This window comes from Citrobacter sp. Cu231, assembly GCF_030332265.1.
Classification (GTDB): domain Bacteria; phylum Pseudomonadota; class Gammaproteobacteria; order Enterobacterales; family Enterobacteriaceae; genus Citrobacter; species Citrobacter meridianamericanus.
Map to the genome: position 1 here is coordinate 11636 of NZ_JAOWIE010000054.1, position 57671 is coordinate 69306.

55 protein-coding genes and 10 pseudogenes (1 of these 65 cut by a window edge) are annotated in these 57671 nt (G+C 49.7%); 13 read left to right on the top strand and 52 right to left on the bottom strand.

Going from position 1 to position 57671, the window contains the following annotated elements; genetic code table 11:
- Positions 1-64 (top strand): IS1 family transposase (locus tag OGY15_RS24275; RefSeq protein WP_071603212.1); only part of this gene is annotated, 64 nt, incomplete at its 5' end.
- A 402-nt stretch (positions 65-466) separates the two neighbouring features.
- Positions 467-619 (top strand): Hok/Gef family protein, encoded by a 153-nt coding sequence (locus tag OGY15_RS24280; protein ID WP_001303307.1) that lies wholly within the window; start codon positions 467-469, stop codon positions 617-619.
- Between the two features lie 71 nt (positions 620-690).
- Here the strand turns inward: OGY15_RS24280 and OGY15_RS24285 are convergent, their stop codons facing one another.
- Entirely contained in the window at positions 691-942 is a 252-nt protein-coding gene (locus OGY15_RS24285; RefSeq protein ID WP_001291965.1) for a hypothetical protein, read from the bottom strand.
- A gap of 500 nt (positions 943-1442) precedes the next feature.
- Here OGY15_RS24285 and dqlB point away from each other — a divergent pair, with 500 nt between their 5' ends.
- On the top strand, positions 1443-1538 hold the full coding sequence (dqlB, locus tag OGY15_RS24290) for a DinQ-like type I toxin DqlB (protein WP_000609148.1): 96 nt from the start codon (positions 1443-1445) through the stop codon (positions 1536-1538).
- Positions 1539-1602: 64 nt separating this feature from the next.
- Here the strand turns inward: dqlB and OGY15_RS24295 are convergent, their stop codons facing one another.
- Positions 1603-1779, bottom strand: coding sequence for a hypothetical protein (locus tag OGY15_RS24295; protein ID WP_001054898.1), 177 nt, complete (start codon positions 1777-1779; stop codon positions 1603-1605).
- A gap of 401 nt (positions 1780-2180) precedes the next feature.
- Here OGY15_RS24295 and OGY15_RS24300 point away from each other — a divergent pair, with 401 nt between their 5' ends.
- Positions 2181-2390, top strand: a complete 210-nt coding sequence (locus OGY15_RS24300; protein WP_000062603.1) for a HEAT repeat domain-containing protein — start codon at positions 2181-2183, stop codon at positions 2388-2390.
- Between the two features lie 71 nt (positions 2391-2461).
- On the opposite strand, the gene excA is transcribed toward OGY15_RS24300, so the two are convergent.
- The 25 genes and pseudogenes from excA to OGY15_RS24425 form a co-directional block, all read right to left on the bottom strand.
- Positions 2462-3124 (bottom strand): plasmid IncI1-type surface exclusion protein ExcA, encoded by a 663-nt coding sequence (gene excA / locus OGY15_RS24305; protein ID WP_000644795.1) that lies wholly within the window; start codon positions 3122-3124, stop codon positions 2462-2464.
- A 70-nt stretch (positions 3125-3194) separates the two neighbouring features.
- Positions 3195-5363: a DotA/TraY family protein gene (locus OGY15_RS24310; protein WP_000698356.1), complete on the bottom strand. Its 2169-nt coding sequence runs from the start codon at positions 5361-5363 to the stop codon at positions 3195-3197.
- A 96-nt stretch (positions 5364-5459) separates the two neighbouring features.
- Positions 5460-6044 (bottom strand): IncI1-type conjugal transfer protein TraX, encoded by a 585-nt coding sequence (gene traX / locus OGY15_RS24315; protein ID WP_001037992.1) that lies wholly within the window; start codon positions 6042-6044, stop codon positions 5460-5462.
- A 28-nt stretch (positions 6045-6072) separates the two neighbouring features.
- Positions 6073-7275: an IncI1-type conjugal transfer protein TraW gene (gene traW, locus OGY15_RS24320; RefSeq protein ID WP_001189157.1), complete on the bottom strand. Its 1203-nt coding sequence runs from the start codon at positions 7273-7275 to the stop codon at positions 6073-6075.
- Complete coding sequence (gene traV / locus OGY15_RS24325; protein WP_032174792.1) at positions 7242-7856, bottom strand: IncI1-type conjugal transfer protein TraV; 615 nt, start codon at positions 7854-7856, stop codon at positions 7242-7244. The genes traW and traV overlap by 34 nt, the downstream gene beginning before the upstream one ends.
- Complete coding sequence (gene traU, locus OGY15_RS24330; RefSeq protein ID WP_001024771.1) at positions 7856-10900, bottom strand: IncI1-type conjugal transfer protein TraU; 3045 nt, start codon at positions 10898-10900, stop codon at positions 7856-7858. The genes traV and traU overlap by 1 nt, the downstream gene beginning before the upstream one ends.
- Before the next feature lie 89 nt (positions 10901-10989).
- Positions 10990-11790, bottom strand: coding sequence for an IncI1-type conjugal transfer protein TraT (gene traT, locus OGY15_RS24335; RefSeq protein ID WP_001164788.1), 801 nt, complete (start codon positions 11788-11790; stop codon positions 10990-10992).
- A complete protein-coding gene (traS, locus tag OGY15_RS24340) occupies positions 11774-11962 on the bottom strand; it encodes a putative conjugal transfer protein TraS (protein WP_001277255.1) in 189 nt (62 codons plus the stop codon). Before traS ends, traT begins: the two co-directional genes overlap by 17 nt.
- A gap of 63 nt (positions 11963-12025) precedes the next feature.
- Positions 12026-12430: an IncI1-type conjugal transfer protein TraR gene (traR, locus tag OGY15_RS24345; RefSeq protein WP_000086957.1), complete on the bottom strand. Its 405-nt coding sequence runs from the start codon at positions 12428-12430 to the stop codon at positions 12026-12028.
- A 50-nt stretch (positions 12431-12480) separates the two neighbouring features.
- Positions 12481-13008 carry a conjugal transfer protein TraQ gene (gene traQ, locus OGY15_RS24350; RefSeq protein WP_001055569.1) on the bottom strand — a complete coding sequence of 176 codons (528 nt, stop codon included), beginning with the start codon at positions 13006-13008 and terminating at the stop codon, positions 12481-12483.
- Positions 13008-13712: an IncI1-type conjugal transfer protein TraP gene (traP, locus tag OGY15_RS24355; protein WP_001295718.1), complete on the bottom strand. Its 705-nt coding sequence runs from the start codon at positions 13710-13712 to the stop codon at positions 13008-13010. Before traP ends, traQ begins: the two co-directional genes overlap by 1 nt.
- Positions 13712-15001 carry a conjugal transfer protein TraO gene (gene traO, locus OGY15_RS24360; protein ID WP_001271993.1) on the bottom strand — a complete coding sequence of 430 codons (1290 nt, stop codon included), beginning with the start codon at positions 14999-15001 and terminating at the stop codon, positions 13712-13714. Before traO ends, traP begins: the two co-directional genes overlap by 1 nt.
- A gap of 2 nt (positions 15002-15003) precedes the next feature.
- Positions 15004-15987: an IncI1-type conjugal transfer protein TraN gene (gene traN, locus OGY15_RS24365; RefSeq protein ID WP_001191880.1), complete on the bottom strand. Its 984-nt coding sequence runs from the start codon at positions 15985-15987 to the stop codon at positions 15004-15006.
- A gap of 10 nt (positions 15988-15997) precedes the next feature.
- Complete coding sequence (locus tag OGY15_RS24370; RefSeq protein WP_000138552.1) at positions 15998-16690, bottom strand: DotI/IcmL family type IV secretion protein; 693 nt, start codon at positions 16688-16690, stop codon at positions 15998-16000.
- Entirely contained in the window at positions 16687-17034 is a 348-nt protein-coding gene (locus OGY15_RS24375; protein WP_001055900.1) for a conjugal transfer protein, read from the bottom strand. The genes OGY15_RS24370 and OGY15_RS24375 overlap by 4 nt, the downstream gene beginning before the upstream one ends.
- Positions 17035-17051: 17 nt before the next feature.
- On the bottom strand, positions 17052-20819 hold the full coding sequence (locus tag OGY15_RS24380; protein ID WP_001141524.1) for an LPD7 domain-containing protein: 3768 nt from the start codon (positions 20817-20819) through the stop codon (positions 17052-17054).
- A gap of 89 nt (positions 20820-20908) precedes the next feature.
- Positions 20909-21460 carry a phospholipase D family nuclease gene (locus OGY15_RS24385; RefSeq protein ID WP_000014585.1) on the bottom strand — a complete coding sequence of 184 codons (552 nt, stop codon included), beginning with the start codon at positions 21458-21460 and terminating at the stop codon, positions 20909-20911.
- A gap of 14 nt (positions 21461-21474) precedes the next feature.
- Entirely contained in the window at positions 21475-21765 is a 291-nt protein-coding gene (locus OGY15_RS24390; protein ID WP_001299214.1) for a hypothetical protein, read from the bottom strand.
- Entirely contained in the window at positions 21762-22910 is a 1149-nt protein-coding gene (gene traJ / locus OGY15_RS24395; RefSeq protein WP_001024968.1) for a plasmid transfer ATPase TraJ, read from the bottom strand. The genes OGY15_RS24390 and traJ overlap by 4 nt, the downstream gene beginning before the upstream one ends.
- Complete coding sequence (gene traI, locus OGY15_RS24400) at positions 22907-23725, bottom strand: IncI1-type conjugal transfer lipoprotein TraI (protein ID WP_000646093.1); 819 nt, start codon at positions 23723-23725, stop codon at positions 22907-22909. The genes traJ and traI overlap by 4 nt, the downstream gene beginning before the upstream one ends.
- A complete protein-coding gene (gene traH, locus OGY15_RS24405) occupies positions 23722-24180 on the bottom strand; it encodes an IncI1-type conjugal transfer lipoprotein TraH (RefSeq protein WP_001079806.1) in 459 nt (152 codons plus the stop codon). The genes traI and traH overlap by 4 nt, the downstream gene beginning before the upstream one ends.
- Before the next feature lie 394 nt (positions 24181-24574).
- On the bottom strand, positions 24575-25159 hold the full coding sequence (locus OGY15_RS24410) for a histidine phosphatase family protein (protein WP_000977522.1): 585 nt from the start codon (positions 25157-25159) through the stop codon (positions 24575-24577).
- Between the two features lie 59 nt (positions 25160-25218).
- Entirely contained in the window at positions 25219-26421 is a 1203-nt protein-coding gene (locus OGY15_RS24415) for a conjugal transfer protein TraF (protein WP_000976355.1), read from the bottom strand.
- An 85-nt stretch (positions 26422-26506) separates the two neighbouring features.
- The gene (gene traE, locus OGY15_RS24420) at positions 26507-27331 is read right to left on the bottom strand and encodes a conjugal transfer protein TraE (RefSeq protein ID WP_001238934.1); all 825 of its coding nucleotides are present in this window, start codon (positions 27329-27331) and stop codon (positions 26507-26509) included.
- A 150-nt stretch (positions 27332-27481) separates the two neighbouring features.
- Positions 27482-27583 (bottom strand): annotated as a pseudogene (locus OGY15_RS24425) (shufflon-specific DNA recombinase); the annotation flags it as partial.
- Here OGY15_RS24425 and OGY15_RS24430 point away from each other — a divergent pair.
- Positions 27578-27835 (top strand): annotated as a pseudogene (locus OGY15_RS24430) (zinc ribbon domain-containing protein); the annotation flags it as partial. The pseudogenes OGY15_RS24425 and OGY15_RS24430 overlap by 6 nt on opposite strands.
- A gap of 56 nt (positions 27836-27891) precedes the next feature.
- Here the strand turns inward: OGY15_RS24430 and pilV are convergent.
- The 14 genes from pilV to OGY15_RS24505 form a co-directional block, all read right to left on the bottom strand.
- On the bottom strand, positions 27892-29085 hold the full coding sequence (gene pilV, locus OGY15_RS24435; protein WP_001168170.1) for a shufflon system plasmid conjugative transfer pilus tip adhesin PilV: 1194 nt from the start codon (positions 29083-29085) through the stop codon (positions 27892-27894).
- Positions 29086-29102: 17 nt separating this feature from the next.
- Positions 29103-29729, bottom strand: coding sequence for a prepilin peptidase (locus OGY15_RS24440; protein ID WP_000939938.1), 627 nt, complete (start codon positions 29727-29729; stop codon positions 29103-29105).
- A gap of 15 nt (positions 29730-29744) precedes the next feature.
- Positions 29745-30230, bottom strand: a complete 486-nt coding sequence (locus OGY15_RS24445) for a lytic transglycosylase domain-containing protein (RefSeq protein WP_001080767.1) — start codon at positions 30228-30230, stop codon at positions 29745-29747.
- A gap of 44 nt (positions 30231-30274) precedes the next feature.
- Entirely contained in the window at positions 30275-30811 is a 537-nt protein-coding gene (locus OGY15_RS24450) for a type 4 pilus major pilin (RefSeq protein ID WP_000111522.1), read from the bottom strand.
- 61 nt (positions 30812-30872) lie between these two features.
- Positions 30873-31967 (bottom strand): type II secretion system F family protein, encoded by a 1095-nt coding sequence (locus tag OGY15_RS24455; protein ID WP_000697154.1) that lies wholly within the window; start codon positions 31965-31967, stop codon positions 30873-30875.
- Between the two features lies 1 nt (position 31968).
- Positions 31969-33477: a GspE/PulE family protein gene (locus OGY15_RS24460; RefSeq protein WP_000880806.1), complete on the bottom strand. Its 1509-nt coding sequence runs from the start codon at positions 33475-33477 to the stop codon at positions 31969-31971.
- 102 nt (positions 33478-33579) lie between these two features.
- Positions 33580-34038: a type IV pilus biogenesis protein PilP gene (gene pilP / locus OGY15_RS24465; RefSeq protein WP_000095887.1), complete on the bottom strand. Its 459-nt coding sequence runs from the start codon at positions 34036-34038 to the stop codon at positions 33580-33582.
- Positions 34028-35323: a type 4b pilus protein PilO2 gene (gene pilO2 / locus OGY15_RS24470; protein ID WP_000129884.1), complete on the bottom strand. Its 1296-nt coding sequence runs from the start codon at positions 35321-35323 to the stop codon at positions 34028-34030. Before pilO2 ends, pilP begins: the two co-directional genes overlap by 11 nt.
- 20 nt (positions 35324-35343) lie before the next feature.
- Positions 35344-36963, bottom strand: coding sequence for a PilN family type IVB pilus formation outer membrane protein (gene pilN, locus OGY15_RS24475; protein WP_001035559.1), 1620 nt, complete (start codon positions 36961-36963; stop codon positions 35344-35346).
- Between the two features lie 31 nt (positions 36964-36994).
- Entirely contained in the window at positions 36995-37432 is a 438-nt protein-coding gene (pilM, locus tag OGY15_RS24480; RefSeq protein ID WP_000539951.1) for a type IV pilus biogenesis protein PilM, read from the bottom strand.
- 3 nt (positions 37433-37435) lie between these two features.
- Positions 37436-38506: a toxin co-regulated pilus biosynthesis Q family protein gene (locus tag OGY15_RS24485; protein ID WP_000730432.1), complete on the bottom strand. Its 1071-nt coding sequence runs from the start codon at positions 38504-38506 to the stop codon at positions 37436-37438.
- 226 nt (positions 38507-38732) lie between these two features.
- Complete coding sequence (locus OGY15_RS24490; RefSeq protein ID WP_001335624.1) at positions 38733-39068, bottom strand: hypothetical protein; 336 nt, start codon at positions 39066-39068, stop codon at positions 38733-38735.
- Between the two features lie 616 nt (positions 39069-39684).
- Positions 39685-40350 (bottom strand): hypothetical protein, encoded by a 666-nt coding sequence (locus tag OGY15_RS24500; RefSeq protein ID WP_000154140.1) that lies wholly within the window; start codon positions 40348-40350, stop codon positions 39685-39687.
- A 140-nt stretch (positions 40351-40490) separates the two neighbouring features.
- Positions 40491-40997, bottom strand: coding sequence for a transcription termination/antitermination NusG family protein (locus OGY15_RS24505; protein WP_001317510.1), 507 nt, complete (start codon positions 40995-40997; stop codon positions 40491-40493).
- An 837-nt stretch (positions 40998-41834) separates the two neighbouring features.
- On the opposite strand from OGY15_RS24505, the gene repA reads away from it, so the two are divergent.
- From repA to OGY15_RS24515, 3 genes and pseudogenes are all read left to right on the top strand, one after another.
- Positions 41835-42866: a plasmid replication initiator RepA gene (repA, locus tag OGY15_RS24510; protein WP_000907882.1), complete on the top strand. Its 1032-nt coding sequence runs from the start codon at positions 41835-41837 to the stop codon at positions 42864-42866.
- Positions 42867-43340: 474 nt separating this feature from the next.
- Positions 43341-43567: pseudogene (locus OGY15_RS24905) on the top strand (replication-associated protein RepA4); the annotation flags it as partial.
- The gene (locus OGY15_RS24515; protein ID WP_032231585.1) at positions 43564-43743 is read left to right on the top strand and encodes a hypothetical protein; all 180 of its coding nucleotides are present in this window, start codon (positions 43564-43566) and stop codon (positions 43741-43743) included. The pseudogene OGY15_RS24905 and the gene OGY15_RS24515, both read left to right, overlap by 4 nt.
- Positions 43744-43892: 149 nt before the next feature.
- Here the strand turns inward: OGY15_RS24515 and OGY15_RS24520 are convergent.
- Positions 43893-44480, bottom strand: a pseudogene (locus OGY15_RS24520) (transposase); the annotation flags it as partial.
- A pseudogene (locus tag OGY15_RS24525) lies at positions 44467-44550 on the bottom strand (hypothetical protein); the annotation flags it as partial. The pseudogenes OGY15_RS24525 and OGY15_RS24520, both read right to left, overlap by 14 nt.
- Positions 44551-44737: 187 nt before the next feature.
- Here OGY15_RS24525 and OGY15_RS24530 point away from each other — a divergent pair.
- A complete protein-coding gene (locus OGY15_RS24530; RefSeq protein WP_001467544.1) occupies positions 44738-45919 on the top strand; it encodes a DUF3800 domain-containing protein in 1182 nt (393 codons plus the stop codon).
- A gap of 201 nt (positions 45920-46120) precedes the next feature.
- Positions 46121-46689 (top strand): annotated as a pseudogene (locus OGY15_RS24535) (transposase); the annotation flags it as partial.
- A 186-nt stretch (positions 46690-46875) separates the two neighbouring features.
- On the opposite strand, the pseudogene OGY15_RS24540 reads toward OGY15_RS24535, so the two are convergent.
- Positions 46876-48063: pseudogene (locus tag OGY15_RS24540) on the bottom strand (IS91-like element IS91 family transposase).
- On the bottom strand, positions 48063-48428 hold the full coding sequence (locus tag OGY15_RS24545; protein WP_000124103.1) for a hypothetical protein: 366 nt from the start codon (positions 48426-48428) through the stop codon (positions 48063-48065). The pseudogene OGY15_RS24540 and the gene OGY15_RS24545 overlap by 1 nt, the downstream one beginning before the upstream one ends.
- Positions 48429-48955: 527 nt before the next feature.
- Here OGY15_RS24545 and def point away from each other — a divergent pair.
- From def to OGY15_RS24565, 3 genes and pseudogenes are all read left to right on the top strand, one after another.
- Complete coding sequence (def, locus tag OGY15_RS24550) at positions 48956-49465, top strand: peptide deformylase (protein WP_000115002.1); 510 nt, start codon at positions 48956-48958, stop codon at positions 49463-49465.
- Between the two features lie 14 nt (positions 49466-49479).
- Positions 49480-49581, top strand: a pseudogene (gene fmt / locus OGY15_RS24555) (methionyl-tRNA formyltransferase); the annotation flags it as partial.
- 384 nt (positions 49582-49965) lie between these two features.
- Positions 49966-50328 carry a hypothetical protein gene (locus OGY15_RS24565; RefSeq protein ID WP_000181069.1) on the top strand — a complete coding sequence of 121 codons (363 nt, stop codon included), beginning with the start codon at positions 49966-49968 and terminating at the stop codon, positions 50326-50328.
- A 332-nt stretch (positions 50329-50660) separates the two neighbouring features.
- Here the strand turns inward: OGY15_RS24565 and OGY15_RS24570 are convergent, their stop codons facing one another.
- From OGY15_RS24570 to eatA, 7 genes and pseudogenes are all read right to left on the bottom strand, one after another.
- Positions 50661-51188 carry a DoxX family protein gene (locus tag OGY15_RS24570; RefSeq protein ID WP_001196880.1) on the bottom strand — a complete coding sequence of 176 codons (528 nt, stop codon included), beginning with the start codon at positions 51186-51188 and terminating at the stop codon, positions 50661-50663.
- 1 nt (position 51189) lies between these two features.
- Complete coding sequence (locus OGY15_RS24575; RefSeq protein WP_001181584.1) at positions 51190-51948, bottom strand: HvfC/BufC N-terminal domain-containing protein; 759 nt, start codon at positions 51946-51948, stop codon at positions 51190-51192.
- The gene (gene bufB, locus OGY15_RS24580) at positions 51917-52843 is read right to left on the bottom strand and encodes an MNIO family bufferin maturase (protein ID WP_000989040.1); all 927 of its coding nucleotides are present in this window, start codon (positions 52841-52843) and stop codon (positions 51917-51919) included. Before bufB ends, OGY15_RS24575 begins: the two co-directional genes overlap by 32 nt.
- Positions 52844-52874: 31 nt before the next feature.
- On the bottom strand, positions 52875-53165 hold the full coding sequence (locus OGY15_RS24585) for a BufA1 family periplasmic bufferin-type metallophore (protein WP_000754126.1): 291 nt from the start codon (positions 53163-53165) through the stop codon (positions 52875-52877).
- Positions 53166-53473: 308 nt separating this feature from the next.
- On the bottom strand, positions 53474-54031 hold the full coding sequence (locus OGY15_RS24590) for a TetR/AcrR family transcriptional regulator (RefSeq protein ID WP_000103553.1): 558 nt from the start codon (positions 54029-54031) through the stop codon (positions 53474-53476).
- Positions 54032-54285: 254 nt separating this feature from the next.
- Positions 54286-54952: pseudogene (locus OGY15_RS24595) on the bottom strand (hypothetical protein).
- A 465-nt stretch (positions 54953-55417) separates the two neighbouring features.
- Positions 55418-57671: pseudogene (gene eatA / locus OGY15_RS24600) on the bottom strand (serine protease autotransporter toxin EatA) (it continues 1840 nt past the right edge of the window).

Here is a 57671-nt window from a genome sequence, read left to right on the forward strand (position 1 = left end):
AAAATCGGTGGAGCTGCATGACAAAGTCATCGGGCATTATCTGAACATAAAACACTATCAATAAGTTGGAGTCATTACCGCCCAGGGATTGTGTTGATGACTTTTTTTATCTTTTTCAGGAAAATAGGTTGTTTTAATTGCGACATTTCCATCTCCTAAGGGGATTCTTTTATTAACTAAAATCAGCATAACATGCGTTGTTGTGAAGTAGAGAACCATGTATTGGGTTGGTTGTTAACGTCAAAAACAACGCTGAATCATTCAAATAATAAAAGGATTGTTACAGATACGAAAGTCGTTAGAATAGCTGCGGGCGCTTGAGGCTGTATGCCGAAAGCGTTTTGTGGACGGTATACAGCAGAAAGCCCCTGGAGATTTTTTTATCAATCAACCAAGGGCTCTACTGTAATGCTTCGACAACATTATAGTAGCCCGATAACCGCCGTAAGGCAATGGAGGGGCTATGATGCCACAGCGAACGTTTTTAATGATGTTAATCGTCATCTGTGTGACGATTCTGTGTTTTGTCTGGATGGTGAGGGATTCGCTTTGCGTACTCCGGCTCCAGCAGGGAAACACAGTGCTTGTGGCAACGTTAGCCTACGAAGTTAAACGTTAACGGGCAACACGGCGGCAGGTTTTCTGCCGCCGCTTTGTTGCGAAGGCTGACCTCATTGCGCCCTTTCTTCTTCAATGAAGCGTATCCGGTATTGTTTCATTTCCCCTGAAGCCGATTAGCTCCAGCCGAATGCCTTTGCCATCCGGGGCCACGTTCTGCATTTCGCAGATACCACGTCGGGTCATGAGTGTGAAGGCTGTCATTGCCAGCATGGCTAACGCATTTTCCTCGCTTCCGCTGCGTTTCTCGAGAGCATCGGCAATTTCTTCTATGCTCCCCACCTGAAAGCAAGAGTCGAATTCTTTACTCCACTTTTCTGACATCGGATTTTCTCTCTGTATTTATGGGTAGTTATCGAACTGAATGTGCCAGTTTTTTCAGGAGACGGCAAAGTTGAGATGGTTGGTTCTGATTCAAAGCATGAGTTTCCCCGGTGTGACGGGCATGTCGGGCGGATTTTGAGAAACAACAGATGTAAAAAAACCGACTGGTGAGGTCGGTTTTTTTACTGTTCCGTTACAGAGTGGGTGGCTCTGGTCGGAAAAGAACTGTCTATAACTGACCTGTAGATAGTACGTCTGGAATTATATTTCTGCAAGTACTGGATAAGTGTATACTCGGCATGTCAGCTCTGAGGCATGTTCTGTCCGGCATATTGTTCAGCGGGAAGAACAGGTTACAAGTCCTGGCCAAAACATCAGGTGGTGCTGGTTTTGGTGCTCTGGTCGGAGAAGAACTGTCTATAACTGACACTATAGAAACCGTTGTGACAGGCAGTGTAAGAGCGAACAACGGGGTTCTTTCTCCAGTGATGGAGAAGCGGATGATTAATCTGTTAATCATCGTTCTCAGGGCAGTAGTTGCCGTTGCAAACGCGCTGATTGCTGTTCTGGAACTGATCCGGGAACTTATCGACTGATAAGCCTGGAAACGTAACTAAGGGCAGGAGGTGACCGCTTCCTGCCCTTTAACAAAAAGAGATCTCATGTTAAAAATTTGTACCCTTCCTTAACTTCCAGTGCCTGCTCCTTTGAGTCAAACATCAGTCTTGTTTTCCCGGGAACACCCCATGAAATGTATTCGACATCTATCCACCATTTTCCATATTCTTCATATGGCCCGGATATTACTTTTTTGACAAAGGCGTCTACCAGATTCATTGCTTTTTCCTTTTTGTGTTGAAAATAATTAATGCCAGAGCACAGCGAAAATAATGAATGCGCTGGCTGTGATAATTGCGATTTTCTCCCATATGATATTTTTCTCATGGGGGTTTCTACGGAGATTATTTCTTCGCATTGAGATGCCGGTATTCATGTTTTATCTTGGACTTTTGTTTTGTTGTCTGTCTGGCAGGCTGTTCTGCGCCCGTTTGTGACAAGGTTAGCTTATGGGATTAAGTGATAACAGGTGTCTGGAAATATAGGGGCAAATCCACCCTGTCACTTGCCATCTGGTTTTTTCATTCAAATTGAGAGATATTGCTAAGTTGAGTCGCTTGCGATAGTGGACTCCTGTTTGTAAGTGAGTGCCATTGTTTATTTCATGAAGAGGATTGATTATGAGCATGCCTCCTGCGATAGCTAATACTTTCTTGTTTGAAATGATGAAGAGTAAATCAAAAGACGTTACACTTGCTGCGATCTATGCATTAGGTGAAGGCCGGTGTCAGGCGGAGAACATTACTCGTGAATTACATAGATTGAGTCAAAGTGATGATATGGAAATAAAAATTGCAGCGATTAAAGCACTTGGTCGAATTTATCGGTAACGGCATAAGTTATCTGTTGTAATGAACAAAAGCCGGCTCATTTGAACCGGCTGTTATGGAGGGAGCTTATCTTAAAATACTTCGGCTACAGGCATGCCTGCAATCTGCTCCCACTCCTTACGCTTTTCCTGAATCAGGCGAGGAAAGTCGACAGGGTAATCATATCCTCGACTTGCCATAGCGTGCATGGTGTTTGATGCGGTTTCTGGATGAGTACACCATGATGGAACAGGAACCATTGGCAGGTTGATGTATTTCGTATGAATTTCCAGTTTTTTGTCGTCTGTTACAGTACGAGTGAAATTATGAATGTCAAAACCGATAACATCCATAATGTTGCCTGGATAGATACGGACATACAACATTGTGCCATTTTTAAGGTCAATGCCGAAATAAGCTCCCTGGGTTAAAGATAATCCCTCATACCCCTTCTCTGGAGAGTAGAAGCCTGACTCTTTTATTGTTTGTACAACTTTTCTTATTTTTTCTCTCCTTGTTTTTGCACGTGAGTACATCCATATGCCTGGCGCAAGTAATAAGAACCAACTACCAAAAGTGACAACATAATCTTCGACCTTATTTCCGAAATAACGATCAGAACATAGCATTTCGGTAAAGCCTAATGCGCAGAACAGAAAAAAAGGTATTCCAAGAAAGAAATAAGCTTTTCTTAATACATAATAAAATAGCCACCAGGTTGGAAATCTGTCTGTTGTTTCTTTTTTAGCTTTCATATAATGCCTCCCCTCGTACTATCTATTATTTTAATGCCGATGGGGAGGTTGTGCAATATTTATATTGATATTATCCTTTTATTCCGTCCTTGTCGTCACTTCCTTTTGTATTATCTTTAAGACGATCTGTTTTCATTCCAGGAGTATGTCGGATATTGCGACTTCCTCCAATAAATATTTCTTTAACAGAATTTGCCATGCTGCCAAGCGTGTTGGCTCCATCACGTCCCCCTAGGAAGTTAATAACATGATCAGGTAGGTAGGCCTGAAGGGCAAATATGGCAGCTACAGTGGTTGTACAAATTCTGGCGTATATCAGCAAGAAACCAGCAAGACTGAAAATACCGGTCAGCGAATTGAACTGTACGTTAACCAGGGCAGCGCCAAATAATGCATTCAGTATTGTGCCTACGGCGATGATGGCTACAGAAGCAAAGAAAAAACCAAAGACCATGATGGGCGGCCTTATCATACTATCAATTAAGTATATATAACCGTAGGCTGCCCGACTTCCTCTGTCTTCTGATGTCCCGAGATGTGTTGCAGCCCACAGCGGCCCGGCGGTACATCCTATTAATACGCTGACTATCCAGTTCCCGATGCCTGTCATCCAGAAAATAAACGGAATGAATGGCAGGTAAATTGATAAGGAAAATCCAGCACAGAACATCAGGAACAAAAGAAAATAAACAGGTGGTGCAAGTGCTTCAAACAGCGCGGTAAGCATCGAAGCGGCACCTGTTAGTGAGTTAAAGAATTTTACAAGAATTGAATCTTTGCCACCGGCAACGACAACTCTGGCCGTTGTATATATAGTCCAGATTCCTTCTGCACTTACCATTGTTATATCTCCGATATTTTTCATTTTTATCAGAGGATTAATTTGAGCACTGGTTGTGCCTGTGCCACTTGTTTCCGTTGCAATCCTGTTAGTGAGACTAACAAGGGGGCCCATAATTTCAGACAAGGCAGATTTCGGATCTTGTGCATTTGCCATGCGTTGTTCACTGGATGATACTACTGTGCCCAGCGGTGGCGTATAGGAGGAATTCTGCAGTTGCGTCCTATAGGCACTCATGACCGCACTGAATAAGTCAGTATCACCAACTTCTCCCAGTGATGACATTGAAGTTACAGCTGGAGCTCTGTCAGCCAGCTCTGCCAAACGCTGGTTAGCAGTGGCAAAGGTCTGATACCATGCGCCAAGCGTTACCCACCCGTAGGTTGTGAGATAAGATTTAAGAGCCTCTTTTCTGGATTGCTCTCCGTTATCAGTGGGTAGCGATTTTTGCACAGCACGTTCGTATTCGTCGGCTGCTTTCTGAATTCGTGTCTCGATATCCGGCAGTGTTCCGTTGCCAGAATTTCTTTTTTCCAGAAATGTTGTCACAAACTCACTGGCAGCATTGTCCATGTCGCTAATCATATTATCCATGGCTGCACGTTGTGCTGAGATAACACCGCTGTATTCGTTTTTACTGAAGGGATTAAAGAATTTTCCAATCGTCGATTGATCTGTTGTTCCGTTTCCTTCTACTGACAGGCTGGCTGTACCACAGATACCGCTGCCATTGGATACCGTGACAGTGTAATTACCACTGGCGGTTTTAGCTGATTCTGTCATCAGTGAAGTTGAGGATTTGGCCGTCTGATTAAAATCATTTAGTCCTGCGTTAACCGCATACTTACACAGTTCCATTTCAAAAATGCCACGCGCTGCTGTTCGTGTGGATGCCTGAACTGGCTGTACAGTCATTGAATAACCATTTGCGATATTGTCAGCGGCAAGTTGCACCATCACATTGGCGGACCCAACCCCCATTATCGATGCGCCCCATAACATAATGAGCTGAGCGATACTCCAGCCATTTCCGGTTGGAACGATCATCAGAAAACCTGCAACGACACTCAGTGTGCCGACGATATCACGTCCGGTGCTGAATACCTGTCCCTGATGCCCCGAACGCACAACATGACGGATACCAATGAACATAAACCAGACAACGGCAAGTACGGCGATGATACTGTTGAACGCCCCGAACATGCTTCCGATCAGGGTGGGGGCGCTGGTTGACAGTGGATTGGTGACCACATCACCGAATATCGTGACCAGCGCCTGACGGGACAGATCGTCAGGATTGGTTGCGGCAGACACAATATCCTGATAGGTCACTGAAGCCATTGCCGGCAGTGAGGATATAGCAAGGCCTGCACAGAGTGCGCGAAGTAAAATTTTCACAGTAACTCCGGAATAGAATTGCGTATGGGCAAAGGCCACACAGGATTTAATTAAGGGGGATGGCGACATGCCAGTGGCACTGGCATCTGGACGTGATCAGTATTGTTTACTGGTTACGGCAATTAATGTGGCATTGCGCCAGCCATTGCGGTCGTTCAGAAAATCACGAAAAGTCCCCTGCTCGGGTTCGCTGACTTTTCGTTCATGCAACTGCCAGAGGCGGTATGTAACTATAAGAGCTCTGGAAGCACAAAGAGCGACGCCTGACAGAATCAACACAAGAGTGCTGATGGCGCGTACCTGTGTTATCAAAGGTAATGAGGAGGCGGCAAAGAGCATACCGCTGAGGAATAAAGCGATGGCCAGCAGACTCCAGCAGCATAACCGCCATACTGTTCTGCGCCGGCGGAAACGACGATCCAGATCGTCTACTGACATATGGCTGGCCTGCAGAGCTTCTTCCCACGTGAGGTGGAGTTGCGCCTTTTTATTATTTACCTGACGAAATCTGTCCAGTCTGCGTTTTTGTTGTTCCAGCATGCGCTGTACAGAATTCGTTATCAGGCGAGTCTCCATCAGCGGAACAAAAATGTTAATAATTCCCCGGGTGGCTATGCGGGTTATGGATGGTGATTTTTTGACGTTTTTCGTCTGGTCTGAATTTTCCGGTAACTTATTCATTTTTTCAGTCCTGTTCTGACGTCAGTTTTCAACGTGCGTTTGCCTGATTGATTGTTTTCTCAAGGCTACCGAGTTGTTTTTCATAATACTGGCGGGCAGTCAGAGCCAGTTGCTGGCCAGAGATAACATTACCCTGGCGGATCTGTTCTTTCAGATCGTTCAGCTGCCAGTTCATTTGCGCAGTGATTCTTACCAGTTCACGGAGCAGGTTATCCCCCTGCATTTCCTGTAAATCCACCAGGTATGCTGTGTTGGCGTAGCGCCGGCCAGCCTCAAAAGCTTCAAACTCACGGGTACTCATATATCCCCGTGCTTTTGCTTCTGGTGAAGCCACCTGGTCGAAGTAAGCGGCCGCTGAGTCTGACTGCAGTGTTTCAGCCAGTGCTTTACGTGTGCTTTCATCAGGCGTGCTGTCAGCAATCAGCGTCAGTTGGGGATTCGACGCAGAATCAATGATGCCGTTGTATTCGTTCTGGAGTCCGACGTAGGTTCGCCCACTCTGGGTATTCACTTCTCCTTTACCCAGAGCACGACCGGCAGAGGGGCGGGAAGTGTTTTTCATGTAAGCCGTCGCTGCATCTATTTGCTTCTGATCCCATGTCAGTGCCGCAGGTGTGTCCGCTGTACCTGCGCCGTGGTAAATCGAGCGTACCTGACTGTCTCCACCTGGTATTTCGCCCACAGAAGGACAAACGGCGGTTCCTCCAAAACGTGCATATTCTGCTTCTGTACAGTAACTGGCGTGTATGGCCGCGCCATCATAAGCTTCCCGTACGGGAGAGTTTGCTGCGCTGGCCAGACGGTCGCGGATGCTACGGTTGCTCACACCGCCACCTTTACTGAGTTTTGAGGCTGCGGATGCTGAGGCACTTTTGCTTTCTGTTGCAATCCCTGATGCGGATTCACTGCAGATGGAGTCTGGCACGGTGAAGCTTTTCCGTGCCTCCTCGAGGCGCTGAGTTTCATTACTGAAAATCATCTGCTGACGTGTCGCCTGTCCGTTCTGGGCAATGACACTTGCCAGCTTTTCAGAGTTCTGATTGATAGCGGTACCCGTGGCTGTCTGGGTACTCAGTATGTTGCCAAGGACATCTTTGATGGCTTCCATTCTGGGGATGACCTGCTCTTCAACAGGCCGGCTGGCGACGACGGTGACTGAATAAGCATGAGCCTGGCATGCCGTTCCACTCAGGATGGCTATAAGGGCTGCGAGTAATGTTTTTCTTTGCATTTTATTGTCTCCTGCTCGGGATGGAGCACAAGGTCAGGAAGGCTGTCGTATTTTCTGTCTTCAGGTAGCGATGCAAGAGGGAAACACTGAAATCGCCTGGTGATATAACCTTTCCTGTTCCGGTTATCGATGATGCTGAAAGAACGACGTCTGACGCGCCGTAAGGTGGAAGGGTCAGTATCCATAACAGGCCAGTCACCGGCACTCAGTGCCGGCGTTCCGGGAACGGATGGCCATAACCAGGTATCATCGGACATCAGCGAAGCCAGCGGTGAAGGGAGTATCCACTGGATGACATGCTGAACGTCGAATGGTGTTTCATCCGGGACAGAAACCTGCCATGTTGCCGTTGTTATCAGCTCATCTGTGCTGGACGGCAACAACAGCCGCATGCCTGTAACCTTTCCCTGTGTTCTGGCATCCGAGGCGTATATCACTCTGGGATTGGGGGCCGGATGTAACCTGAAGACACGTGACGGCAGAGTGAATGAGAAACTGTCACCTTTTACCTCAAGTTTTTTAAGAAATACCTGCCCTCTGGCAGGTCTCCGGCAGCGTGGGGTGATATGAATTGTACACATCAGAGATTGTATCCCTGTTTTCGGATGAGCTCCGAGGCCAGATCTTCAATAACATTGTCACTGTTATGTTGGCCCGCCCGGTGCTCAATTAATGACGTTGCAGAACCTCTGGGGAAGTTTTCGGCCAGAATCTTACGTGCCCGAACTGAACCTAACTTATTTGTCAGCGTTTTACGCAGGGCACTGTCTTTTGGCGATGAGTTCAGCGCCCATAGCTCCAGTGGACCGACGGTAAATTTGAGTATTCTCGCAAGCGTGCCACTTTTTACCCTGAATACTCCCAGAACAGGAACACCACTACCATCTGGTGCCGGGCCTTCCGGCATTTTCAGGAAGCGTTTCAGCATAAATTCAGGAACGTTGAAGTTATCCCTCAGTACGGGGATATCTTCGGGTTTGTAGCGCAGTAACCAGAGAGTATTGGCTGACTTAAGAACGCTTTCCGGGTAGTCCCTCAGATACTGCGTACTCAGAACCGTGCGGATAGCAAACTTGCGTTGCTCACGCTCCTGGGTATCCAGATTTTCCCAGATGAAGTCAATGCCCCGGGCGTTATGCAGTTCATCATAAACTTTTGTCTTAACCTCCTGATCAAGTTGGTTAATACGTTTAAGAGCGATTTCATGGTATTCCCGTGGAAGCTGCTTTAACACTTCATCCCTGTATTGTGGCAGGGTGAAGTCACCACCGGCGATCTGACCTGCAAGCAGGTACATGATGCCGGTTTTAAGCCTGCCTGCAGGCGTTTTGTCACCGGCAACATTATTCAGATCGACAGCGATGACCCGGGTTTCCGGGTTGATCATAAACCGGGTATACCCGGATATCATGGGGTAGTCGTTATGTCCCTGCTCCAGGGCGCGGCGGATGTAGTCCAGCAGAAGCTCGTTTGAACCATCACGCTGAACAGTACCGAAAACATCCCTGAGACTGGTATGGCCCAGCATCGAGGACACTTCGGGAAGCTGGGGCATTGCCTGATAATGAGCCCGCTGAGCCGCCATGATATACCCGGCATTGTGGAGCATATCCCGGACTTCAAACCAGGTTGATCTGGCCCACCAGGCTGCATCATGTTTTTCATACAGTCCCGAGTCCTGCAGTGCTGAATCCACCAGTTCTTCCGTTGAAGCGCGATAAAGTCGCGGGTTATTTTCACCGTACTCTTTAAAAGCCAGCTCGATAAGCTGGTTGATAATTTGTCGGGTGTCTCCGGGGTTACAGGGTTGACCGGTACCGGTATCGACACAGAGAGCACACAGCACAGATGACATGAAATTCTTTTCCGGCGTAATAGGCTTTTTAGCGCCGTACATCACGTCAAAAAGGTTACGGATGTATTCCGGATCATTGCTCAGAATAATACCGACAGCTTCGTCTTTTCTTTCCGGAGGAAGACTGTCGCGAATAAGCTGAACCAGTCCCTGAGCACTGTATCCCTTATCGATATAGGCAATGAAGGGCAGGTTTTTCTGAGCAGATGATATCTGTATTTCCGACAACGTATTAATCAGAACTGATTTACCCAGTCCCGGATCGCCTGGTGCCAGTTCTGTATGTTTATTTTGTTGGGATGACGCCAGACCAACCTCAAATGCGGAACCGTCTTCTGTATGTAACATCAGATTCCCTTTGCCTCGCCAGACAGAGCCTGCCCTGTTAAGCGGGAAAAGCGAGATGGCATGTGACAACGGGGGATACAGGGGAACCGGGCCGGAGCCTCCGGATGCCGCGAGAATGGTATTCACCCAGGCGCGTCGGGGATCGCCAAATGTTGTCGTGGTGCCACATACGCCCCAGCCTTCAATGGCCGATTTCAGAATGGCCTGGTTTCGTGCGCATATTTCACGTGTTTTTCCCCACGTGGAGGCCATGATGGTCATTATGCAGACAGGTTCTTTTTCATCCGTTGCCGCCAGGGTCATAACGGATTCATACATTGGACGAACGGCAGAAATGAAGCTGCTGTAAGTCAGAAGCGTTTTCTTCAGATTAAGAGCCTTCATCCCGCCGGGCATCAGATCCATTCTGATGCGCCAGGGGACTGCGCGGGGGACGGCACGGACCAGTTCGTTAAACGTCTGCAGATTTTGCGGAGGTAAAGTAATCGATACCATTCCGTGCCAGAGTCCGCCCGCCTGAACCAGGTTGCCCTGTGTGGTCACCTGAGTGTTGAATAACTGCAAATGCAATGAAGGAGCATGTAGTACGGATTCATCGTCAGTCCAGCGATATCCCGCTGGCTGGGCATCTTCAGGCAGATGGGGTTGCCAGTTACGCGGTGTGCTGTGCCGTTCTGTCTGACGACGTATTTCACGCCCGACCTCGTGTATATCCAGTAGCCGGAGAATCAGGCCATCAGATGAATGTCTCAGTGCCTGTTCCACATTATCAAGAAAAGCTTCGTGGCGGATTTTCAGTGCAGATAAGGCCCACTGCCAGGGAGACTGGGCAAAGCGTGCTTTCGGTACCCGTTCAGCCAGTCTTCTGACAAGCTCATCATGGGCGGTGCGATCGCTGTTGCTGATAAGGTCGGGTCCACTCCAGATCGCCAGCCAGCAACGCTCCCGGACCAGCCATGGGGACAGTGTTGTGACTTTCTCATCGACCACATCCTGTAACTGGATACCTGTATTAGCCAGTGAGCGCTTTTGTGGGGCGACCATGTCTTCGATTTCTTCTTTCCCCATGTCAGGATCACGCTCAAAAACGAAGCTGATTTTATGACCGCTGTTTTTATATGCCGTATTCAGGCTGTCACTCATGCTGGTGATCAGCGATTCCAGTGAACCTGGGCCAGTCTGGTCGGATGCTTCATCCATTTCCCTGAAAGCACCGCTGACTTCAAAGACAGAGATATATTCTCCACGCTTTGTGGCTGCAATATAGGGCGAATTCAGCCATGGGCGACGTTCACGATCCTGTCTGTCCAGACCAATTACGGTACGTAAATCGCAATACTCAACAAAACTGCTTGCGACAGAGAAACGGGATAGCGTGTTCAGACAGTCTTCGATAGTGAAGATTAAACGGTTTATGTTCATAGGTGAGGGAACTCCGGACTTACAGGAGGGAGGTTTGTGCAGTTTGATTTTTTTAATGCCACCCCGCGCTGGAGTGGCATGAAGAAAAATCAATCAACGTATTCTTTTTTGATGAATGAATCTGGTGTCAGAATCAGGGCAATCCCGTTCATTTTTTCACGCAGGGGCGAACGACCGGAAGGTGGATAGCGACGAAAAACGTCAGCGAAATCGGCCGGGCGGAAACTGCGGAATTTATCCTCAACCGCCAGTCTGTTTTGCATCAGTGCAGAGAGCGCTTCCCGTCCCCGCCGGACCCGGAACTTATCATTACTGAAAACTTCCTGTAATGAACGACGGTTAAGGGCCACGACCGTGGATGGATGAAGGTCGGGTAGCCACACCATAACGCCCTGTGCTGCGGCATAACCATTCAGTGAATGCCAGGCGTGGCAGAAAGCACATAAGCTGTAAGGCGGACCGTCTTCATGAAACAGTTCCTGCTCTTTCTCTGACAACGACTCTGTACTGGTGATTTCAGCTTTCTGTACATGGCGGAGTGAAAGACGTCTGGCAGACAGACGGGCCTGCTCAAGCGCCCGTTCAGCGGCTTTTACTGCCGTGTTGTACTTTTCCTTTTCGCCGGTTGCGACTGGTTCACCACGCTTTTTTAACTTATCCAGATGTTCTGTGGCCTTATTAAGACGAACTCGTGTGTCACTGATTGTGTCGGTAAGCTGTCTGAGTGGCCATGAGTCATCCAGTCTGAAACGGTGCCTGACGTTTTGCCGGCAGCAGATACATCGACCGGGCGTTGTTAATTCCGGTTCCGGTAACAGTGGCTCCTGTGTATGAACCACATCAATTTCTGGAAAGGGATACAACCACAAGTCTTTAATGCTGTGTTGCATGAGCAGGCTCCGTACTGGTGTAACGTTTCACGGCTTCCAGAATGATGTTTGCGATTTCATCGGAACAGCATTCTGCAAAAATGAATTCCTGATCGTCCCGACTGTCGTGGGCAATCACATTGCCGTTTTCTGTTCGTCGTAACGTTATGTGCTCCGGGCTCCAGGCAGACATATGTGCCTCCTTGTATTGCCGAACAGGAAGGGCACCGGATAAATGCCAGTGCCCTGGACAGGATTAGCCAATGGAAATTGAGGAAATCCCCAACTGTTTCTGGCTGCGACTCATCATTTCAGGTCCGGCGGCAAGTAGCGCCCCAATGACGATAGATAGAATGCAACCAGCCAGTCCCATCCCCCCTTGTTTCCCAACTTTTTTCAGCCCAATCAGGCCCCCGAGAAACGCAATTACGCCGATGAACTGCGCAATAGTCAGTGATGATGACTGTGCTGTTTTGGCACCTTGTTCGACATTGCGAACCATATCGGCAAGATCTCCATCGGCAAGAACGGCTTTGGGCAGCAACATCATGGGAATGAGCAGCAGGAACTTAGTCAGTTTGCTCCGGCATGACATTACAAACAGTTGTGCGTGGATAAATGCGGCGTACAGACGGGCCGCTACGACACGAATACGTGACATAGTTTCTCCTTAAATGGATATATCAGTGGTTTATATGAAGGTGAAAAAAATCAGAAGACGATTCCAATGCTTGCCAGCAGGGCATTGAGGACACGATCGATAAAGACCAGCAGGACGCCGGCAATAAATTTGACGTTTCCCTTACTGACGGATTCACTGGCACTCAGTGCGGTATGTCCATCGAGTCCGGCCTTGCGCCAGATGGATATCCCGTTCATGACAAATCCCACACCGGCCAGCTTGGCCAGCGACAGAACTGCATTTGCTGCGCCAGCAGCAGCGCCAAACGTCTGAGGTTGCACATATGCAATCGGGCCAAATGAGTCAGCCCTGAATCCCATTTGTACGCCTCCGGCGTTAATCATTGCCGGGAGTGATACGAGCATGCAGCTGGTTAACATCCCCGCAATAAATTTTCCGGGAGACATTTTTACCGGACCGGCTGAACGGGCGCGGGCAAACAGGGTAATCATGCTGATCACCCCGATGAATTCTCCCCAGGTAAACAGGAAATCCATTCCGGCACTGAAAATACTGCTGGCAAAGTTCTCAATGGCGGTCAGGGCATCCATGTTCATCAGCGTAACGTCCCTGCACTGGTGATGATGGTCCGGGTAGTCGGATCAATCCGCTGGATCACCACATTGCCCAGCGTCTGACCTTCTCTGACAGCCCAGGTACTACCCTGCCAGCGAATCCAGGCCATACCAGTTTCCATCGACATGATTTTCATTCCGTTAAGTACAGACGACGTTTTTTTCTTTGCTGGATGCGGTGTGGAAGAGGATTCAGTGACGCTTTTCTGTGTCATTATTCCGTTCAGGCGGCTCCGGATATCATCCAGCTGACGGCGCGTTTCCTGTGCGTATTCTTCATCCTTTTTTATGGCTTCGCCCAGCTTGTTAATGCTGTCGTGAAGCATATTCAGTGTTGCCTGAATTTTTTCATCGCGGTTATCCAGCTCTGTTTTTACATCCCGGGCAAGCTGGCTCATATCTTCTCCTGTCCGGACAGTCATAGCCTCAGTGGACTGAACGGAAGGTGATGATTCTTGTGTGGTTTGCCAGGTCTGTACGCCAGCATCCGCATCATTAAACGGAGGCATGCCTGTTTCCGATAGCGCTCTCAGGAACAGATACCATATGGCTGCGAGCAACACGACTGCACATAGCCCCCATGTTGCTACAGATATCCCCCAGACGGAACGTTTCCAGAAGGGGGCTGGTTTCTCTTCGGGTTCACCGAAGCTGCCGGTTTCATCTATTTCTGTTTCAGGTTTCATTATGGTGTCTCCGGTTGTTCATCATACCGACGTTGCATCACAGCTTTTTTTTGCTCCATGGCTGTCTGCATTCGTGCCTGCGAGCGTTGTTCCGCCTGTGATGTACGATTAACTGAAGGGGAAATGCCACTGGAAAGGGAAGATGACCTGGCGTCGTTTGTCATTACCGGGTCAACAAACAGAATTGATACGACTTCATGCTGATACACTTCTACCTGTTTATAGGGCTCACTTTCTGCCTGGCGGGTTAATATCTGACTTCCTCTTTCCGCCATACCACCGGCAATAACGCCCGCAACAGCTTCACCACTGGGCATTCCCACGCGTCCGGTAACCGTGCCATAGTTACCCTGAATAACCTGCGTGTTGGCATCTTTATAAAGTGTGCCAATACTGCCCACACCTCCTAACACTGACGGCAGAATGATATGTTTAAACCAGCGTGTATTCACATTGCTGGCCACGGATGACATCAGGTTGTCTTCCCGTTGTGCATATGCATTGACCTTAAGGTCCATGCCGTTCCAGCTCATCCGGTCGAAATGGATCTCCACTCCGTTACCCACCAGTTTGACTCCCGGACTGAACAGCGTTGCCCCTGCCCAGGGGCCAGCGGGAATGGTTGCGATAACCTTGGATGACGGGTTATCAGAATCCACTGCAGTATCAATATATGCCGGTATACGGGTCAGAGCAGGTATCAGTTGTATCCCTTTTTCTGCTACAGGCGTGGACAGGCTGGCATTCTGTAATGCGAATTGCTGCGTACCATTCTGCCCTGTTGTTTCTGCCGGAGATTTATTCCACATAGTCGTTGCTATGGTTGGTGTACTACCGGCAGGATGCTGATCTTTTATTCTTACAATCAGCTTTTGCAGCCGCTCCATACGCTTTTCACTGGCTGCTCGATCCTCCTGTGGTGTGCCGGAAGCCTGGCGATGAGCATAGTTTTCCGGTTTTGCTGCAGGCTGTTGTTGCTTTTCCGGAGTGTCCGGAATATCAAGCCCCTGTGGAAGACTGGCAATGAACGTCTGATTATTGCGGGCTGCAGCTGCGGCCCCTCGTTCATTATCCGCTCTTAACAGTTCACGATAATGAGGCGTTTCGGTAACGCTGCGCGTTCCGCCGCTTGCTGCACTGTTAATGTTCACGGCTGACTGCATATCGCTGTTACTCCCTGATAGTTTGGAAAACGCGATATAGCCGCCGCCAAATAAGATGATGCTGCCCAGTCCAAGCAGGGCAGCCAGTTTCTTTCCGGATTTACCGGCATCCTGTTCAGCACTCATGATTACTCCAGTTCTGGTGTCACGTGAACGGACTGGCCATTCACAGAGAAAGTCAGTAGTGGGGTGACGGGAAGCTTCCAGAGATGAGTTCCGTCGGCGGAGGACAAGGTCTGTTCAAATTCATCGCGCAACATCGCCCGGGAACGAACCAGAAGGTCATCGCCGTGTTGCCAGATCGTTGTATCCGGGACATTACCTGTGAATTTCAGCCTCTTAACTGAAGGGTCCCGGGGAGGAATACCATCAAGAAATGCCTGTAATGTTGCATCATGCAGGGCGATTTTATCCGTCGGGATGGAGACAACCGGGCTGGTTGGTCCCTGCCGTGGTATTCGCAGATCCAGACGACTGTCCATTTCCTGACTGGATGACGGCGTATCTGTTTCGCCACTGGTTACGTTCAGGATGACCGGTACCGACAGACCTTTCAGGTAGACAGAAATGTTTCCGGATGCCCATGGCCGCAATGGTGTGATTGTCACCATGTTCCCGTTGTACTGCACATCAAAGAGTTTTGGTGCCGCGTTATAAGGAGGATCGGATTGTGGCCATGGTGAACCGTTGATATCGGTAAATGTCACCACGCTCAGGTTGTTCATGGCTGTGCGAACAAGAGGAAGGCTGGCACCGGGGGACAGATTAACTGTCAGAGAGCTGATACGGGGTACAACACTGGTGATGGGCGCATTGATGGCCCGCTCGTTATCCGCCATGAGACTGCGTAGTGAGCGAATTTCATCGGCGGAGAGCTCAGAATCAAGTCTTGCCGCATCCTGTACCAGCGGGCTGGCCTGCCCGGGGGCAGGCAGCTCACCTTTTACCAGTGTTGCCGGAACACCTCCGGTGTTTTGGGAGGCATTCTGAACGTGATCGCTGGCAGAATTTGTCGTTTGTGGTGTGCGTGCGTTCTGCCATCCTGCGTTATCGGCAGACGTGGCGGCGCTGCACACCAGGAGCAGTGTGCTCAGTAAATAACGTGATTGCATATTACTTATCTCAGGAGTTCGGTCCGGCGTTACGGGAGATCATCTGCCGGATTTCCATACCGGATGGTTTCAGTCTGGGGTCAACACGCTGGATGGTGATTTCGAAAACAAAAGACTGTTCTGGCTTGCTGGTTGTCTGGCCGACCAGACGCATACGGACAGGATACTGGAATGTCCAGAACCATACGCCGTCGGACATTTGTCCCTGTCGTACCAGAACGCCAGCACCTGTCGTGGCGGTCAGATTCATCTTCTCTTTCTTGATCGTCTCCAGAATGTTAGATGCCTGTAATGCATTCACATATCCGACAAAACCTTCGTCAGAAAAACGCGGAGACAGGGAGGAGATCTGTGAACGATAGTGCACAAAATCCAGGTTGAATGCGGTCGCCAGTGCCTGGCTGCCAAAGGCCATTGCATCATTCTGACTCCATGCTGGCTGACTTGTTGGTGCCAGCCTGACCAGACGACCATTGTCTGTAGCGAAATATTCGCGCTCCACATTCGTTGAGTGCCAGTACTGAATGGCGTTACCAGTAATACTGATAAGAAGACATGTGCCCGTACATAAAAGCGCTTTTATCAGCGCAGGGACATTATTTGCCCGCTGTTCTGACTGCTTCATAGCCCTGATTGTGCTCTTCAGTATTTCCGGGTCAGGTGCCGGATGTGATGGCGAGGATGGCTCGGTATTTTCGGTCATAGGTTGTAGTCCTTCCAGGGATCAATATTCCCCGGCAGCTTTTCATTCACCTTGTCCACGACCGCGTCGCAGACCTGGTTTTCCAGCTGCGACAGAATGTCGTCAAGGCTGGGGAACTGGGGGAGGTTTATGCTGATTTTTTTGATTCGTGACAGACAGGACTGCAGGGATGAGGAAACATCGTTTTCACGTTGTGACCATGCATCCGCAGCTGCACGTGCTCGCTCATATCCTGTATTACTACCGGCCTGTGCCGCGCTACCCGCACGACAGGTTGCAGCACTTGCCGTGGATGAAATCAGGATAAGGCCGAGCACGGCAACCAGAGACTTATGCATGTTCATATGGCTTCCTTACCGGCTCATCGGCCGGGGCTGTGGGAGAGATCCTGATGCAGAGTTTTTTCCTGCCTGTCCTCCGGCTTTTGGCTGTTGGACCACTGCTGCCATGACTGCTCGAAGCCCAGGTTCCGGTACAACGCATCAGGTTGTTTTTCCGGCGTGTAGACAGCAGCAAAAAGCGGTTCTTCCCGGGTTTTCAGATGAAACTGCATAAGCTCCGGTGCGGGGCGATTCGTGCTGTCAGCATCGTGGTTTACCGCTTCACCATAACCTGCAAAGCGTAAACCTTTGTCGGTCAGCGCATTGATAACCAGCTGACTGTTGTCGGCTGATGGGGTGGCCAGTGCCGGATACAATGTGCCGTTCAGCCGGACCACACCCTGCAGATGTTCATCGGCACTCTGGACAAGTAGCAGGTTGAGTTCACGCGTATCCTTATCCACTGATCCCAGAACAGGTGTCAGCTTGTCAGGGGCTGCGCTGGTTATTTCTGTTACCTGATTTGCGTTCTGTGGCGCGGAGACCGGATGTCGGTCTTCACCGATAAACAGATGTGAGCCGACGTTTTCTGGCATACGTAACGCTTTCATCTCTTCGGGCCACCCCTGGCTGATTTGCGCAGCCACTTTCATAAAGGTTTCGACCGGAATCGCCTGAATACGCTGACCTTTATCCGGATTATCATGTGATACCGAGATCCCGTTGGTAACTGACTCCATGGACCACTTATTCCGGAAACGTGCTTTTTGCTCTCCCGGGAGGATGAATTGTTCGCGGTTCTGAAGTGTCAGTGTCACCACGTCACCTTTCTGATGGTTTTTGACCAGACTTCCCAGTTGTTCCCCCCAGTAGAGTTTGCTGCCACTGCGGTTTTTAAGCTCAACAAAGAAACTCTCTCCTTTGCCGGGTGCATATTCAGCACGACCAAAATTGTGCAGTACGGCAGTCACGCTCTCTCCCGGGCGAAGTTTTCCTGGTGGTTCTTCACCTGGTGCTGCATCTGCCGTTTTGCCTGGTTCAGCCGGTGATGATGCAGGAGCGGTGCTGACGGTTGATGCTTCAGGGGCAGCAGGAGACGCCGGGGATTGTGTGGCTTCTTTTTCCTGAACGGGGTCAGGGACAGCCGGTTGTTCAGGGATATTCCGGTTAAGTTCCGGTGTTGGCTGATGGGTGACAACAGCATCCTTACTGACAGCCATTTCCTTGCGTAATTTTTCTAGTTCAGCCCGTTGATCTGGCAATTTCATCCGGACATCGATGTTGTGCTCGATAATCAACTGCATTGCTTTTTGCTTAAAGGCATCACTGCCCGTCAGCTCTATGACGCCCCCATAAAATTTGGTGGCCACAGCAAGTGCGGCCAGAACGCTGCGATCGTCATTGCTGGCACCGTTGACCATTTCCAGTCGGTTTACCCGGTCAATGAAGGCAGGTTTGCCATCCAGTTTGTACAGGACGGTTCTGTCTGCTCGTTTTTCCCAGTCAAGCTCTTTAAGAATTTCGTCCATGTTGAGCGATATCGGTGCATCAGAACGTTCCGGGGCGTAGACAATACTGTCAGGTATCGGTGGAGTCGTCGTGGTTTCCGCTGAGGGCGTGGGATCACTGTTCTCATGCGCCTGTGAATCCGTTTTTTTACGCGTAAAAAGGCCACGCGCTTTGTCGAGAAACGATGAAGTATTATCAGAAGGTGATGTGCTCTGAACAGGTTGCTGCGGAGTGGGTTCATCCCGGACAGCCGGTTCTATAGTGGCTGTTGTGGCCTGAAGTTCTGACTCATCTGCCTGAACGTGGCCTGTGTCCGGTTGCGACGGCATATCACTGTTTTCCTGCAGATGCTCAGGATTTTCATTGTTCATCAGCTCCTGATATGCGCTGTAGTCTTCGTATTCTTCGGGGCCATCTGACTCAGGAAGGAACGGCTCTGGCTGAAGGGGAATGTCTTCAGTTACATGGCTGACCGCCTCTTCCCGGGGAGTATCCGGGGATATTCCGGTGCTTTGTTTGTCATCAGGCTCCGTCATCACGGTCATTTCCTCTTTGACTGCATCAGGGGAAGGTGATGGCTCGGCTGATTCATTCATGGTTTCAGATGAGGGACTGTCTTCAGGGGATGCGGTGGTGGCAGCAGGGGCCGGTATTTCAGGTGAAGTGCCGGATTCCTGTTGTGACTCGTTTTTTTCCGGTTGTGACAGTTCGGCTTCAAATTCACGCCAGTCTTTATCTGTGGCCACCGAGACAACTTTTTCCGGAGGTTCCGCCGGATGAGCGGGTTCATCAGGGGCAGACGCCGTTGTACTTTCCGGGGACGCCGGTGATTCTGCAGGGGAGTCCTGAACTACAGAGCTTTCCGTTTGCGCCTGAACGTTATCAGCGTGCCGCTCATCTTTGCCGTTATTTTCAGTGGCGTGACTGGTAAATGACTGTGTTTCATCATCAATGTTACTGCTGGAAGCAGCTGGTTGTTCCTGCTGCGTGGCGGACGGCAGAGAAGGTCCCTGGTCATGGCTGTGCCCTGTATCGGGTGATGTTTCAGGATATTCTGTCGGAGTCATGGTTTTTTCCTCAGTGTGGACCGGTGTAAAAACGAGGTTGCCTATCACCAGTGCCTCGCGCATTTCCGGGGTGTTACTGTTGGGGGTGGAAACCCCGATGTGTTCTAACTGGGCGTTGATGACATGCTGAAAAGCGGCCCGTCCCCGGCTTGCGTCCAGGTCATTGAAATCGGTCAGCCCCTGCGCTTTTTCGGCATCGGTGAACGCAGGAAAGATGACCGATCCTCCTGTCAGTTCTGCGGCTTTTGTTGCACTGACGATACCTTTGTTAACCTGGCGTGCATGATCGTTATCGGCACAGAAGATAAAGGGGCTTTGCTTCCACAATTGCCGGACATTTTCTGCTATGGAAATCATGTTGCCGGCATCCACGGTCATCAGCACCGGAAGCCCGGTTGCTTCGTGCAGGGAGGCCGCAGTGGCGTAGCCCTCGGCAAACAGTATTGGCTGGCCGTTGCGTGGTGTACCCAGCGCAAACCAGTTACCGGTTTTCTCAGAATCTTTCAGGATGCGGGCATCTTTCCCGCCAGTGACCGGAATACGCTGGTAAGAGCGTATCGCGCCGTTACGGTTACTGAAGGGAATAACCAGTTCATTCTGGTTGTTGATTCGTACACCTGGAGCAGCCTGAATGCCTTTTCGTGTCAGGTATTCATGTGCTGTGGCCTGCGGCCATTTGTTGACATAGCGGCGGGCATACGCTGCCTGTCTGTTGTACTGTGCTTTCAGTTCCCGTTCAGCGTCTTCCTTGCGTTGCAGCGAATACGCCTTCAGGTGAAGCTTTGCCTGTGGATCGGTTTGTTTACCGCCGGAAAATACCCATTTGGTGGGACTGTTATCGTTGCTGCGGTAATCCCGATACCAGCCAGAAGGGCGTCCGTCCAGAAAGGCTTTGTATGCACCACTTTTTTCTCCTTTCCGATCTTCTGTTGTGGATACACGGTGAATTTTGCCATCCATGACAGGAAGTTCATTCAGTACCAGTCCTGCTTCTTCCAGTTTCTGGGCAAATTCGCTGACGGGATCAGCTGCATCTGTTGAGATTTCGTGTGGTCGTGGACGCCATCGGTCCAGTAATGACAGATCTGCACCCGGGCGGGCAAACCAGAGTTTGTGCTCCTTGTCCCAGATGACGGGGCTACGTCCTTCCATCAAAGGATGTGCTTTTTTGAGATCTTCTATTTCATCTGCAGGCACGGCAAGCCAGGTGCGATAGCGGGATACAGACGGCATGAGTGCTTCTCCTGAAAAAAGACGGAAAAAAACCACCGCCGGAAGCCGGGGGTGGCTGGGGGGATAGAAAATCGGGGGAGAAATGTTTGTCAGGGTCTCCAGTCTGTACCCTTATTCCAGCGATCCTGCCAGTGTTCAAGATATTGTGCGGCTACATCCGGCATATTCTTAAGCACAACGACATTCTCTGAATTCTTGCGTGAAGCAGCACGAGAGAAGTTATAGGAGCCGGTTTCAACCGTGTTTCCGTCAACTATGATGACTTTGTCGTGATGGATGGGGAAGGCATCTACAGTCCGGAGAGGAATGTCCAGCAGGTTGATATATTTCATCGCTTCCTGACTTGCCCGGTTCGTATTCCCCTTGTCATCAACAACAATACGGACGTCCACTCCGCGTTTTTTCGCTTTTGCCAGCGCATGCATTACATCCGGGTCGGTGAAGGAATATGCCATCATCCTGATGGAGCTTTCCGCACTGTTGATTGTGTCAAGCACCAGAGCGGATGCGCTTCCTTCAGGAGAAAAGCCGACCTTCACGGATGGCGTGTCGATCATTGCAAACGATGGTGTCGTGAACAGTAACGGGCATGCCAGTAGCGATACCCGGAGCAGAGTAACGATAGTTTTTTTACCTGACATAAAGACTCCAGAATTTAATCGAGGCCAGTCCAGTCTCGTGGTGATTCCGTATGGTGGCGATACCACCATGGACGACCGGAGGCGATGGCCCCTCTCAGAATGCTGAAAATGCGAGTACAGATCGTCCTGACAGTCCAGCCTGAACGGTCGAGAATAACGAAAAATAAAATGATGCCGGTGCAAATCCAGAAGGTTGTTTTGGAGGGAAAGGGGCATATAAACAGATAAATCATGGTGAACGGCAGAGGTACGCCCTGGATGTTGACTGGCGGTGTTGCATATCGCCAGAAACCTTCTCTTTTCATGACCGTAACTCCCCTGGCGGGATAAAAAGAATCGCTTCTCTTCGGTCAACTTCATTCCGGATATACATTTCCAGAATCTGGTCCCGGATACGGCGCTTCTCCTGCCGGATTATGGCATCAATGTGATGCCCCCACTCTGCATGCGGCATTCCGGAAAGATTGTCGCGAAGCTCATCGTTAATGACGATATATTCCCGGACGGCTTTACGACCACCGTCATTTGTTCTGACCAGAACCTGAACCAGAATGAACTGCAACAGTGACAGGACAGCCCAGGCCATCGAATCCCTGATGACAGGGGGAAACAGCCCAAGAATACGTGCCAGCGTTTCACCAGGAGATTTTGTATGCATGGTGCTCAGGCAGTAATGTCCGGTGTTGCCTGCCTGTACCGCTGCGTCGGCGGTTTCGTTATCCCTGATCTCACCAACACCGATAATTTCGGGATTACGTCGTACAGCAGAACGCAGTCCGGCAGCAAAACTGACCACATCACGCCCGATTTCTGCCTGATGCGGTGGGAGCAGATCGTTTTCATTTCCCAGGATATATTCCACCGGGTCTTCATATGTCACGATTTTGGCGTTGGGATAATTCTTCTTAATGTAACAGTACAGTGCTGCACACAGCGTTGATTTTCCTGACCCTGTTTCACCACATACAAATCCCAGACCGCTTTTGCAGACCATTGCTTCAAGCAGGTCTGGTTCAATGTTCATGGAGAGAATGTCCGGTATTTCTGTCGGGATGACACGCATGGTTATTGAGATTGCTTTCTCCTCCGCACCAGATGTGCCCTGAATGAGGTGAGAGCGTAACCGGATGCGTTCTCCGCGTTTAAGACCATAGCGCCCGGATGCATCCCCGTTAATCTGTATCGTCCTGTCAACCGGATTGCCTGCCAGAACGCGGGGAATGACTTCCCGACCGAACAGTGCATCAATCAGGGAGGACATGAGTGTGGTTGGTAACGTTGCACTGGAACAACGCACCCGTCGGCCAAAGCGACTGACAGATACAGGTGACCCGCCGGTCAGATCCACATCACTGACTTTATGTGCGGCACACCAGACAAAGAAATGCCGTAGTTCATCTGCAGTGAAACGCTGAAACGGAAAAAGACCAAACTCATCAGGAATATTCATCGGGAGCCTCCTTCAGTGCCTATAAGCGGACGCCAGTGAGATTTCTGAAGATTGAATTCCGCATGATTTTTAAGGCGACGAACACGATCTCCAGTGACCAGTTTTTTCCCGTCACCTGTAACGGTTTGCATTTGATCAGAAACATCCGGACGGGTGATCATGCCCTGACGCCAGAGAAGTGAGTACAGCATCATGCCCCGGTAATCACGGGTGAGGGTTTTCTGGTTGGCTTCAAGCGTCAGGTCGGCGTTTTGTCTTCCTTCCTGCCATCCCTGCCGTAATGCGGTTTCCCACACTTTTCGTTGCACACTGTCTTCTGGAACGACGCTGCCTTCTGTACCCGGAGTGGCTGTTGTTGAAAGCCCCCGGAGAAGCCAGTCACGCCAGCCCGGTGGATTGCTGACAAAGCGTTCAGGGCGAATGATGCTCCAGACCCGGGAAGAGGTCCGGATTTGATCTGGCGTGATATGAGCTACGTCCTGTGCTTCATCAATAACCGGTGGTAGCCAGCCTTCCGGGCTAATCAGTGGCCGGAAATCGTATAAGGCATTAAGTGTGCTTTCCCGGGCGTTGAGCGCCTGAATCAGCTCCCATGAACGCTGAGCCTTGCCACCACGAAATCCAAGCGTTTTACCTGCGTCGGTCAGCATTTTCCAGCGTGTTTCTGACAGACTATCCGGCTTTTCACTTCGTGGTTTAAGCCATGCGTTAATGTCAGGTGGTGGCGTATTGACACCACCTGGCGAGATGGTAGGGGAAGAAGAACAACCAGTAAGCAGTATTACTGGCAAAATGAGAGAGGTGAGTGCTTTCATTTTTTCCGGTTCTCCGTCTGCATGAAGCTGACCTGTAACAGGCCCGGATATTGATGGATTGTTGCTCTCCAGGCAGTCTGGGCTTCAATAAGTCTCAACGTATTGGAAAACGTCATATCCCGGACGTGAAGGTTGACTGGTAACGGCAGGCGGACACCATTGTAGTTAAACTGCATCCCCCTGACTCTGGCCAGTTCGTTCAGTAATTCAATTGCATCACCTTCCCAGTCAAAGGAAAGGCGATCGCTGTTAGCTGTCAGAATATGAGACCCCGTTGAAACCGGAAGTTGGCCGGAAAACACACCTTTGTCCCATAATGTGTACTGAGTGTGCCGGGTAACCGCCACATCAGAGGCAGCACCGTAGTTACGCGGAACAGGAGTATGCTGAGAAGGGGAGTTGCAGCCAGCCAGAAAAAGGGCGGCAAGACACCCCGCAGGTATAATACGGTTCATAATAATTCCTGAGCAGTTAAATCAGAATGGGATATACCGGTGCTCCGGTACAGACAGGATGATGTTTGTTTCCGGTTATACTTGCGTTACCGGAAATAAATGCCAGTGTGGCCAGGTAAATAGCCTCATAGTTTACTGAAGGTGATTATTCCTGATACTGGCTGGTTGATGTGTCGTCAGACATAAAACGAATATGAGCGTAATCTTTAACGCTCCGCGCCGAATCGATCCATGATGGATGACTCGACGATTTATGAATCGAACGTACCGGCGCTTGTCCCTGAAACAGTTCCCGGCCCTCGTCCGGATAACCTGCAATTCAGACAGGCACATGTGCCCGTACACTCTTGTATCTTACTGAGTATATCAGAATTTATGTAAATTCAAATATCCTCTATGCCTCTTTGTTGTATTTTCCGTCAAGTATGAGCCGGGTGCCATCGTAATGCATGATCAGGGCATCAAGGTACGCCGGTTTGAATTTCTTGCCGAGCCTATCTCTGGCCAGAAATGATAAACAATGATTATGTGTCATTATTACTATGTTCCTTTTATGAGATTCTCTTGCGATTGATTCAAGCGTCTTATAAAGATCATTATTGCAGTCTGATAAACTGTCCATAACGACGGGTTCTTTACCGGAGAAGAATTTTGCAGTTTGTATGGTTCTTACCGCATTGCTGGAGTAAATATCATATTCACTGAAGATTGTTGCGAACTTAATACCTTCCTGCTGTGCTTTCTCTGTACCGGTAATAGTGATTCCGCTTTTATCCGAATAGCAGGGCATATCTGAACGGTCGCAACGTTCTCCATGGCGGAAAAGGAAAATAACGGTGTTATCAGCATTAATTTCTTTTGCCTGTTCCAGGGTGATATCGGGAAGCGAGCTTTTTGCTTTTGTCACTGCCGCTACCAGGAAAACAGAAAATAAAAGAATGAATGCTGTTTTTGAATAAGAAGAACGTGGTTTCATCATGTTATTTAAACTGAATATAAAAATACCCCCGGGTTTAGTGCCGGGGGCGGGGACAGTAATCAGAAAGTGAACTGAAGTTGTGCCATTGCACCGTAATCGTGGTCAGTTCCTACCAGGCCGGAAACATCGATATGTACGACGTCAAATGGAGAGATACCAACGCCAGCGGTGAAGGCGCTTCCGGAGTTTGATGCCATGTTCTGACGATAACCGGCACGCAATTGCGCCCATTTCCATGCGTTAAATTCAGCACCAACACTTGCAAACTGACGTTTGCTGTCAGAAGTGAAGCCACTGGCAGGAGTCAGATCAATGTCAAGAGCAGTGGTAAACAGGTCATTGTGCCAGGATACACCGGCGGTTGCCTGCGGACGAACTTTGAAGGTTTCTTTAAAGCCATTGACGACTTTAGTATCAATACTGCGTGGAATGATGTTCTGGGCAACAAGACCGACAGTCCAGTTGTCATTCAGGTCTGTATAAGCACCAATATCGGCGTTGAATCCGTTTTTCGTGTTGTGGTACTTGTCACCGCCAAAATCGTCTTTGTCGTAATCACGAACCGTTACGTTGTAGTTAAACAGGTCCACACGCTGATATTTTGGTGTGACGCCAAGAGACCATTTTTGTCCGGCCGTTTCCAGTTCTTTGGCAAATGAAATTCCGACGTCGGTAATTACAGCTGCACGCCCGAATGCGCGTGAGGTCAGGGCATTCTTATCGACGTCGGTAATTGTTCCATTGGCAACTTTGTCCAGATAATCCAGGTCTGCATCGTTTACTTTTCCGTTTACGCTGACAGTTCCGTAAGACTTGACCATAAGGGCAAACGGCAGAGTGTCATTTGCCATGGCTGCTACAGCTGATACACCTACCTGAGCATCTGCATTGATATTGCGGAACTCCTGCAGACGATGTTTAAGATTTGCCGCTGCCTGTTGTACGCCATGCTGGTTATCTACAGCACTGTCAAACAAATCCCAGTCATCTTTAACATCATCAGCTTTATTTGATACATCATCAGGATCAGCAACTTGTGCCCCAACAGACGGCAGAAGAAGGCTGAAATCATCATTGCTGTTGTGCTTTGTCAGTAAAGCCGGGTTTGCCAGAGGTGCCACACCATAATGGGAAGATGCTACCCCGGTGCCACCCATTGCATCGTTACGTGCTTCAAAATATGACGTCGCTGCTGCAGCGTTAAAGGAAAATAATACAGCAGATGCAATGATGGTGCGGGTAATATGATTTTTCTTCATCATTTAATTTCCTGTTTATCAGAATTTAGACAAAACAACGCTATGACACGGATGTGCCGTAATTTTTTACTTTTGTACTATCTGGTATTTACCAGGGTAATAAAGACGTATTAAATAAGCTAACAGGTAGTATTTGACCTGTAATAAGGTTCCCGGCAAGGCCAGGTCTCAACGTGACGCGTCGCAAAGACATTGTTGTATTCTGCCTGGTTGTATATTCAGTTAACCATTTTCTTTTTTCATCGTTCAGAAGTGTTGGTGATAATGATAGTGCCGGATATATTACAGAACCATTTGTTTCTTTTTTCTGTCTCAATATTACCCCGCAATATTCTCTTTTCGTGTTTCCTGCGAAGGGGAAACTATGCCAGAAAATAACTTCAGTGTTGCTGCTATCATTAATAAGCATTCTGAAATTATCAGCAGTATCTGGCCATTCACCGGACAACGCTATCGGATAGTTTTCATGGCCATTCAGCCAGTCCGGATTGAGATTAAAACATTCAGCAAGATGTTCGAGAGCGTCAGCTGAAAGATAGTCTGCAAGTCTGGCCGGGTCCTGTATAACCGTGGAGCGGATATTCCATGGCGACAGCAATGTTGCCAGTAATGGCGCATTTATATCATGCGACAGCATGATGTATTCAATTCTGCTTATTATGTTTCCTGTGGTGTTATCCGCAGGCATAAACATATTATGAAGAGCATCCTCAAGCAGGATTCGGGTTAAATCAGCGGTGGATATGGCTAATTGTTCGCTCATTATCCCCAGAACTTCTCTTACCCCTTGTGGGTAACGGACCTGCAGAGGTGTCGGGTTTATCTGACGACCGTTGATGAGTTTTTCGCCGATTGCTTTTTTGTCCAGCGAGAGCATCATTCGGGCCGCAATACCGGTCGTATTCAGTCTCATTGTTCCTCCGACTGAAAAAGTCTTTTCAGCTCATGTGGTTATTGTATCTTCGGTGTTTTTTCTGGTGAAACGAATAATTTCGATCATGCAGATCGAATGTGTTTGGCGAGTTGTTGCAACTCACCTTTCTGTATGTGTTTTGAATGATGTTTACAGCGGGGTGCTGCCCGGGTTCAGAGGGCAAATCATAATGTAGTCAGGGTCGTTAACAGGTAACGCTCCGGGAGATGAGACACGTTCGCCACAAAAGGCGCTCACCTGGTAAAACTCGACCAGTGGTTTGCCAGTTCGAAAACGTGCCATTGTTGTGGTTACAAAATGCCGGAAATGCCACTTCATAAACGCATCTGGCGATGCCCTGAGTGTGGAGCAGAGCACGACCGCGATATCAATGCGGCACTCAACATCCGGCAAAAAGGAATACTGGAACTAAAGGCGGCGGGACTCGTCGTCTCTACCCATGGAGGCCAGCGTAAATCCGTCGCACAGACGGTTGCGGCCTGAGAAGTGGGAAGCCTCGCCCGACAGGGCGGGGAGCAGTCACTATTTGGATATCAAACTTAATTGAGCGTTACACACGACGCAATACAACCTGTCTTATGCTCGTATTTGTACCATTTGCGTGAACCTGCTGGGCTCTCAACTACCTGGCAGTAGTGGGCATCCTCTGCGTTGCCCATTCTGGCAATGGCACAGAAGTCGAATTGCCCCAGATAACCTGTGGTGGAAAGCTGAGTAACTTTGAGTTTTCCACCTATTGTCCGCCACGTACCGGATTGGCACGAAAGTATTGTCCCTTTGCTGTCGCGGCCTACAAGTCCATCTGGTGAACACTTTGTATTTGCTACGGCTGTTTTATCCAGCTGTAAATACTCACCTGTGGAAAGGCGACCGTCAGACCGGACTGTCCCCCCACTGACTTTTCCTCCTTTGATTTCCCCTGTGGTTATAATTCCTTTACCACCGACTGCGCGTATCCACTGGCTGTCTGTCATCGTAAAACCGCCACCATAGGTGATGTTCTTCCAGCCTTTATCATTTTTGGTGATTAACCAGCCGTTTTCGCTTGTAACATCACCTTTCAGTGTTGCACTTTGTCCATTGATGTTTCCTGCATTGTTCAGGTTGTTCCCTCCCATATTGATGGCCGTGTTCATCTGGTTCAGCTCCGGTCGTCCCGGTACCTGAAAGCGATACAGGCGATCGCTTTCCTGCAGGTCATCACCCATCATTACGATGGCGATGTGCCCGCCATTGCAGCTGAGTCCATAGTCGCCGGGTTTATCTGTCCATCCACCAAAAACACCGGTTGCTGTGCCATTTTTTCCTATAAATCCGCCCAGACCGGGGAGCAGGCTGGCGATACTGCGCAGGGCATCGTCTTTGATATTCTCCCCTCCGGTGGAGCAGGTCAGGGCCTCCAGACGACCGGTACTCGTATTACGACGGATGCCGGTGGTATAACTCTGCCCAAAGGGCGAGCGGTTAAGACCCTTCAGATATCCTTTCCGGATTAACTCATCCGCCGTGAAGGTGGCAGGAAGCGTTCCACTATGCAGGCGGGCATTGTTATCGGCGATGTAGGTCCTGGCTGCAGTATTGTAGGCATCTGCATGAAATGCGGCGCTCTGGTTGCGCATTTCATTCAGGTAGTCTTCAATGTAAGACCAGAACAGCGGCATGAGCAGGCTGATGACAACCAGTCCCCCCAGAATTTCAAGAAGTGCAAAACCTTTATCGTTGTCTTTTTGCATAGTCGTTCCCTCCGGTATTACCAAAGGCCACCGGGATAAAAAGTAAATGCGTACTGTGATGCGCAGAGAAACGGCCCAAAGGGAAGTTCTCTGGTAATGCGTTGTTGTCTGTTACACCGCAGATAAAGTAAGGCTCCGCCTGCTGCCGTCGCGACAATCCAGGGGATGTCTCCCGGCGGGGACCAGATGGCAATACCGGCAATCAGAAAAACATCGCCCAGGCCTATGGTTTCTGTTTTCCTGCGGTAAGAGGTGTATTGCCTGAACAGAAGCAACAGCAGGAACCAGAACCCTGCACTGCACAGGCCTGTCAGCCAGTCTCCCTGCCAGAGACGAAATGCGCTGCCGCTTATCAGATACATGACGGTGAAGGGCCGGGGAAGACGGCAGGATGCAGCATCCGTCAGGGTCATCAGTGTCATACATCCGGTCATTATCGTCATAAACAGCACCCCGACAGCGCTGTCATTCTGATAAAGACGCAGGATAATGGCGGCAGCTGCAAGCATCCCGCTCATCAGCGCCAGCCCATGGTGAGGGGGGCGGGCATTCATCCGGGAGAGTCGATAGCGACTCATCTGAACGGCCAGACACTGTATTACCACGGTTATGGCGACCAGCAGTGCCGGGATCATCTGGAGCATGGCAGTTCTCCCGGACTAACGTCCCTGCATGTAAGCGCTGTAAATCTGCCGGGCGTATTTCATCCGGCGGTGAGTGTTACTTTTACTGAAGCCGGCGTTATAACTGCCGAGGCATTCCCAGTTTACGCCGCATCGCTGAAAATGCCGGGCGAGGATCCATGCTCCGGTCTGAATATTCAGGCAGACATTATTCAACAGATCTTTCTCACTCCGGATAATGCCCATTTTTTTCAGCCCGGGAATATGTGTGGAGTTAATCTGCATTATCCCGTAATCGGTACTGATAATTTTTCCTCTGTCATTCCTGTTATGATTAATGGCCCGGGGATTCAGACTGCTTTCCCTGCGGGCAATAATTTTGAGTAATCCTGGATCAATGGAATAACGTTTTCCGGCGGTAATAAAACAACGATCATATTGTTTGTCCTGTGGGGATGCCTGTGCGGAAGGAAGTGAGCATAACAGTGAAAAAATCACTGTCAGGATAAATAACCTGTTCATACAGTGACCTTAAATAAAGCGCCCGGGCGGGCGCTGATGAATGATTAACTGTTGGTTTCCAGTTTGATAGTAGTTTTATCTGCGTTACATACTGTAGACGGGTCAACTTGATTCGTCACATTGCCGTTGATTTTTGTAAACATGGATGAACTGCGCAGGCTGGTGACCAGATCAATACAGTTTTTCTTCGGCACATTGCTGGATTCAATAACGTAGGAGTATTTATCTGAACTGACTTTGATGGTTACCGCACCACCCCAGGCATTTTTCGCCTTATTACCACCGGCGATCATATCGGCAGGCAGGCCACCACTTTCGGTCAGGATTTTGACGTAGTCAGTACCTGTATACTGCCCCTGGAATTTCTGGGCTTTCATTTTGGTGGCGATTGTCTGCAGGTTTTTGAGTTCCTTCTGGTTGTCTGAAGAGGACAGGGTATCGGACATAAGTCCCATCACGGCACCAATAACAATGGCAGCGACGACCAGAACACCGAGGACTTCCAGCAGGGTCATGCCTTTATCATCGTTCTGAAGGTGACGAATATTATGTTCTGAATACGAACAGGTTATGACGCTCATATTAGCTCCTGAGATTGGTAAAACAGAATTTGGATCGAGGGGAATATAAAGGATGCTGTGTTTACTGCTTCAGCATGTCACTGATGCCGTAAATGGCACTGACCATATTGATGATGAAGAGAAATACCAGCAGACCTGATATAGCAGTAATAATAATGCCGCTTTTTCTGACACTCTTTTTTGCTTCTTCCAGCCAGCGGTCTGCATAAAGCGCCATACTGGCAACACTGTCCTCCCTTTCTGAATTTAAAAGAAGATTATTCACACAGGATTTTGACGGAAAGTCATAACCACTGTTTTTCATGGCCAGTGCCAGTGACTGACCGGATAAGACATTTTTTCTGATAGCACTTATTCGTGATTTTAACCATCGGTTATGTTCTGCATGTTTTTCTATTCTGGTAAGGGCATGAGATAAAGGAATATTTATCTGCAGCATGGATGAAATATTAAAAAGGTAATTCACGCCATGGAATGTCTGATACAGGGACCACGGCGGGATGCGATCAAGATACCGTCGTCGGGGACCTTTATACAGACTGAATGACATCCTGATGAGAATTGCCAGCAGAAGCAGTCCAGCCAGCAGCCACAAACCATAACCGATAACCAGCTCGGAGGATTTGGCCAGAATGACCATCTGCACTGACCAGCGTTCTTCCGGTGCAAAGGCGCTGATCATCGGAATAACCCGGGTATGAACGTTATACATATTCACCACACAGAGCGTCAGCAGGATGAGCGGATAGAGGCAGACACTCACCAGACTGCTAATCATCTCCTGTCGTCCTTTTGCCGTTTTGACAACCTGAAACATGGCTTCAGCGATATCACCGCGCTCTTCACCGTTACGGATCAGGGCAATTTCATCTTTGGGTACCCAGTCCTTCAGGGCCGGAGAGAGCTGACCACTGCTGCGTATGCTGGCGATACAGTCTGTCGCCAGAAAATACAGGCCGGACTGCCCTTTCTTTTTACCAAAATCCGTTTCCACATCGCAGATGAACTCCAGTGCCCGCATAACCGGTGTGCCGTCCCGGATCATGCCTGCAAGGGACTCGTAAAACGTAGTCCGCCTGAACGTCTTTTTGCCCAGCCAGCGGTTAAGGCCGGACAGTTCCAGTTCCGTATTGTTGAGTCTTTCCAGAATTTTCATATCAGTGCAGCAGCGTATAGCTGTCCTCGTCTACAGGGGATATGTAATGCGCAGCCAGCGGATCGACCTGACCACTGTTGATTTTGCCCAGCAGGTGCTGATTTCGTGTCATACCGCCGAGCTCCCGGTGCCAGTAGGTTTTTGCCTCAATCCGGCCTTTTTCCCGGTAAATCTGGAAAAACTTCGCATCCGGGGAAATCACTTCTGCAATGACGGTCCGGCCGTTCACTCCACGCCAGCAGTGTGGGCAGCCGTTATGGTTACGAAGATACACGGCATCGGGCTGGCAGAAGTTTTCCACCAGGCGTCGTTCTTCATCCGTCCGGGAGCTCTCCACCTCATGCCAGGGGAGGCGGCAGTGGGGACATATCACCTGAACCAGACGCTGGCTGAGCAGGCCGATAAATAACTGCGGATCTGCAATCATCCTTGCCTGAACGCCCTCCATTTCCAGTCGCTCAAGAATATTTATCGGGTCGTTAGCATGAAGGGTGGTCAGCATCAGGTGACCGGTCATGGCGGCTTTTATCGCCGTGATGGCGGAGGCATGGTCACGTATCTCCCCGTTCAGGATAGCGTCAGGATCAAGGCGCAGGGCGGACTTAACAGAATCGACCCAGCCCTGAGCGGTATCCATAACGGCCGTCTGAATTGCACCGGGGATACGCCCCTCTGGTGGTGATTCTATTGTGAACAGACGTCGCCGGGGGAGCAGGATCCCTCCGGTATCGTTGAAGCCATACTGTTCCAGATAGGCGGCAGAAGCCGTCCTCAGCGTGGTGGATTTTCCGGAACCGGTGGGGCCAGAGAGGATCACGATGCCCTCCGGTCGCTGCAGCATCCTTCGGACAGCGCGCTCCTGCTCAGGGTGATACCCCAGCATACTGAATGTCGGTATATGCTGACTGTCATCCTTGATCAGACGCAGTACGGCATAGAGTCCGCCCACACACGGATAGTGGGAGTAGCGCGCACCAAACAGTCCGGCCAGTTTCAGGAATCTTTCAGCCAGACGGGCATCCTGGGGGACACCGGGATCAAACTGTGTTCCCTTTATGACGTCAGTCATTCCGGAATAGGTGGCCCCCAGTAATTCCAGCCCCTCATCTTTTCTGACGATATCGAGCAGCTCCAGCTCTCCGTGGACACGGGCCTCCAGATACGTGAAATCCGTACTGTCACGCCCCGGCGTGATGTGAAGATCTGAGGCGCTGAGGGTGGCCGCATGGCTGATATACCCGAGCATTTTTTGCTGTACGGGGTTAATTCCGTTTTCCACCCCGGAAATGACCGTCTCCTGCCTGAGTCGGGCGATCACATCAAGTGTGGTGAACTCAAACGGGGATACTTTACCCGGATAGCGGGAGCACAGGCGGGTCAGATAATCCTGGACGGCACGAAGGTGTTTTTTTCCTTCCACCACTCTGACACGAATTTGTCCTGTTTTATCTGTATCAACAACCACGTAATCCAGAATGTCATCAGGTGGCTGGTCTGCAGGTGCCAGCATAAAATCTCCTTACGGGCAGCGGTACCCGGAAACGATTTTTTTGTGATTAAGGGCCGGGGGAATAATCTGTTCCGACAGCCGCCTGTAAATGGCGGCACTGAGTCAGGGTTGTAGTGTTGTTCTGATACCATTTTGTTCAAGGACAACACTGTCAGTGGTGATCTTTTCCACGCGGAATGTGGTGCCGGGAATGTGTTGCCCTTCTTTTACATCAGCAGTTCGTCCGCCCGGCAGTTGTATCCTGGCGGTTATCTGGGGCTGAACTCCGGATATCTCTGTCAGCCGGGGAATACCGGTAATGGGGGCAGGGGTATCTGTCGTGACGGCTGAACTGCTTTCCTGTGAATGCACAGGCTCAGCTGGTTCTCCCTGCTCCAGGGTTCTGAGTTCATGTCGCACCTTTTCTCTTGCCAGCATGGCTTCATACAGTGCAGTTTCTTCCTGAATCTGTTCCACCTGGAGTTGCCGGTTATTCTGTTGCATGTTGCTGATGGTGCTGGCCGCGACCGTTGTCGGCAGGATCAGGACGGAAAGCAGAAGAGCTTTTGTTTTACTGGACATAATATTTACCTGTGAATTGATAACGGAAACGACCCTCTTCCAGTTGCCTTGTTACGGAGATAAAACGGACGGAGGGTTCACTGAAATGCTCTGCCACCTGGTGCGCCGGAAGTGTCGTCAGTATCTGCAGGTCATACTCCTTCCAGGGGGGCTGGATGGTATTTCCGTCTTCATCGGTGAAGCTGTTGCTGACTTCCTGCCAGTCCATTTTCAGCTGCATCGACCGGGCGAGTGTGGTCAGCCGTTCCTGCAGGAGGGTGTTTTCCGGTAATGCCTCAACGGCAACGGGAGTTTCAGGCATACTGAAGGTGACCGGCAGGGCAAAACCACCGCTATTCCCGTCCGGCATAACCATAAATGGCCGGATGCTGAAAATTTCCCTGACCCGCTGGCTGAATGCGGTCACTGTCGTCCCGGCGATGTTTGTATATGATGCACGCAGATTGCCGCTGTTCCCGGTGGCAGCACACTCGGCGAGTGAATATCGCCAGCCGGCGACTGACACCGGCAGGCGTGACCATACGTCACTGCATCCCCGGATAAAATCTCCGGTTTCCGGCATACTCAGCCACGGTGGTGTGATCCGTTCCTCTGCGGCTTTTTGTGCTGCTTCAGCAAGTGCTGCTTTTTCTGCCTTCAGGCGTTCATAGTACTGCCAGCCATACCATGCAGTACCCAGAAGGGTGAGTATGAGTAATACCGGAATAAGCTGTGGCCCACGGGATACGGGGTGAAGGCGTGCCTCTGCCGGATATTTCCCTGCACCTGTCAGGGTTTCCAGTGGCAGGGGATCTCTGCCGTCAGGTCCGTTAAACGAGGGCGGTTCATAACATGTCCAGCCGTGTTCAGGCGCGCTGTTAATGGTGAGGAATATTTCCCGGGCCTCCCTGATTTCCTCCCGGGTTCCCACCAGGTCACTGACCAGGATGCCGTCAACAGCAGAAACAAAACCATAAAGTTCTGTATCGTTTGCCTGTGACAGTTCAACGATAGCGTATCCTCCTGACTCGAGCAGGGGCAGGATAAGCATGGCGAGAGAGAAATACCTGCGGCTGCCTTTGGGGAGTGTATTCTGGCTGACGGCTGCAACCATGATGTGACGATCGGTATCTTCCGTACTGAGATACTCACAGGAAATATAGCGTACTGCCCCCAGACTGCGGGCAAACGTCCGGGGGTTTTTATGGCTTGCGGGCAGTGTTTTCCAGTCCATTCCGGCAAGAAATACATTCCGTCCTGCCGTCAGCGGAAACACCTGGCGCTCTGTCGGTGAAATATCCGTCACGATAGTCCTCCTTCTGCAAATCAGATGATATTGGGCGTGATCAGCACCACGAGAATGGTGTCGTCGTTTTCACTGTTGATCCCACCGCCAAGACCGAAGAATCCCGGTGTGCCGACACCCTGTTTTCCACTGCGACGCCCTGACTGCTGGAAGCCACTGATAATGACTGTCTGCCCGGATTTCAGGTCCACTGTCTGGTTGATGGTTTTCAGATCCACATTCGGCAGCTGGGCTTTGCTTCCACCACTCTCGTAATTCTCAATAACCGGTTTGTCGGAGAGACTCATGGAATAGAGCAGCTGCAGTGTCTGTGAGTCCGGGAGAATGAACGGCAGAAGGGTCATATTAAAACCGGTGGTGATGGTGGCCGCATTCAGGGAGGTGGATGAGCCGACATTGGCGGTGGTATCCGTCGTCACACTCTCAATGTAGCTCTGCTGATTGGCAATCTGCATCGGTACCGGGGTCAGGTTTTTGGTCACGGCGGAATTCCGGGTTACCACACTGACATCTCCCTGGGAAGAGAGTGCTTTCAGGAAGGCTTTTGAACCGGTGAGTTTCCCGTTCACAATGGAAACACCACCAGTGACGGTATCGCTGGCTGCACTGGTGAATGTGCTGCCGAGGCTCAGTCCCAGCGTTCTGTCGCTGAAGACTGCGTTCCAGTCGATACCTGCCTGCTCATTACGGGTTTTCCGGATACTCAGAATTTCCACATTCAGCACCACCTGGCGCTTCATTTCTTCATTGCGTTTTTCAATGAACGTCCGGACCGTTTCCAGTACCTGTGGGGTGTCCGTAACGGTGATAAAGCCCGTCGACATGAACATGCGACCAATCCCCGGCGTCAGCATTGATGAGACAGCATTTTTCACATCCTGATACAGCGCAGATTTCATATCCACGGTGGTGGTCTGGGTATTACTGGCATCACCGGAAATGGCATCCGATGCTGTTCCACCTGATGAGCCATTTGATGACATGGTACCGCTGACCACGGTGGCATTATAGGCAACCTGGCTGTCCATATAGGTCACCGGGAAGGTCCGGGTATCAAGATAATAGAACGTGATATGTGAACCATCATAACGCCAGGAAATCCCGAGACGGGAAGCGACCGCATTCAGCAGTGATGTCAGTCCTGAAGCCTTCAGTTCAGGAAGTGACGCCGTATTTCCCTGCAGGCGGGGAAGTGTCGTGTCAGAACTGCCTATGGCGGCCAGTGGAACCATACCGCCGGCATCCGGCGGTGGTACTGTGCCCTGGATTTGCTGCGTACTGCCGGAGGTGGTTACGCTCAGATACGCCTGTACATCAGGGGTGATCCTTACAGGAATATGACAGTTTTCCGAGATCCGCTGGGCCACCTGCTGAAGGGTGATGCTCTGCCGGGTGTTAATGATAATCGGACAGCCGGGCACCGCATTACCGGGGTTTTTATCCGTGACCGGACGGGGATTGATCCACTGACGTGGGGATTCCTTTACAACCGGTGTCCGGTTTCGCAGATCAGCGATCATTTCCCGGGCCCGTTGTTGTTCAGCAACGGCGTCTTTTCTGGTGTTCTCTGCCTGTCGGAAACTGGTACAGCCCTGCAGCAGAGTGGCTGCAATCATAATAGCAAGAAGTTTTTTGTTCATAGATAAATCCGTGAGTTATTCAGAGTCCGGCCTAATTCATCCAGATGATGACCTGATCGGGGATCACAGCAGGGAGCGTGATGGAAATACGCCGCCCATGGGTGTCCAGGAGGCGACCGTTTTCCACTCTGGCAAGCAGGGCCGAATCACCACTTTGTTCCAGGAGGGCACCCATAAGGCCGGGTTTTTCTTTTGCCCAGACAAAAACGCGCTGCTGACTGATGAGGTGGCTGACGTTTTTCGTGGCGGGCAGACCGAGCTGTGCTGACGTGAGCTGACCACCGGCAGCACGTCGTTCAGGGTGCTGATACAGGTAATCGTTGATGGCATTCATATAACGAATAAAATCTGCAGCCTGCTGTGTGATTTCAGCGGTCTGCTGATGGTGCACAGTACGGCTGAGGTGACTGTGGAACCAGAAATTACCAATGGCCATAATGACCATAATGAAACCCGTAACCCATCCCATAGGTTATTCCTGCGGGCGGTCTGTCACACGGAGCAGGCATTGTGCAGTGCTGGTCCGGGCATACAGCGGTTTTTCAGCCGGGGTATAGAGTGCAAAGAGCTGCTCCAGCGCCTGGCGGAAACTGCCGGTGAAAACCAGAGGGGCATCGATGCTGTAGTTGACAGGTGTTTCCCAGCGCAGTGTCCATGTGCCGTGCGGGCATTTTTCGGATGATGTCCAGCGGGCCAGTCCGTCTTTCAGGGTGGTCCCCTTTTCCATTTTCCACTGCCGTGGCGGTATGACCTTCTGCGGTGGTGGCACTACCGGTTTCGTGGCCACCGGGGCTGGCGTGGTTGTTCTGCTCTCTGGAGTTCCGGATGTCCCGGTGGTGGTCTGAGCCCGGGAAACGCTGACGGCAGGTGTCACTGGTGTCGGGCCTGCCGGCGTTGCTGTGCTGCCCCTGAACGGATTACGCGGTGTATCAGCAGCTTTCTGTGAACCCTGCGGTGCCGTGACGTCGACCGGCGGTGTTGCAGAGGTCGTGACAGTCAGTATTTTCCTGTTCCAGTCCATATGTCCGTAAAGCTGCTGGCCGGCCAGCAGCGCATTCAGTGCCCGGTGCCACTGGTCATTAACGGACCAGACGGGGAGGCGTTTGTTCAGTGCCGGTATGACAGCGTTCTGTTGCCGGAACTGCCAGCCGGGTGGTAGCAACTGGCGTATCCAGTCACTGACGGAGCGCTGATGTGCCTCACGTAAATAAACGACGGATGACTGACCGGGTTTACCGGTCATAACCAGTGCGGGCAGCTGTGTGGCCTGAAGGAGCGGACGGGGAGGCAGTGTGGTACTCTGGCTGCTGACTGCTGTTGTGGGCGTCGCTGTTGTTGTCGGGCGGGGCGGCGTCACAGGGCGGGTCACCGGTGGCGGAAGCAGACGTTTTTGCGTATGGGCGATAATGGCAGCGCTTTCGCGAATTTGTCCGTCGACGAACACCAGAGCCGGAGGCGTGGTGTCAGGAACAGGCGTGGCATTAAATGCCGTACAGCCGCTGAGTAATGACGGCAGAAGGAGTGTAAGTGATTTCTTTTTCATAGAATAAATCCGGTATGTATCGGGTTACGATATAAGACAGGTGGCTGGTAACAGGTCTTCAGATAAATATAATTTCATCAGGATATTGATGATGAACATTCATATTCGGGGTGATTATGAAAACTAAAACATTCCGGTTCCGGAAATATAAAAAGAAAAACGTCCTGCTGCAAATGATAGTTTCCAGAAAACAAGTGATAATGTTTTTCAGAACTGGAACATTATTTTATTTCTTGCCTGTTATTGAAACATGTCCGGTTATGATCTCCGAATGGCAGGTATCAATAAAATCACTTTTCCCCGATTGTGTGTCAAAGTCAACGTGGGTGAATCTGTGTACATCCTGCCATATGGTGAAACAGACAGGACAGGTAACAGGTAGTTTACCTTCAGCTATTTTTTCGCAGCTTTCAACCAGTTGCTGCGCCTTGTTGTATCTGACGTTATAGCCATTTGTGCAAAGCGTTTCATACCCATGAGCTCCTGTAACTATATGTGTGGCGATTCTTTCGTGGACTCTCCCATTAATTAATAATTGTTCACGTGTTGTGATTGTTCTCATGCCTGTTTCTCCATTAGTCATAACAGAAAATAATCTGCATTCCTGAAAAATATCGCGGTTGTGAAATATTTAATTTTTACCCCCTTTTATGGGGGATGAAAAGCAGGCTGTCAGGCTATAACTGAACGCGGTTTCTGGATTTTGGTGCTAATGTCACATCTTTCCATTCACAGCTGCTTCCGGGGATACGCTCTTTGCGTCGTATTATACGGGAGTTCTGACACACAATAATTAAGCCATTGTCTGCCGTCTGAAATGGCATTATAGCGATGTTTATATCTTCTGTTGCAGGAATATAACTGACTTTCTTTTCACATGTATTGTAAGCGTCAACGGAGCACCGTATTGACGCTTACTCCTGTGGCAGGTCAGTCAAACAACATTATGGCGTGAAGCTTCCGCTTCTTTAATTGTCAGAAGAAGCATATCGTCAGTCATCAGAAGACAAGGGGATGTCTGCAGGAGGGGATGATAACAACAGAAGCCTCACGCCGGAATGCGCTTTATGGCAACCGGAGAGGACGGATAATCAAAAATGGGACATCCACATCAGCAAACCGCGATTTGCGAAAAAAAGTCAGCGGAGAGTGGCTGCCGTTGTGGCTGTCCCGGTATTTCAGTGTAACAGGTGATTGCTGTGATCTATGCCCCATTCGGCTTTCGGTAAACCTGAATACCCCACATGAAGAATGCGTGACAGCATGTTTCTGCCGCTGCCGTTCAGGCTGCATTCGCGTCCGTGCGCGAGTATAAAACCTTCATCCCGGAATATCTCTTCCACTTCTGAAGATTCGAGGGATGCCGGATGAATTAATGAAAATGCCACCGGTCTGAGCATTCTGCCCGTGGTGGAAAAGGTGTCTCTGGTACTGTTCAGTTGCAGGATATGACGTTTACCTGTTTGCGCACGGGAAAGTGTCTCACTCAGCAGCTGGTCGCTCCATGCGCACGTGCCAATCTGCCATCCCAGACTCCTGCACGCGGCAAGAGCCGAGCGGAAGCGGTACAGGTCGTATAATGCTGCGTTATTGCCACTTTCCAGCAGTGATTTCAGGGTGTTTGCTACCGGTATGTCTGAATTGGTGGCCAGCAGTTTTCGCAGGGTAGTGAACTCTTCAGCCATTCCTCTGAACTCGCGCATCTGACGGGCAGTGTCAAGCCAGTTCAGCAGGTAACGCCGGCGACGCCGTTCGTTGTTTATGTTGTCCGGGGCGGTGGAGAGTGCTTCGAGCATATTCTCCAGTAACAGAATGACAGGATTTTCCTGGGATAGAATGGTCATAAAGGCGTCCTGAAAAAATGCCCGACAGCCGCTCTCCGTACACCCTCAGGTGTCACCGGTGCCGGGCATTGTGGAAACAGAAGGGAAAAAAATCCCGGCCATAAAGGCCGGGAAAAGTCGTCAAATTAAGACAGCAATTTTCATGTCAACGCTCCGTCATCAGATACCAGGTGCAGGAGCAGGGCGATCCTCGACTCCGGCAGAGGTTGTGCATCAAGCCGGAGGAGGTACTGGTAACGCGCTTTTGTCAGCCAGAGGGTGGAGGCAGCATCCAGCTCCTCCCTGGCTGCCGGATTGAGCGCAGGATCCGGGTACACTTTCATCAAAGACTGAACGATATCCTCCCTGACGGTTTTGATTTCACCGGCCATTTTCACGAAGTCCAGAAAGGCACTGTGACGGCGAAGGTGAGTGAAGCTGTGGCGTTCGGGGTCTGCTTTCAGGAAAAAGTAACCGGGAAACACGGCGTGTATATGTCGACGGTAACCGCAGACTTTATCCGTACGGCGGACTTTTTTCAGTATCAGGGGTGTCCAGGGAAGGACGTGTTGTTCGGAAAGCCAGGAAAATAGATGTTCGCGGTTTTTGCCGGCAGGGATGTACTGAGCCAGATACCAGTTGCGTTGATGTAATTCACTGATATTCAAAATCCGGAACGCTCCGCGAAAATCGATCCCCGCAGAGGGGCTTCGATGTTGTTGTGAACGGCGAATACATAAAGCATGTGTCGGAAACAGCGGCTGACCCACGTTCAGCCTGGCCTGCAGTTCTGACAGGCACATGATTTACGCACTCTTGTAAGCCTTGTGGACGGTTTCGAGGCGGGCGAAAACCGGCAACTCCTGCAAACAGGATTAATGGCTGGCAAATATATTACATAAGGATTTATCTGTGGCAAGAGTGAAGATAGGCAGTTTAATAGATCGTTATATTTGATAAGTCAGCATATTATTCTGATTTGTGTGCGGTGTCTGGAGGATTAGATCGTTTAAAAATTTTATGCGATCTCTTCTACTAAAAATGATGAAAAACACAGCATAAAAGATCGTTTGTGAAATTGTTCATTTTTTTGACACAGTTCAAAAAAACGACGCTTTTTAGGGGGTTAAAGAGGGCAACTGTAACCCTGAGAAATCGTGTCGGCTTTTCAAAGCGGTGGAAAAGGGGTATATTGCGGATCGTTATGCAGTGGCTTTTGGGATCCTCGCGGTTCGGAAAGCCAGAAAACGGCAGAATGCGCCATAAGGCATTCAGGATGTATGGCAGAAACGACGGCAGTTTGCCGGTGCCGGAAGGCTGAAAAAAGTTTCAGAAGGCCATAAAGGAAAACCCCCACTATCTTTCCTCGAACTTTGGCGGGCTCGTGAAAGATAGTAGGGGCGTTCACAGAATACGGGATAAGTATATATGAAACCGTACCAGAGATTCAACCCTGTGCAGTGTATAAATACACGGCACAATCGCTCCGCCATAAGCGACAGCTTGTGGCAGGTCTGAAGAATACTTCATATAACGCAGTACACTGGAGTCAGTTAGCACCCGAAGAGCAGATCCGTTTCTGGGAAGACTATGAAGCGGGAAGGGCGACCACTTTCCTGGTTGAACCGGAAAGGAAGCGCACGAAGCGCCGTCGCGGTGAGCACTCCACCAAACCCAAATGCGAAAATCCGTCCTGGTATCGTCCGGAGCGCTATAAGGCGCTGAGCGGGCAGCTCGGGCACGCCTACAACCGTCTGGTGAAAAAGGACCCGGTGACCGGCGAGCAGAGCCTGCGCATGCACATGTCTCTGCATCCTTTTTACGTGCAGAAACGAACGTATGCTGGTCGCAAATATGCTTTCCGTCCGGAAAAACAACGCCTCCTCGATACCGTCTGGCCGGTTCTGGTCAGCTTCAGTGATGCGGTCACACATACCGTAGGCATGAGTGTTTCCCGTCTGGCCAGAGAAATCAGCCCGAAAGACAGCAAGGGGAAGGTTATTCCGGAACTGGAAGTGACGGTCTCCCGCCTTTCCCGTTTGCTGGCCGAACAGGTACGTTTTGGTGTGCTGGGTGTTTCAGAGGAAACCCTGTGGGACCGTGAAACCCGCCAGCGTCTGCCACGTTACGTCTGGATAACACCGGCAGGCTGGCAGATGCTGGGCGTCGACATGGTGAAACTTCACGAACAGCAGCAGAAGCGGTTGCGTGAAAGTGAAATCCGCCAGCAACTCATCCGGGAAGGCGTACTGCGTGAGGATGAAGATATCTCCGTACATGCGGCCAGAAAACGCTGGTATCTGCAGCGCAGCCAGGATGCACTGAAACACCGTCGTGCAAAAGCGGCAGCCAGTAAGCGCGCCAGACGTCTGAAGAAACTGCCTGCCGACCAGCAGATTCATGAGATGGCAGAGTATCTCAGGAAGCGTCTGCCGCCGGATGAAGCTTATTTTTGTTCCGATGACCATCTGAAGCGACTGGCCATCAGGGAGTTGCGTCAGCTTGAACTGACGCTGGCTGCGCCACCGCCGCACTAGACAGCACCATTCCTTCAGCACTGAATCATCGCCAGCCCCTCCGGGGCTTTCGGCGCTGGTTCCGCTCAGCCCAAAATCTGCAGTAATCACCTTAAATCCCCTCAGAGGGGCATATCTGCCCATAAAACCACGTATCAGTCATCAGAACATGGCCACGTTGTTTCAGTTATCCACATAAATCCGCAAACAAAGAACTTTAAAAAGCTGCAAACCTGAAACAGCAAACCTGCAATATAGTCCTAACCCCATTATTTAATCCCCTGCGTTGCTTCGCCGCAGGGAAAGTCTTTATCTCTGAAACCACTGTGAACAAATACAAAGAGGCCTTCGCTTGCAGCGGCCAAAGCCGCGCCGCTCAGAATCTAAAAGCACCTCCCACGCTGACGCGCGGGCCCCGAACCTCACCGTTCTGAAACCACAACAAAAAGACATCAGGAATAAAAACACCACACAAACGCAGCACCGTGCCTACCCCTCATAACTGAAAAGCGAGGCCGCCCCCGCCCGAAGGGCGGGAACAACATCGCTTTTAATTATGAATGTTGTAACTAATGATCCTCATCGCTGTCAGTCTTCTGGCTGGAAGTGTTGAATACACGCTCGTAAGCGGCCCTGACGGCCCGCTAACGCGGAGATACGCCCCGACTTCGGGTAAACCCTCGTCGGGACCACTCCGACCGCGCACAGAAGCTCTGTCATAACTGAAAGCGGGTATGGTCTGGCAGGGCCGGGGATGGGTAAGGTGAAATCTATCAATCGGTACCGGCTTACGCCGGGCTTCGGCGGTTTTACTCCGGTATCACATGTAACCACAGCGTGCCGCCTTCCATGCCGCTGGCGCGGCATATCCTGGACGTATAGGAAATTGAAAAACTAAGCGATACCGCTGGTTCGCTCTTTATGCCACGTGCGACTCTCCGGTTTTCACATCACTCCTGTGTTTTTTCTCTCATCATGGTCGATTTTTATACCGTAATGGGCTGTTTTTTATACTCCCCCCCGGATTGCAGGCGCACTTACCCCGTATCAGTCAGGGATGTACCTCCGCAGGCTGATATTCCGCGCATTTTTCTTCAGCCCTGATACATTCAGCCCCGCAATGGCCCGGCGGTATACCATCCGGCCGCCACACAGCACGCATTCGAACGGGTCACGACTCAGGAACTGTTTCACCATTTGTGCATAGCACACTTTCGCCACTGGTTCCGGTTTATCCATCCCCAGTGCACGGTACACCTGCGGCAGCTTCTCTCCACACACCCGGTTGGTAAGGAACCCGAAGTACCTCACCATCTTAAAAAACTTCTCCGGGATGTGCTGTTTCAGCCTCGCGACCAGCTCACGCTGTGTCAGCGTTTCCGTCGCCGTTTCTCCCGTTTTGTGGTCCAGGTAACGGAAGCTCAGACTCGCTCCTCCGTTGTAATGAGCCAGTCGGGAAGCCGCTATTGGTGGCTTCTTCAGATAACGACCCAGGTAGCGTGCCGTATTCCGCCCTCCGGCTGTCTTCTTCGACATGTACACATGCCAGTATTTTCCGCCGGCTTTCAGCACCAGGCTTCTCCACTGTGATTCCGTCGTGATATGTGACAACGACTTCGGCATTGCCATCCCCTCTGGCGACGGCTTTCAGAACCTCTTTCACCATTCTGCTGTGGACTTTCTGGTGCTCCAGGTTGTGTGACATGGGAACTCATTCTGGATGGTTACTCTGAAAGCTCATATTCTGCCACACCCCGATTTGCAGCCGCCAGGCTGCCGTGGTTCTAAATCAAATCCTCTCTCTTAAAGAAGCCCGCCCTGTGCGGGTTTTTTGTTTATAGACTTCCAGATCCTACATTGTTATATATGGTTCATAACCCACAAAAAAAGTGATGTGTATGAATCCTTTCCCGCAGCAAAACAAAAGCTATCAATTCTATTACGATGAATCTAATAACGTTCGTAAACTATATCTATCCAAACAAATTGATGGTTATAACATTGACCATGATCCAGACAAGCACAACAGCGTAAACTTCGTGTTAGCCGGTGTTGCTCATACTGGTTCCTCATCCAGTGCCGACTTTGATGATTTACGCCAGCGCATACAGCTACAGGCCAACGCCAAAGAGTTTAAGCTGAAACACTTAGCCAAAGGCGACTTCCTGACTATGCTCACGTCTAAGAAGCTCACAGCGTTCTTTGAGTGGCTTCTCTATGGTGATCTATACCTACACTACTTCCACCTGAATATGGAGTATTGGGGATACGTGGACATCATTGATGATTGTATCCTGTTCGGACGTGAGAAGGGCTTCATCCCGGAAATGAGTGATGAACAGTTCTATGGCTACATGTTGGCAAACAAGGATGCTCTACACACCTACGTTAAGGCTAACAAGGTTCCCTTCATCCAGTTCCTCAAGTCCTATGACTTCCCATACATCGAGGGGAGGGAACAGGCTTTCATACAAGGGCTATTAAGTCAGATCTCCGCTCATTGCGTAAACCTCTATACAGCTACCAATAGAGATGAGTTTCAGCTTCGGTTAGCTCATGGCCTCCTGCAGCTCCTGATGGCCTGCTCTGACCAAAACATAGATGATATGACACTCACTATGGATATTAGGGATGAACCGCCTACAGACGACGACAACCGCCTTGTTGATGGTTTTGCTATTTTCTACCAGAACCGGGCGCAAATGTTCGAGGCTTCCAGCCATATCTTTGACATAGAGAAGGTAGTGGAAGCAGATCTTCAAAAGGCAGCAGAAGCCAACCCTAATCTAACGCTTAATTACTCTTTCGCTGATTCAAAGCTAAATCCTCTGGTTCAAGTGAGTGATGTTGTGGCTGGCTTTATGCAGCACTATTTTGATTATCTCAATAGCCATAGCTACGAACAGATTAAACATGACAGAAACAGCCTTAACGAAAGGCAAAGATTAAATATGGAGTTTTTAAGGCTCCTGATAAACAAATCTCATGATAATAACCCAACATTATTACATTGTGTTATGTCAGCTTTAGAGCATGAAAAACATAAAACATTTACTTACCCGGATGAACCATAAATAACTATGAAGGGGCTTAATGCCCCTTTTATTTTGTGTTTACCTATACCGCTTATCTTGTTTTATTATTTAATATCTCAATTTAATTTGATTTTTATTGAATATATGATTAGACAGGCCCCCTGAATCTCCAGACAACCAATATCACTTATTTAAGTGATAGTCTTAATACTAGTTTTTAGACTAGTCATTGGAGAGCAGATGATTGATGTCTTAGGACCGGAGAAACGCAGACGGCGTACTACACAGGAAAAGATCGCTATTGTTCAGCAGAGTTTTGAACCGGGAATGACGGTCTCCCTTGTTGCCCGGCAACACGGTGTGGCAGCCAGCCAGTTATTTCTCTGGCGCAAGCAATACCAGGAGGGAAGTCTTACTGCTGTGGCCGCAGGAGAACAGGTCGTTCCGGCCTCTGAACTTGCTGCTGCCATGAAGCAGATTAAAGAACTCCAGCGCCTGCTCGGCAAAAAAACGATGGAAAATGAACTCCTTAAAGAAGCCGTTGAATATGGGCGTGCAAAAAAGTGGATAGCGCACGCGACCTTATTGCCCGGGGATGGGGAGTAAGCTTAGTCAGCCGTTGTCTCCGGGTGTCGCGTGCGCAGTTGCACGTCATTCTCAGACGAACCGATGACTGGAAAGATGGTCGCCGCAGCCGTCACTCAGATGATACGGATGTGCTTCTCCGTATACACCATGTTATCGGAGAGCTGCCCACATATGGTTATCGTCGGGTATGGGCGCTGCTTCGCAGACAGGCCGAACTTGATCGATAGGAATTTAAATCCCCAAAAGACTAAAAAAGCACCACAAAACGGATGTTTCTTCAACACCCCTTGTGCACCATATGAGCGGAAACGACTATTAAACAGGATGACACTGATTGATACAGGGTATGAATGCCGGTTTTTTGCTCCGTTTCCGGTAAAATGGACGCAACTTCCCCTCTGCGGCTCTCAGCCGCACACCTGCTGTCGTGCCAGTCGCTCATGCATCAGGACCAGCTCTGCCAGTCGGTAACCCCGCTTCAGCCCCGTAAAACGCATCTGACTTCCGCACAGAATGCACTTCAGCGGGTCAACCTTCAGTAACCTCTGATACATCCCTCTCCACCTGATTTGCATCGCCGTTTTTCTCACCGTCTCCGTTATGACGTACACCACTTCTTCCAGTAAGCGGCGCTTCACCGGACTCAGGAAACCGTAGTACCTCACCATACGGAACCCCTTATCTGCTACATGCCAGGAGAACCTTTCCATGAACTCATCTCCACTCATCAACAGATATTCTTCCCGTTTTGTACGGTGACTGTTGTAACGCAGACCGATTTCATCCTGACCGGCATAATGCTCCAGCCGACTCACCGGCACCGGTGGCTTTTTCAGGTAAGAGCTGAAGTACACCGCCACATGTGTGGCGTTATCCATCACCCTGGATATGTTGACATTCCAGCCGCGGCGGTAATGCGTGTCCAGGAAGCGATTCCAGTCCCGTTTGCTGTTTCCTTCCACTGCCAGTTCATCCGGTATTACCAGCTCCGGGTATTTCCGGGACAGTAGCCGCGTTATCCGGTAACGCCACATGCTCATCACCTTACGGGCGTAAAAATGAAGATTTTTCCAGGTGTGGCCCGACGTCACACCACCGGCAGTTGTCGATAAATGGATATGCGGATGCTACTGCTGGTCACGCCCCCATGTGTGGATCACCGTGAATATCCCCGGCTCAACATCTGCCTGATGGCAGATTTCCAGTATCACATCAGCTGCAATGCGGCTCATCTCTGCCAGTAACCACCGGTTGTGGAACACCAGGGACCAGTACTGGCAGGGAAGTGTGAACACAATATGCTGCCACGGGCAGTCGGGGACCAGGCTCAGCAGATACTGTATCCACTGTGCGCCAGCCTTCACCCCGCAGTGCGGACAGGAGCGGCTTTTACACCGGAAGCAGACCTTTTTGGTGTGGCAACAGTCCGGTGACGAACAGCACCATTGTGTGTAGCCCATCAGCGTGGTCCCGCATGCCATGATTTTTGTCACTGACTCAGTCACCACCGGACGCACTGAACCTTCCGGCTGTTTCTCCAGCCAGTTAAGCCAGCGGTTACCCTGCTGAAAAATATCGGCAAAACGGGGAAGCATCAGACGGGTGGGGTAACGCCATCCGGCCAGTGAACTGTGCTGCATTCCGGGCAGTACATACCACCGGCACTGATACCGGCAAGAATGGTTGCAAACTCCCGCTCCGTACAGCGGGCTATTTCCGGATACCCTTCGTCATCGACACGAACAAACCAGAAGACCAGCTTTTTGTTTCCAGCATCCAGAAAGAACGGAATACCCAGGTCAGCGCAGCACTCAACGGCATCGTCAAAATTATCAAAGCGCAGAACTTCAGCGTCTTCTTCGTCAAAAAAATCATCCGGATGAAGTTTCACAACATAGCGGGGAAGTTTGCTTCTTTGTTGTGCGGGTTTGCGTTTACGGGGTTTAGCTGAACGGGCCATATAACTACCTGAAAGACAATGACATTATCATTTTTTATAACGGTAATTCCAGGCCATGACAAGCCGCAGCCGCCAGGCTGCCTACTCGATAAATTAACCTTCATTTGATGCTGGATTGAACATATCAAAATCAGGCAATTACACAAATCTATGTACAGGCTCGGAAATTGAAAACCAGACGATACCGCTGTCCACGCCTTATGACACGTGAGCCTTTCTGCTTTTCCCACCACTCCGGTGGTTTCTCTCTCTGCATGGTCGATTTTTATACCGTGACAGGTTGTTTTTTATACTTGCACCGATTCCCGGGCACACTTAGCCTGTGTCAGGCCGGCAATTAGTAGCCGGTTTAAAACTGGGATAACGGAAAAATCTGGGGTTCCGGCGTAGAACCCCATCCTTATCTCCCTGCCATAAGCAGCCTTAGAAATCTTTGCGATTGGTCAGTGATGCTGTCAATCAGAGGGGGATTTGTCTAGAATAGAAGAAATAATCTTTCTAACTCCTGAACACATCTCTGGAGACTTATGTCAGTTTTGCAAGTGTTACATATTCCGGACGAGCGGCTTCGCAAAGTTGCTAAACCGGTAGAAGAAGTGAATGCAGAAATTCGGCGTATCGTCGATGATATGTTCGAGACGATGTACGCAGAAAAAGGTATTGGCCTGGCGGCAACCCAGGTCGATATCCATCAACGTATCATTGTTATTGATGTTTCGGAAAACCGTGACGAACGGCTGGTGTTAATCAATCCGGAGCTTTTAGAAAAAAGCGGCGAAACAGGCATTGAAGAAGGATGCCTGTCGATCCCTGAACAACGAGCTTTAGTGCCACGCGCAGAGAAAGTTAAAATTCGCGCCCTGGACCGCGACGGTAAACCATTTGAACTGGAAGCAGAGGGTCTGTTAGCCATCTGTATTCAGCATGAGATGGATCACCTGGTCGGCAAACTGTTTATGGATTATCTGTCACCGCTGAAACAACAACGTATTCGTCAGAAAGTTGAAAAACTGGATCGTCTGAAAGCCCGGGCTTAAGGATAAGAACTAACGTGTCAGAATCACTACGTATTATTTTTGCGGGTACACCTGACTTTGCAGCGCGTCATCTCGACGCGCTGTTGTCTTCTGGTCATAACGTCGTTGGCGTGTTCATCGATAGGAATTAAAATCCCCAAAAGACTAAAAAAGCACCACGAAAAGGATGTTTCTTCAACACCCCTTGTGCACCATATGAGCGGAAACGACTATTAAACAGGATGACACTGATTGATACAGGGTATGAATGGCGGTTTTTTGCTCCGTTTCCGGTAATTTAGCTGAACGGGCCATATAACTACCTGAAAGACAATGACATTATCATTTTTTATAACGGTAATTCCAGGCCATGACAAGCCGCAGCCGCCAGGCTGCCTACTCGATGAGATTCTTAAAAGAGTAATCCCAGCCATATATAATGTGGCTATTGATGATGCTATAAAATCAGTAAGGAATGTTGGGGATAGATTAGAGGAGGAATTAGATATGAGGAAGGTAGTGTGACTAATTTTAAATCAGACTTAAATCTAATAAGAAAAGAATGGTATAATGCATTTTATTCAGGTAATACTGAAATGCTAGATTACTTGGAAGCTGATTGGTTTATTTCAACAAATGGTCAAAAAGTTATCTATAAAAAACATCAGTTACGAAAGATTGATATGCGTCCAGCGAGGATTTTACCTGGCATAGAAAGATATGAATATGATGTCGTAATGCGTGAGTTTAAAGGAATTGCTTGTGTTTCAGGGAAAGCTGAAATAAAGCAAAATGATGGAAATATATTAATGGCATTTATTGAAAATTGGATAAAGGTTAATGGTGGATGGAAAATGCAGTTTATATCGTATGAAAAAATCTAAGGGGAAGCCCCCTTAGATTAATGGTTATATATGTTCAAATTTTATTTTTTATAGCGATAACTTCTGCTTTGAGCTTTAAGCATGTTTTCTGCAAACTGAATATCAAAACTATTTATAGTATTAGTTATTATAGTTTTTATTTTCTCTTTATCAGATAATAAATCACCATGCTCTATAGGTTCCCGCATATATGGATTGTTTTTTAATTCATCAAATGATGTTTTAAATAGTTCATGGCGGCATAGCTATTGCCCCAGGGTTTTTCATGCCCTCCCAATTGAGTCCTTTTCCTGAAGAAGTAGCTTATATGCCATCCCGGACATTATTTAAGATTATAGCGTCATCATAGGGTTATTCCTTTTCTGCATCACATTCTGGTGCCTACGCCGGTACGTACGTTTCAGCAGGTTATCCAGGGAATATTTTCCGCCGCCATACGCCAGTAAATACATCTGGGCGGTAAGCCAGGTGGCATGAACCGGCCAGGCATCGGGATAGACAAACACCTGGATCACTATCGTCATTCCTGCCAGCACTAGTGCGGAAAAACGCGTTGCCAGTCCCAGGACAAGCAGAACCGGAAAAATATGTTCGGCTCCTGCTGCAAGCAGTGCAGCAGTCTCCGGTGCCAGAAACGGCAGTCGGTACTCTGTGGCAAACAGCGCAACCGCCGAACGGGTAATATGCGGAACATCCAGTTCCGGTGGCATCCCTCCCAGTATATCCAGAACCAACCCCTCTACCTTACTTTGCCCTGACAGCCAGAATGTGGCGGCCAGGCCTGTACGAGCCAGAAGGGGGATCAGACTGTCCTGCAGTAATGCCTGGCCCCGCTGCAGAAAACTTCTCATCAATGCCATATCATTTCTCCTCTGTGCAGGCCAGCCACCCGAGTAGCCTGTTCTGGTGCAGGCGCAGCAACAGAGAGCCAGGTTCAAAACAGCAGTCATGCTCTCTGGCCTGCAACGTTGCCTGCGCCAGGTTATTGCCGGCATGTACCGCCACCATAAACGAAAAGTCGGCAGGGCTGAGAAGCGTAATCCGCACGTCATCCCCCAAACGGAACAACAGCACCTGCTCTGGCTGCAGAGGGTCAACAAACAATGGCTCCTCCTCCTGATGAGCTGCCCACAGGCTGTATATCGCATAAGGCGAGCTGAAAAGTCGGACAGAAGGAACCAGGCCCGCAGTCAGACTGACCAGTCCGGTCTGCGCCAGTCGCACCAGCTGTTCTTCGGATACGAGGCTGGTCGTCTCCGCCGCATGCAACGCATCGATAAACAATAGTTCCAGTCGGGTCAGATCGGCCAGCCACGGCCATTCAGCCAGTGGGGAAAAGGACGCTATCCAGGCAGGCAGAGCATGTCCATACCCCGCCAATACCGGCGACGAGGGTGGATGCTGACGGATAAATTCAGCAACCATGGCCCGAAAAAATTCGTCACCAACCTGTCGTTGCAGGACCGGGCAGTTTTCTGCCAGCGCTTCCGTTAAGGAGGCCATGATATTATTACGGTAGACCGCAAACCGGACGGCCGGATCGCTGCCATTCCAGACGGTAAGCCCCACCGGGGGGGGGGAGTGTGGCTCAAGCAGTGCCTGGTACAGACTGTTTTGCATGCCTGGCTCCTTCTTTCATTCTGTTTTCTGCCATTGCTGCCTCACCGAGCAGGACGCTGAGCGGGGGGATACTGGCATCCCATTCGATCAGGGTGGCGACCGCACCTGTGCCGGTGAGGGCGGACTCATAAAGCTGCCAGACTGGCACCGTCACCGGGCTATCATGACTGTCAATAAGCAGGCGGGCACCGACGCCGTCCTGGCTTTCGGTATAGCCTGCAAGATGGATTTCCCTCACCCGGTCCAGGGGCAGTTGATGCAACATCTGGTACGGATCGCGATTGTGATTCACGCTGCTGATATAGAGGTTATTCACATCGAGCAACAGTCCGCAGCCGGTACGGTGGATCACCTCACGGATAAAATCGGTCTCACTGAAGGTGGAGGTAGAGAATTCAACATAGGTGGCCGGATTCTCGAGCAATATCTGGCGACGCAGCGTATTCTGGACCTGATCGATATGTTCACATACCCGGTTCAGCGTGGCCTGTGTGTACGGTAACGGCAGGAGATCATTCAGAAAAATATCATCATGCGTGGACCAGGCCAGATGCTCTGAAAATGAATGCGGCTGATAGCGGTCAACCAGGGCCGCCACCCGCTGCAGATGTGCGGTATTCAGCGGTTGTTCTCCACCGATGGACATCCCCACCCCGTGAATGGACAGGGGATAGCATTCACACAGGGCCGTCAGCGCCTGGTGGAAAGGCCCCCCGGCACAGAGATAATTCTCTGCATGAATTTCCAGAAAGCCCGTATCGGGTTTATCTGCCAGAAGTTGCCGGAAATGCTCCGGTTTCAGGCTGATGCCTCCCCGGGCGGGGAGGCACGCATTCCACATACCAGAAGCAGTGCTGGCAGAGGGATCACAGGGGTGAGTCTGGCTGGTCATCATATCGGCTCCTGGTTGTGGACTGTCGTGGATATTATGCGTTTTTAAAGGCCTCAAGCTGGCCATGGCCGGTAGGGGAACCCGGGGATTTCATCTTCACGCAGGTGCCCGCCGGTACCAGTTTCCAGGCATTTCCCTGATAATCCATTTTCGCGGTGCCTGCACAGGTTGTGCCGGCGCCGGCTTTACAGTCGTTTTTGCCTTTCAGCGAAACGCCGTAACATTTTTCCATATTATCGCCAGTGGCCATTGCCGGGGCACTGGCCGCTGCCAGTACGCTGCCCAGGGTCAGTGCCAGTAATGCGGTGGAGGTTGTTTTTTTCATATTCATATCCTCTGAGTCGTTGTATTTATCAGCACATTGCTGATGCCTTTAAAACTATCTACTAATAGATAAGTTCTCAATGTGTTTTTTTTCTTTATGTCCGGAAAACGAGATTTTCTTCACAATACGGGAGGCAGGTTGCACCCGGTCTGGAAAATAAATACAGGCAGTTATGCCTGGCAGACCATGGCTGATGCTGAGTTGCCTGTCCTTGAGAGGTTCCGGATCACTCCGGTAACGTCCAGTCGGACCGCTCAAAATGACAGGGGGTCGCCCCGGCATCACCGGGACACGTCCGCAGGGATGAGTCAGACCCGGCAGAGCAACTGCTCCAGCGCTTTCATCGTGCGGATGCAGGCGTCGTGAGGCGGTATGCGGTTCAGCATCAGGGCGCCTTTTATCGAACTGGCCACAATCATAGCAACATCTTCTGCCGGGGCAGAAAAAAACAGTTCTCCGCTTTCCTTTCCGGACAGCAGGACCGCCGTCAGAATGCGCAGGTCCGTCTGTGCCAACCGGTTAACGGCCTCCTGCAGGGGAGGCTCAAACAGGTTACAGTCCGACATCATTGCGTACACCCCGCACATCTGGCCGGTGTCCGCGCAGGCCAGAAAGGCCTCCATATAGCCCTTCAGGCGGGCTTTCCCGGCAGGTAACTGCTGCAGGGTGGCTTCCAGCGCCAGAAAACCGGCTTTTTTATATTCACAGTAGGCTATTCCCAGGTCTGTTTTTGTCTGGAAATGGTAGTGAATGCTGGCTTTACGGATACCCAGCGTCTTCGCCAGGTCAGCATAGCTGAACCCCTGGTAACCGTTCTGCTGGATAAGTGTGTCAGTCAGTTCAATCAGACTGTCATGGGTGGACATATGTTTCTCCCGGGGGGGCTATAGTAATTCTGAATAACAACAGGCCCGAAGACAAACGCCGCCAGGCAGGAAATCTGTACTGGTATTTTACTGCAAAGCGAAGATGACTGCTGCTCCTGGGTCTGTTTCAGCACTTCCGTCACATGCCCGGATTACACGATGTCCGCACCGGTGCGTATTCCGCTCTATTCGATCACGGATTGGCCAAACCGTGATCGATTCAGATGCCATTTTGCAGCAGTATACATGGGTGCTCAAATTGCTGAAGACACGTAAGTCAGGGGAAGAAGTGCCTTACTGAGCCCGGAATGGCATCCTGTTGCAGATATTACTGATATTTCAGACTGTTCTGAAAGCAAATGTCTGCGGGGATCGGTTGGTAACATCCAGGGCCAGATCTCCTCCCCGTTCAATGTCCGTAATTTCTGAACGATTTCCTCAGAAAGACGATCATCAATTCTTTCCCGTAAGAGCTCCCGCTGCTGAAAAATGCTTTCATTCATTTCCTGATCATCTGCCCTTAACAGCATTTCAGCACACTTCATGAATTCAGCCCGTTCGCTCAGTACGCCAGACTGGTTGTAGAGCCAGTTAATAAATAACAATGCCTCGGGATATTTTCCCCATAACGGGCAGAATGTTTCATATACCTGCCGCCAGTCCTTTGAGTGCAATATTCAGCGCTTTTCGCGGTGTCTCCTGCTCCAGAAAGGCATATGCCATGTATGCATACGCATCAATAAAATCCGGTTCCTGTTGTGTGATATGCTTCAGGGCATTGATATAAGACCTGTCGCTGAGCTCATCCTCGTCAAAGGCGTCAAGCAGTTCGTCAAACTTCTCCAGTAGTGATTCATACCAGGTTTCCGGGAAAATGAAGCAGCCCTGATTATTCTTCACTTCAAAGCGTAATCTGTTCATATGCTGAATCTGTTGTAAATCTGGAAAAACTTATAGTTCTCCACGAATAAAACCCACGGCAGTTTGTATCAAGTTTCTTCTCACAACGGAATAAAACCTGACTGGCTTGTCAGAATGAAATTTAATAACAGAGCAACGCTGAATATTAATGGTAAACGGGATCATAGGTTGTTGCACGAAAGAGTCATGGAGATTACACCGCAGTGATGATCATATCTTTATTTGATAGTACGGTAATGCCAGATAAATAAAAAATGATGCTAAAATTGCAACGTTTTATAAATACATTCAATTAATTACCCAAGCAAGGTGAGACTTATAGAGGAAATGGGCGCGAACCCCCACATCCTGCTATAATAAGAAGGCGGCTCCCTATTATGGAAGCCGTCGCTGTACTATCGTTAAGGTGATATCAGCTCCCTTAACTAGTTCGCATTATGTTGGATAGCTGCGCAGCTATCAAAATCAGAAATAATAACGGAAGTTAGCATTTATAGAGTTGTCTATATTATATCTCCCAAACGCCGACTTCTCCAACTCCAGACCAAAACGCATATTGTCTTTAACTTCCACATTCGTTCCCACGTTCATTAGCATCCTGCTGTCTTTTTCACCTTTGAAGTGTTTTTTACCAGAAGCATCCTGTAAAACAGTTTCTCCATTTGCCAGCAAATCGAACTGGTAACTCAGTCCTGCACGTGCTGTTACTTTCCAGGTATCTCCAGAGAACACTCTACCTACATCCACGCCTGTTCGACCAATTAGTGGGTGATAGTCTTTGTCTTTCATACTCAATTGCATTCCCTGGTCTTTCCAGTTAAATGACTTTCCTGATACCGAACCATAAACCAGTTCCATCTGTGGTTCCACCCATGTATTTTCTGACATGTGATAACGATACCCGATTTCAGCTCCAGCATACAAAGAATGGGTGGTATAGCTTCTTTCCCCCAGGGAGGCAAAATTCAACGTATACCGATTATCATGATGGAGATATTTACCAATCAGGTCAAAATAAGCTCCAGACTCAAAGAGACCTGATGCATACACCCCTCCCCCTAGCGATTTTGTTTTACCGCTGAAAGCCTGGCTGCTGGCATTGCTGTCTGTATAGGTCAGTAATGCACCGGTGAATAAATTTAGACCGTTCAGCTCATGCTTTCTGTCTGCACCAATCTGAACGTGGGTATAGTTATCTCTGTAACCACTCTCACCTGAACCGGTACCATTCATGATACGCGCCCACCCTCCAGCATCTCCCTGACTATCCCGTAAATCCCCCATACGTTTGTTCAGATTATTGACTTCCGTCAGGAAGGATTTATAACCTGAATCCATAAAGTCCGTTGCGATTTTCGAGGCTCTGGCATCAGCGACAGACTGATATCCAGTCAGCACCCACTTTGTGGCTGTATCCGTATTTTCTGTCCTGATTTCTGGCGTGATATTACTGAATCCAATCTGCTGGGTTCCGGCCTTGAATGTATTTTCATCACTGCCTTTTGGTGCAGTGATTAACGTCACATTTGTACCATTGGCTGCTTTGTTAAAAAAGTTAACAAGAATAGTATTATTGCTGCCCTGCAGTTTGCCGGTAACATTCAACTGGTCAGCCTGGCCATTGTTTACATGTACAAGAAACACTGAGTTAGACGCAATAAGCTCTTTTACCCGCAGTTTTGCAAAATGCCCTCTTCCACCTAACTCTATTTGGGAGTCGTTGGCTTTCAGCTCTTTGATTTCCGAATTTCTATCAGAGTGCCACAGAGCATTATTCATATTCACTGAGCTCTGTGGCCCCATAATATTGCCCTGCAAAACAGCATTATATCCCTTCATTAAGGTATTGAATAATGGAGAGTCCGTCTTCCCGATAGTTGCATTACTGTCTCCCAGATTAATAATTGCTGCAGAGTCCTCTGCTATAATATTTGAACTCAGATAGCCCATATTTTTCACTGAAAGGCTGGCCCGCTCACCGAGATGAATTCCTTCTGTAGTCGAGATCACAGGTGAATAATACCCCGGCTTTCCTACAGAAGGTATCCCTGTCAGAGTCAGAGAGGCGTTTTCTTTTATTTCCATAGTGTTATTTGTGAAAATACCACTCTGTGCAGTCAGTTTTGCTCCTTTTTCGAGAAGCAGGCTACTATTAATAAAGCTACCAACATGGTCAAGAATAGCATTCTGAGAGGTCACACTAACAGAACTGTCATAAGCCTCAATACCACCAGTAAAATTCTCCCTGACCTCCAGAGACGAATGGTTTTCGAGCAGCACATTACCACTGTAATAACTTTGGTCAGCAGCTGTTGTTGCAGTGGAACTCCCTTCAACAGAAGATACTGCATTACCGGTTCCATCATTCTTGTCAGTAAAGACCCGAGAACTTCCCAGAATGACGGTACTTCCGTTGGCAGCACTAATATCTCCTTGCATACGAGCATTTCTGGAGAGATGGAATGTTGCTGCATCAAGCTTCAGTTTATCCATTGTAAACTGACGGTTTTCCCAATCACTCTGGCCGGCTGAGGTTGTCATTCCTGCATGAATCACCGGATGCCCCTGGAATATCAGAGTACCTGACTTTTTCGTTATCACCCCTTCAGGCAGACTAACAGAACCATCAAGAGTCAGCACATCCTTACCAGAGAGTGGATGTATATTTACATCCATATAACCATTAAGTTGTCCATGAAACATATAAGGTTGAGAGCTT

What these genes read in the sequence shown, in the direction of transcription:
- OGY15_RS24585 (WP_000754126.1), bottom strand. Translation starts at nt 53,165, where the DNA reads ATGAAAAAAACAACCTCCACCGCATTACTGGCACTGACCCTGGGCAGC.
- OGY15_RS24285 (WP_001291965.1), bottom strand. Translation starts at nt 942, where the DNA reads ATGTCAGAAAAGTGGAGTAAAGAATTCGACTCTTGCTTTCAGGTGGGG.
- OGY15_RS24530 (WP_001467544.1), top strand. Translation starts at nt 44,738, where the DNA reads ATGTGTATGAATCCTTTCCCGCAGCAAAACAAAAGCTATCAATTCTAT.
- traQ (WP_001055569.1), bottom strand. Translation starts at nt 13,008, where the DNA reads ATGAACATGGATGCCCTGACCGCCATTGAGAACTTTGCCAGCAGTATT.
- traU (WP_001024771.1), bottom strand. Translation starts at nt 10,900, where the DNA reads ATGAACATAAACCGTTTAATCTTCACTATCGAAGACTGTCTGAACACG.
- bufB (WP_000989040.1), bottom strand. Translation starts at nt 52,843, where the DNA reads ATGATGACCAGCCAGACTCACCCCTGTGATCCCTCTGCCAGCACTGCT.
- traX (WP_001037992.1), bottom strand. Translation starts at nt 6,044, where the DNA reads ATGAATAAGTTACCGGAAAATTCAGACCAGACGAAAAACGTCAAAAAA.
- excA (WP_000644795.1), bottom strand. Translation starts at nt 3,124, where the DNA reads ATGAAAGCTAAAAAAGAAACAACAGACAGATTTCCAACCTGGTGGCTA.
- traW (WP_001189157.1), bottom strand. Translation starts at nt 7,275, where the DNA reads ATGCAAAGAAAAACATTACTCGCAGCCCTTATAGCCATCCTGAGTGGA.
- OGY15_RS24410 (WP_000977522.1), bottom strand. Translation starts at nt 25,159, where the DNA reads ATGATGAAACCACGTTCTTCTTATTCAAAAACAGCATTCATTCTTTTA.
- traV (WP_032174792.1), bottom strand. Translation starts at nt 7,856, where the DNA reads ATGTGTACAATTCATATCACCCCACGCTGCCGGAGACCTGCCAGAGGG.
- OGY15_RS24375 (WP_001055900.1), bottom strand. Translation starts at nt 17,034, where the DNA reads ATGAACATGCATAAGTCTCTGGTTGCCGTGCTCGGCCTTATCCTGATT.
- OGY15_RS24490 (WP_001335624.1), bottom strand. Translation starts at nt 39,068, where the DNA reads ATGAGAACAATCACAACACGTGAACAATTATTAATTAATGGGAGAGTC.
- OGY15_RS24415 (WP_000976355.1), bottom strand. Translation starts at nt 26,421, where the DNA reads ATGATGAAGAAAAATCATATTACCCGCACCATCATTGCATCTGCTGTA.
- pilV (WP_001168170.1), bottom strand. Translation starts at nt 29,085, where the DNA reads ATGCAAAAAGACAACGATAAAGGTTTTGCACTTCTTGAAATTCTGGGG.
- OGY15_RS24450 (WP_000111522.1), bottom strand. Translation starts at nt 30,811, where the DNA reads ATGAGCGTCATAACCTGTTCGTATTCAGAACATAATATTCGTCACCTT.
- def (WP_000115002.1), top strand. Translation starts at nt 48,956, where the DNA reads ATGTCAGTTTTGCAAGTGTTACATATTCCGGACGAGCGGCTTCGCAAA.
- OGY15_RS24445 (WP_001080767.1), bottom strand. Translation starts at nt 30,230, where the DNA reads ATGAACAGGTTATTTATCCTGACAGTGATTTTTTCACTGTTATGCTCA.
- OGY15_RS24485 (WP_000730432.1), bottom strand. Translation starts at nt 38,506, where the DNA reads ATGAAAAAGAAATCACTTACACTCCTTCTGCCGTCATTACTCAGCGGC.
- traS (WP_001277255.1), bottom strand. Translation starts at nt 11,962, where the DNA reads ATGTCTGCCTGGAGCCCGGAGCACATAACGTTACGACGAACAGAAAAC.
- traE (WP_001238934.1), bottom strand. Translation starts at nt 27,331, where the DNA reads ATGAGACTGAATACGACCGGTATTGCGGCCCGAATGATGCTCTCGCTG.
- traR (WP_000086957.1), bottom strand. Translation starts at nt 12,430, where the DNA reads ATGTCACGTATTCGTGTCGTAGCGGCCCGTCTGTACGCCGCATTTATC.
- OGY15_RS24390 (WP_001299214.1), bottom strand. Translation starts at nt 21,765, where the DNA reads ATGAAAAGAGAAGGTTTCTGGCGATATGCAACACCGCCAGTCAACATC.
- traH (WP_001079806.1), bottom strand. Translation starts at nt 24,180, where the DNA reads ATGAACCGTATTATACCTGCGGGGTGTCTTGCCGCCCTTTTTCTGGCT.
- OGY15_RS24590 (WP_000103553.1), bottom strand. Translation starts at nt 54,031, where the DNA reads ATGTCCACCCATGACAGTCTGATTGAACTGACTGACACACTTATCCAG.
- OGY15_RS24300 (WP_000062603.1), top strand. Translation starts at nt 2,181, where the DNA reads ATGAGCATGCCTCCTGCGATAGCTAATACTTTCTTGTTTGAAATGATG.
- OGY15_RS24575 (WP_001181584.1), bottom strand. Translation starts at nt 51,948, where the DNA reads ATGCAAAACAGTCTGTACCAGGCACTGCTTGAGCCACACTCCCCCCCC.
- traO (WP_001271993.1), bottom strand. Translation starts at nt 15,001, where the DNA reads ATGAGTGCTGAACAGGATGCCGGTAAATCCGGAAAGAAACTGGCTGCC.
- OGY15_RS24545 (WP_000124103.1), bottom strand. Translation starts at nt 48,428, where the DNA reads ATGGCCCGTTCAGCTAAACCCCGTAAACGCAAACCCGCACAACAAAGA.
- pilN (WP_001035559.1), bottom strand. Translation starts at nt 36,963, where the DNA reads ATGAACAAAAAACTTCTTGCTATTATGATTGCAGCCACTCTGCTGCAG.
- OGY15_RS24385 (WP_000014585.1), bottom strand. Translation starts at nt 21,460, where the DNA reads ATGTCAGGTAAAAAAACTATCGTTACTCTGCTCCGGGTATCGCTACTG.
- OGY15_RS24440 (WP_000939938.1), bottom strand. Translation starts at nt 29,729, where the DNA reads ATGCTCCAGATGATCCCGGCACTGCTGGTCGCCATAACCGTGGTAATA.
- OGY15_RS24500 (WP_000154140.1), bottom strand. Translation starts at nt 40,350, where the DNA reads ATGACCATTCTATCCCAGGAAAATCCTGTCATTCTGTTACTGGAGAAT.
- OGY15_RS24280 (WP_001303307.1), top strand. Translation starts at nt 467, where the DNA reads ATGCCACAGCGAACGTTTTTAATGATGTTAATCGTCATCTGTGTGACG.
- traP (WP_001295718.1), bottom strand. Translation starts at nt 13,712, where the DNA reads ATGAAACCTGAAACAGAAATAGATGAAACCGGCAGCTTCGGTGAACCC.
- OGY15_RS24570 (WP_001196880.1), bottom strand. Translation starts at nt 51,188, where the DNA reads ATGGCATTGATGAGAAGTTTTCTGCAGCGGGGCCAGGCATTACTGCAG.
- OGY15_RS24370 (WP_000138552.1), bottom strand. Translation starts at nt 16,690, where the DNA reads ATGACCGAAAATACCGAGCCATCCTCGCCATCACATCCGGCACCTGAC.
- traJ (WP_001024968.1), bottom strand. Translation starts at nt 22,910, where the DNA reads ATGAATATTCCTGATGAGTTTGGTCTTTTTCCGTTTCAGCGTTTCACT.
- OGY15_RS24295 (WP_001054898.1), bottom strand. Translation starts at nt 1,779, where the DNA reads ATGAATCTGGTAGACGCCTTTGTCAAAAAAGTAATATCCGGGCCATAT.
- traN (WP_001191880.1), bottom strand. Translation starts at nt 15,987, where the DNA reads ATGCAATCACGTTATTTACTGAGCACACTGCTCCTGGTGTGCAGCGCC.
- OGY15_RS24460 (WP_000880806.1), bottom strand. Translation starts at nt 33,477, where the DNA reads ATGCTGGCACCTGCAGACCAGCCACCTGATGACATTCTGGATTACGTG.
- OGY15_RS24380 (WP_001141524.1), bottom strand. Translation starts at nt 20,819, where the DNA reads ATGCCGTCTGTATCCCGCTATCGCACCTGGCTTGCCGTGCCTGCAGAT.
- traT (WP_001164788.1), bottom strand. Translation starts at nt 11,790, where the DNA reads ATGCAACACAGCATTAAAGACTTGTGGTTGTATCCCTTTCCAGAAATT.
- dqlB (WP_000609148.1), top strand. Translation starts at nt 1,443, where the DNA reads ATGATTAATCTGTTAATCATCGTTCTCAGGGCAGTAGTTGCCGTTGCA.
- OGY15_RS24455 (WP_000697154.1), bottom strand. Translation starts at nt 31,967, where the DNA reads ATGAAAATTCTGGAAAGACTCAACAATACGGAACTGGAACTGTCCGGC.
- traI (WP_000646093.1), bottom strand. Translation starts at nt 23,725, where the DNA reads ATGAAAGCACTCACCTCTCTCATTTTGCCAGTAATACTGCTTACTGGT.
- pilM (WP_000539951.1), bottom strand. Translation starts at nt 37,432, where the DNA reads ATGGGATGGGTTACGGGTTTCATTATGGTCATTATGGCCATTGGTAAT.
- pilP (WP_000095887.1), bottom strand. Translation starts at nt 34,038, where the DNA reads ATGTCCAGTAAAACAAAAGCTCTTCTGCTTTCCGTCCTGATCCTGCCG.